Source organism: Chitinophaga sp. CC14, assembly GCF_048957795.1.
GTDB lineage: Bacteria > Bacteroidota > Bacteroidia > Chitinophagales > Chitinophagaceae > Chitinophaga > Chitinophaga ginsengisegetis.
Window position 1 is genome coordinate 115343 of sequence record NZ_JARBFY010000002.1, and the last position, 48590, is coordinate 163932.

Consider the following 48590-nt stretch of genomic DNA (forward strand, 5'->3'; position numbering starts at 1 on the left):
CAGCAGGGATTTGTGGCAACGGTGCATGCGGATCAGTTCAGCGCTGGTGGCGCTGAAGTAGCGGTGAATGCGCAGGCGTTATCTGCCGACCACCTGGAGGCCAGCACGGAAAAAGAAATTGCTTTACTCGCTAATTCTGACACGGTTGCAGTAGTTTTGCCGGGTGCTTCACTGGGATTGGGGATGTTATATGCACCGGCGCGCAGGTTGCTGAATGCAGGCGCCTGTGTGGCTATTGCGAGCGACTGGAACCCGGGATCGGCCCCTATGGGCGATTTGCTGGTACAGGCTGCCGTAATGAGCGCCGCGGAAAAGTTATCCACCGCAGAAGTGCTGGCCGCGCTGACCGTAAGAGCAGCGCCCGCATTGCAACTGAAAGATGCAGGCCAGCTGCTGGCAGGTTACACCGCTGATATGCAGGCCTATCCCACCGCTGATTACCGTGATATACTTTATTACCAGGGCAAGATGAAGCCTGCACTGGTATGGAAGAAAGGAGTTTTAGTATGATAACAAAAGAAAGCTATCAGCCCACTGTAGCGGGTTCATGGACCGGTCGTATTGATGGTACCGACCCCGACCTGCTGCGCTGGCACCAGGTGATCACTGTAACGGACCTGTTACAGTCGCCCTTGCCTGCATTGCAGCCAGGCCAGAAAGGTATTGCCTTGCTGGGCTTCGCCTGCGATGAAGGGGTGCGCCGTAATAAAGGCCGGGCAGGTGCTGCAAAAGGACCAGCGGCCATACGGAAGGTGATTGCCAACTTCCCGGTTCACTTTTCCACACAAACGATTTTACTGGATGCAGGGGATATCCTTTGCCCCAATGGCGAGCTGGAAAATGCACAGCTGGTACTCAGCGAAGCCGTGAACGCAATCCTTACTGCGGGTTACCTGCCGCTGTTACTGGGTGGTGGTCATGAAATTACGTATGGGCATGCCAGTGGTATCCGCCGGTTTGCCGGAAAGCAATCCGTAGGCTATATCAACTTTGATGCGCACTTTGATATCCGTGTTCCCGGTGCAGAAGGCGCCAGCTCAGGTACCGGCTTCTGGCAACTGGCGCAGGACGCCAAACAATCCGGTACGCCTTTTCATTACCTGGCCCTGGGCATCCAGAAGAATGGTAATACCCGCCAGCTTTTTAATATTGCGGGAGAAGAAGAAGCTACTTATGTAAGCGCAGATGCTTTTCATTTACAGGATAAAGACACGCTGTTTGCCGCCATCCAGCATTTTCTCAGCCAGGTAGATAAAGTATACCTGACCACCTGCCTCGATGTATTTGCAGCGCCATTTGCACCGGGAGTAAGCGCTACCGCCTATAACGGTATTATGCCGGGAGGTTTGTTCCTGCAGTGTTTCCGCAAAATACTGGAAAGCGGGAAAGTGGCAGGCGCCGATATTGCAGAATTGAATCCTTCACTGGATACAGATAACCGTACTGCGAAACTGGCCGCAGCCCTGGTTTTTGAGATTGTAATGGCATATAGCGGGGAAGAGGCGTTTTAGCGTGTAGCCGTTACCTTTAACGGGTATACGCTAAAAGCCGGCTACGGCTTTTAGTTCCTTTACCTGCCAGGCGCATTGCGCCAGTTGTTCTTTCATATCCATTTGCAACAGCTGTATGAGCTGTTGCGCATTCACGGGCACCGTTACTTTTTCTTTCTTCAGCTGCGCTACCGTTGCCTTTACAAACAATAATAATACGCTGGTATCATGCCATTGCCCGAGCAGCTCACCCGCTTTACGGGTAGGCGTGGCAAGGTTTTCTGTGAAAACAGCGGGGAGTATCTGTTCCAGTATATTAAGCTGATAGTATAATGCTTTTACCTCTTTCCTGACCTCATGCCACACGGTATGATGCGCCCTGCTGGCGGGCACCGTAATTTTTTTATGTTGCGCTTCCAGGTAGCTGATCAATGCAGCCGTAGCGGTTTTGGGGTCGGTATCTGCAATCGCTTCTTTGAATTGTTCCGGTAGTGAGTCCAGTTTTTTCAGGGAGCAGTACTTCAGAGTAGCCGCCAGCATTTCACTGGCGGTAGCGGCTTTGTTTTGCAGTAGCAGGTGCGCAACTGAAAAGCGCCAGGACACCTTTTTTTCATAGCGGCGCAGGTTTTTTTCCTGCAGGTGCGCATCCCGTGAAGCGCCGCCTATCGACTGTATAAGCCTGGCGGTGCGCAGATGTTTACCTGATCCGAATGAATAGTCCGGTAGTTGTTTTACCAGTGAAAAAAATGCTTTCAGCTTTTTTACGCCTACCCGCATGGCATGTATGGCATCGGCATCGCCGGGAGCCTCCTGCAGCGTGGCATATGCGGCGGTTACCGTATCGCATTCCTTACGGAGATAATGATATAGCGCTGTTTGTAGCATGCTTCTTAAAGTTAACGAAATACGCTGAAACCATCAGAACACAATGGTTTTGTTGCCGTGCAGGATCACGCGGTTGTCGATATGCGCTTTCACCGCACGGGTGAGCACTTGCCGTTCAATGTCGCGTCCCAGCATCACCAGGTCTTCCACGGTATGTTTATGGCTTACCCTGGCCACATCCTGCTCAATAATCGGGCCTTCATCCAGTTCGTTGGTAACGTAGTGGGCGGTGGCGCCGATCAGTTTTACGCCTCTCGTATAGGCGTTGAGGTAGGGCCGTGCACCGGCGAAGGCGGGCAGGAAAGAGTGATGGATATTGATAATGCGCTGCGGATAATGGCTTACAAACTGTGGCGACAGGATTTGCATGTACCTGGCCAGCACCGTGAAATCTACCCCATGTTCTTCCAGCAGCCGGATAGCGGCGCGCTCCTGCAGTTCTTTGGTGGCGCTGCTTACCGGGAGGTAATGAAAAGGGATGCCTAATGCGGTGCATTCTTTTTCCAGGGAAGCGTGATTCGAGATCACGAGCGGGATATCTACCGCCAGCTCACCGCTTTTCCATCTCCATAATAATTCCAGCAAACAATGATCATACGCCGATACCATGATAGCCATACGTTTGCGGCGATCGCTGTAATCTATTTTCCATTCCATTTGCAGCGGGGTAGCTACCTGTTGCTGGAAAGCCGCTTCCAGGGAGGCTTTATCGAGACGCTCCAGCTGGAATTCCATGCGCATAAAAAATAATCCTTCCCGGGGGTCGGTACTGTGTTGACTTGCATCCAGTATATTTGCACCCAACAGGTACAGGAACTGTGATACACCGGCTACTATGCCTGGCCGGTCCGGACAGCAAATAAGCAGACAGGCGGTGATATGAGGGACTTCTTGTTTTAACATATGACTACCAAAATATAAAATATTAATACAATTCTCCGTTGAAAAAGATAGGACTAATGTCGGATACCCACAGCTATTTGCATCCACAGGTATTCAAATATTTTGAAGAAGTAGATGAAATCTGGCATGCCGGCGACATCGGTAATGTGGATCTGGCCGATAAACTGGAAAAATTCAAGCCTTTCAGGGCTGTTTTTGGGAATATCGACGGGGCAGATATCCGTATCCGTTATCCCGAAACCCTCCGTTTCAACCTGGAAGGAGTAGAGGTGATGATGACACATATTGGCGGATATCCGGGGAAATATGCCCCCGGCGTGAAGGAACAGCTGAAACAGCATCCGGCCAAACTGTTTATCTGCGGGCATTCGCACATCCTGAAAGTAATGCCGGATGCGGCACTTCATTTGTTGCATATGAACCCGGGAGCATGCGGACAACAAGGATGGCATAAGGTAAAAACACTGCTGCGTTTTCAGCTGGAGGCTGGCAATATTCAACAACTGGAGGTGATAGAGCTTCCCTGATCAATCAACATTGCTTACAACCTACAACACTTATGAACCTACGAATTTTAGCATGGCTGGTAATATTGGGACTGGGAACTGCACAGGCAAGGGCGCAGGGAAAATTCCTGAAATGGCTGAAAACAGAAAATGATACAGCGTATATCGAAGATCATACGGAAGATATCACTTTCCGGCTGTATGGCTCCCGTAAGTACACCAAGTACGATATCATGGACCGGAAAACAAAAACCGATATCCTCTACAGACCCAATACCCCTTTCAACGTAGGATTTGGCGCCAACTACCGGTTCATAGGACTTAACATCGGGTTTAACCTGCCGTTTATTAACAGTACGGAGCGGTATGGTAAAACAAAATACCTCGATCTGCAATCGCATGTGTACCTCCGCAAAATTGTGGTAGACATCTACGCCCAATACTATAAAGGCTACTATGTAGCCAACCCGGAGAAAGTATACGGCAAAGCCTATACCGCGCTGAATCCTTATCCGCAGCGGCCTGATATCAGGAATACCGACTTTGGCCTGAATGTGGGCTACATCTTCAACGACAAACGTTTTTCTTACCGCGCTCCCAACCTGCAGAATGAATATCAGAAGAAAAGCGCCGGTTCATTGATTGTGGGTGGGGAAGTGTTCCTGGCCCGTATCAAAGGCGATTCTTCCCTCATTCCTACCAACATGGCAGATACCGCATTTCTGCGGGATGAGCACTATTATAAAACCGGTATTAATTCATTGGCTGCTAATGTAGGATACGCCTATACTTTTGTGCTGAAAGAGCATTTCTTTTTATCCTTGTCGCTCACAGGTGGGCTGGGAGGAAATATCACCACCCTGTTCCTGGAAAACGGGGATGTGAGCCGTAAAGCGGGACTGCAATTCAGCAATACTGTGCGGGCTTCGCTGGGGTATAATTCCAGCCGTTATTTTGCAGGGATACATTACGTAGGCATGAACACCCGCAGCGGAATGTCCATACCGCATACCTATCAAACTTTTGGTACAGGCAATTTCAGGGTGAGCCTGGTGCGCCGTTTCACCCTGGAAAAGCCGCTCTGGCGGTCAAAGACGATCTAGCTTTGCGCCGGTGAAATCCATTTGGACCTGGCCGGTGGCTGGTATCTTTCCATTTGTAATAACAGGTCGCTGATATCATTGCTGCATAACAGCATATCGCGGTTCTCTGCCGTGAGGAAACCCTTTTCAGACATAGTTTTCGACAGGGCTATGAGGGCATCGTAGAAACCATTTACATTGAGCAGGCCGACCGGTTTTTTATGCAGGCCCAGTTGTCCCCAGGTGAGCATTTCAAATAATTCTTCCATAGTGCCGAAGCCTCCGGGCAGTGCAATTACGCCATCGCACAATTCATTCATCTTTGTTTTACGTTCGTGCATGGTATCTACCAGGATCAGTTCTGTGAGGCCGGTATGCGCCAGTTCTTTCTGTTGCAGGAAGTGCGGCAGTACACCAATGGCTTTGCCACCGGCATTTAAGGCGCCATCAGCCACAGCGCCCATCAGTCCTACTTTAGCGCCACCATACACCAGTGTAAGGTTGCGTTGGGCCAGTGCGGCGCCCAGGCGGGTGGCCTGTTCCATATAAACGGGATCATGTCCGGCACTGGAGCCACAATAAACAACAATTCGATTCATATCCTTGGATTATAAAGTGTTCAATTCGGCCTGGATGTTTGTCCGGGCGGCGGTTTCATATAACTCACGGAACGCCGGTGTTACGTAAATAGCGGGCATTTCCAGGAAATGCTGCAATACTTTTCTGCGTCCGGGGATATACACATCGTCCGGGTAAACCTGGTATTCCTGGCGGATCTGCTGCGCGTAGGCCCGGTATGTTTCCGGGGAGGCGCCGAGGATCTGCAGGTCGAAGTCGAGGAAGTAATCCAGGTCCGGATCGTGATGAGTATTGATATGTGTTTTGGTAGCGATAATGAAATCGCTGACTTTGGTGTTTTTTTCCACCGGGTAATTAATTTTATGAAGATGGGTTACCGCGGCAGCAGCACTGCGTTCTTCATTATCGGGTTGCAGCGGGTTATAAATGATATCATGAAAGAAGATGGCAAAAAGTACGGCTTCCGGATCTGTGAGCTGATGCACATATGCCTGTTGCAGGCTTACCAGCTGCTGTATATGCGACCAGTTGTGATAGTACCTTCCGTGGGACTGATACGCATCCACCAGGGCCGTGTAGGAGCTGTTAACCAGCGTGGCGTCTGTGTTGGGATGAAGGGAAGACCAGATGACATTTAATGCAGACATATGGGTTCTTTTTCGGGTCGTCATTTAAAAAGAAAACGGGCAGAAACTCTTTCTGCCCGTTCCTTGTATGTTAAAGCTTTGGATTAAGCTTTTTTCGCAGCTTCTGCACGGATTACGTTCAGTGCGCCACCTGCTTTAAACCACTCGATCTGTTGTTCGTTGTACGTGTGGTTTACAGGGAACTCACTGGTGCTGCCATCTTTATGATGAAGCACAACGGTGAGTTGTTTACCGGGAGCGAAGGTAGTAAGACCGAGGATGTCGATGGTATCATCTTCCTGGATCAGGTCATAATCTTCTTTGTTGGCGAAGGTCAGACCCAGCATACCTTGTTTTTTCAGGTTGGTTTCGTGGATACGGGCGAAAGATTTCACCAGGATAGCACGAACGCCGAGGTGACGCGGTTCCATTGCAGCGTGTTCGCGGCTGGAGCCTTCACCGTAGTTTTCATCCCCTACTACTACTGCACCGAAGCCGTGTGCTTTGTAGTCGCGCATGGTAGCAGGTACTGCACCATATTCGCCGGTGATGGAGTTTTTAACGGTATCGCTTTTATCGTTGAATGCGTTGATCGCACCAATGAGCATGTTGTTGGAGATGTTATCCAGGTGACCGCGGTATTTCAGCCATGGACCAGCCATAGAGATGTGATCCGTAGTACATTTACCTTTTGCTTTGATGAGCAGTTTCAATCCTTTCAGATCGGTGCCTTCCCATGCAGCAAATGGCGCGAGGAGTTGTAAACGGTCGGAGGTAGGGGATACTTTCACCTGAACGCCGCTACCATCGGCAGCAGGGGCCTGGTAACCGGCATCTTCTACAGCAAAGCCTTTTGGAGGCAGTTCAAAACCTACCGGTTCGTCCAGCATTACTTCTTCACCGTTTTTGTTTTTCAGTTTGTCGGTCAGCGGGTTGAAGGTAAGATCACCTGCGATGGCCAGTGCTGTTACAATTTCCGGAGAAGCTACAAATGCGTGGGTAGAAGCGTTACCATCATTTCTCTTCGCAAAGTTACGGTTGAAGGAAGTGATGATAGAGTTTTTGCGGGTAGGGTCGTCGATATGACGGGCCCACTGACCGATACACGGACCGCAGGCATTTGCCAGTACCACACCGCCTACCTGGTCGAAGGTATTCAGTAAACCGTCTCTTTCAATGGTAAAACGTACCAGTTCAGAGCCGGGAGTGATGGTGTATTCAGATTTCATTTCCAGTTGCTTGTCGATGGCCTGTTGTGCCAGGGAAGCAGAGCGGGAAATATCTTCGTAGGAAGAGTTGGTGCAGGAACCGATGAGGGCTACTTCCAGTTTTTCAGGCCAGTTGTTTTCTTTTACTGCCTGTGCAAATTTGGAGATAGGCCATGCCAGATCCGGTGTGAACGGACCGTTTACATATGGTTCCAGTTCGTCCAGGTTGATTTCAATTACCTGGTCGTAGTATTTGGAAGGATCTGCGTATACATCTGCATCCGGACGGAGATGATCTCTTACTTCATCAGCCAGGGCAGCTACTTCTGCGCGACCGGTGATTTTCAGGTAGTCGGCCATTTTGCTGTCGTATGCAAACAGGGAACAGGTAGCGCCGATTTCAGCACCCATGTTACAGATAGTAGCCTTACCGGTAGCGCTGAAGCTATCCGCACCTTCGCCGAAGTATTCCACGATAGCGCCGGTACCACCTTTTACGGTGAGGATACCTGCTACTTTCAGGATAATATCTTTGGCAGAAGTCCAGCCGCTCATTTTACCTGTCAGTTTCACACCGATCAGTTTCGGCATTTTCAGCTCCCAGGGTAAACCAGCCATTACGTCAACAGCGTCGGCACCACCAACACCAATTGCCACCATGCCTAAACCGCCGGCATTAGGGGTGTGGGAGTCAGTACCGATCATCATACCACCCGGAAACGCGTAGTTTTCCAGCACTACCTGGTGAATGATACCAGCGCCTGGTTTCCAGAAACCAATGCCGTACTTATCAGAAATTGAGGAAAGGAAATCGTAAACTTCTTTATTGGTGTCAATAGCAGTTGCCAGATCTTCTGTAGCGCCTACTTTTGCCTGAATGAGGTGATCACAATGAACAGTGGAGGGAACCGCAACTTTATCACGACCGCAGGTCATAAACTGGAGCAATGCCATCTGGGCGGTTGCATCCTGCATAGCTACGCGATCCGGCGCAAATTCAACATAGGATTTGCCTCTTTCGTAGGGCGTGGTAGTAGGTGCATACAAGTGTGCGTACAAAATCTTCTCAGCCAGTGTCAGCGGGCGACCCAGCATTTTACGGGTAGCTTCCACCTTACCCGGGAGTGCCGCATACACTTTTTTAATCATGTCAATATCAAACACCATGGGAAAAAAATTATTTAAGAGCGGTTAAAAATTGCTCGCAAAATTAACTAAAATCGGCAAGTTTTTAAATTAAATACTTAACATCCGGCCAACTGTGTGTAAACTTTTGGTACTTTAACGGTTCCCGTGATATTCAGCCCGTTATGGCGGAATAGCCTTACCAGCCGTTTTTTCCTTGTTTTTCCAGCCGGAATTTGATAAATTTGATTTATGAACCGGATAAAAGACTTTGTGGAATGGAAGGCGTTCGGTGTATGTGCCGCTATAGGAGATAAACTTGGGGTAGCCACATCCCGTATACGCATCTTTTTCATTTATGCCACTTTCCTTACAATGGGGTCCCCGCTCATTGTATACATGATTCTTGCCTTCTGGGTAAATATGAAGAATTATATTCTGAATGCCCGGAGAAATCCACTGCGTTACTTATAAGTTATTGATATAAAGAAAAAGAGGTGGTTCGCGTTATCCGTGAACCACCTCTTTTATTTCCTGGGTATATTTTTCTTTGTTTATTCCAGATGAAACAGCGTCATGCCGTGATAATGGTTTTGCAACTCATTTAACGTGATCGGCTCTACGAGATTCCTGGTTTCGTCCCGGTAGTGCAGCTGCAAAAGCGGGTTATGGCCTTCCTCAAACCAGCGGATGGAGAACGGGCCTCTCACATACAATGTTCCTCCTGCCTTCGACGATGCCGCTTCATCTTTATGAAACTGCAGTTTCAGCAGGGTGGCCTCGGTCAGAAGAACAGGTTCCAGGTTATCAAGATCGTACCAGAACTCATTTTCATCTGTAGCCACCAACACTTTCTTGTCCTCATGATCTACCTGCAAAATCTTCCCTTCCTTTTCTGTCCCGCCATAATTTGTGATAATGGTATCACCTGATTTTAATTCGTGGATATTAATCATAGTGAACTGTGTTTTATGTGTTTCATGAATTTACTGAAAAAAGTGCAAAGCTTCGTGTAAAGAAAAAAGCGATTATCACCTTCCAGTGGTAATCGCTTTTTTCTTTATGTGGTGCGGATTAAAACTTTCTCACTACCTGGCGGAGTTCCACCAGTTGTTCCAGCAATGGTTCCAGTAAATCCAGGCGGAGCATATTGGCGCCGTCAGATTTTGCACAGGAAGGATCGGGGTGTGTTTCAATGAACAGGCCATCGGCGCCGGTAGCAATAGCTGCTTTGGCAATGGTGCTGATCATTTGCGGGTTACCACCGGTTACGCCGCTGGTTTGATTGGGCTGTTGTAAGGAGTGGGTACAATCCATTACCACAGGCTCACCCAGGTGTTTCATAATGGGAATGTTGCGGTAATCCACAACCAGGTCCTGGTAGCCAAAGGTGGTACCGCGTTCGGTAAGGATGATATGATCATTACCGGCTCCCTTGATCTTTTCCACAGCAAATTTCATGGATTCGCCGCTGAGGAACTGTCCTTTCTTTACATTTACTACTTTACCTGTTTCTGCAGCGGCCAGCAGGATATCTGTTTGACGGCAGAGGAAAGCGGGAATCTGTAACACATCCACGTAAGCGGCTGCCATAGCAGCTTCTGCAGCGGAGTGAATATCTGAAGTAACGGGAACATTAAAAGTTTTACCTATCTTCTGCAGCAGTTCCAGCCCTTCCACATCTCCGATTCCGGTAAAGGAATGCACACTGGTACGGTTAGCTTTACGGTAGGAAGCTTTGAAAATATAAGGGATCGCTAATCTTTTACAGATGGTGGTCACTTTTTCAGCCACTTCCATCAGTATGGATTCTTCTTCAATCACACACGGACCAGCAATCAGGAAGAAATTTTCGGGGTTGTATTGCTCTTTGAATAAAGATTTTAAATGCTTCATATCTTGAAAAAATTGTGTCATTTAATTGAAGGTGCAAAGATAGGCATTCTCAGGCAAAGGGAGGCTATGAAGCCGCTTCATTTGGGCTAATTGTCATAACATTGTAATCTGAAAACCATGTGCATAACCCGGCGTTCATTTTATTGTTATAGCATTGTCATGCGCTGGGAAGGGGTGAGTGGAAATAGCGGCGAAGCTGTTAATATTACGGTCCGATTTAAAATAGCTTACAATTATATTTTTGTATGAAGAAAGATAAGATACTGGTTATAGGCGCCTGCGGACAAATTGGCGTGGAGCTGACCCTGGCTTTAAGAAAGATGTATGGAGATGCGAATGTGCTGGCTTCCGATTTGCGGGAAGAGCATGATTTGCTGAAGGGAACCGGTCCGTATGTGTCGCTGGATGTAATGAACAAGGAGATGCTGCATGTGCTGGTGATCCGTCATAATATCACCCAGATCTATCTGCTGGCGGCGATCCTGTCGGCCACCGGTGAAAAAAATCCATTGCTGGCATGGCATATCAATATGCAGAGCCTGTTGAATGTACTGGATATTGCGAAAGAAGAAAATCTTGATAAAATATACTGGCCAAGTTCCATTGCGGTATTTGGTCCTAACTCACCGGCGCAGGAAACGCCCCAGCACACCATTATTGAGCCTACCACCATTTATGGGATCAGCAAATTTGCGGGTGAGCGCTGGTGCGAATACTACAACCACCGCTTTGGTGTGGATGTAAGAAGTTTGCGCTACCCCGGCCTGATCAGCTACAAATCAGCGCCCGGCGGCGGTACTACGGATTATGCCATTGAAATTTTCCATGAGGCCAAAGAGCACCAGAAATACACGAGCTTCCTGTCTGAAAATACTTATCTCCCGATGATGTACATGCCGGATGCTATCCGCGCTACCATTGAACTGATGGAAGCCGACGCGTCTAAAATAGCAGTACGTTCTGCCTATAACCTGGGTGCGATGAGTTTTTCCCCGAAAGAAATAGGTGCGGAAATACAGAAACATATTCCTGCTTTCACGATGGCTTATGAGCCGGATTACCGTCAGCAGATTGCAGACGGCTGGCCAAACAGTATCGACGACAGCCAGGCGCGTGCAGATTGGGGCTGGAAGCCTGAATTTGACCTGGCCGCAATGACAAAAGATATGCTTCAACATATTTAATTTAACCATTCCATGAAAACAAAAAAAGCAGCGGATCTCCGCTGCTTTCTTGTTTTTATAAAGAGGTACTGCTATTCAATGAAACCCACAGCCACGGTGGTGTTATTAAACTCATCGATGAGAATAAAGGCGCCGTTGGCAGGATTGCTCTGATAAGGATCTGCAAATATCGGTGCTGCTGTTTTCAGCGTAATTCTGCCGATATCATTCAGCGTCATGGATGCTTTATCTGTTACCTGCACATGATTGGTTACATCTGTAATGTAATTGATCTGCTGCACCTTTGCTTTCACGCGGTTAACGCCATGCTGTAACAGGTAGGTTTTACCCGGAGTAAGCGGCAGCTGGTCCATCCAGCAGATGTTGGCGCTTATTTCCTTCAGTTGCGGCGGCACTTCGTTTGTTTTCACGAGCATGTTGCCGCGACTGCTGTCTATTTCGCCTTCCAGGGTAATCACCACACTTTCGCGTGCATGCGCCACCGGTAGTTGCTTTTCAAATTGCTCAATGGTTTTGATGCGGCTCTTTTGCCCGGAGGGCAGGGAGATTACTTCATCGCCTACAGAGAAATGACCGCTGGCCACTTTGCCCGCAAAGCCGCGGAAATCGTGGTATTCGGTGGTTCTCGGACGGATCACGCTTTGAATGGGGAAACGGGCAGGGTGGTTACGGTCTTCATGATCGAACGACACCTGTTCCAGGTATTCCAGCAGGGTGCTGCCATTGTACCAGTTGATAGAGCCTGTGCGGCTGGCAACGTTTTCGCCATACAGGGAGGAGATGGGAATGAACTTTACTTCCTGTCCTTTAAACCCGGCGTTATCGAGCATTTGCTGGAAATCTTCCACTATCTGGTTAAAACGGGCTTCGCTGTAATCTACCAGGTCCATTTTATTTACGCAAACCACCAGGTACGGAATACGCAGGAGGTTGGCGATAAAGAAGTGGCGGTGTGTTTGTTCCACGATGCCTCTGCGTGCGTCGATGAGGATCAGCGACACCTGTGCATTGGAGGCGCCGGTTACCATGTTGCGGGTATATTCAATATGCCCGGGGGTATCGGCAATGATGTATTTGCGGGTAGGGGTGGAGAAGTAGATGTGTGCCACATCTATCGTAATTCCCTGCTCACGTTCTGCTACCAGTCCGTCGGTCAGCAACGACAGGTCCGTAAAATCCAGTCCTTTGCGTTTGCTGGCAGCGTGGAGCGCTTCCATTTTATCTTGCGGAATAGAATTGGTATCGTATAATAAACGGCCTATTAAGGTACTTTTACCATCGTCTACACTACCGGAAGTGGCTATACGTAAAACCTCCATTATTTTTATTTTTTTGCTTTTAGCGACTGGCGTTAAAAGATGTGTTCAATTAAGTTAAAGCGTGTGTTACAGGAAGTGTTGTTAAAAGTATCCTGCCTGTTTTCTCTTTTCCATAGCGGCTTCAGAGCGTTTATCGTCTATACGTGCGCCACGTTCGGAGATCTTTGCTTCCATAATTTCGGCAATGATATCTTCCAGTTTATCGGCTTCCGATAATACGGCGGCGGTACAGGTCATATCGCCTACGGTACGGAAGCGTACTTTCTGGCGGAACGGTACTTCGTCGGCGGTGGTGTTGAGGAAAGAGGAGTAAGGCCAGTAAAGACCATCGCGTTCTATGATTTCTCTTTCATGGGAGAAGTAGATAGAAGGTATTTCCAGTTTTTCACGAACGATATAATTCCACACGTCCAGTTCGGTCCAGTTGGAGATGGGGAATACGCGTACGTTTTCACCGATATTGATTTTACCGTTGAGGATATCGAACAGTTCGGGGCGTTGCATTTTGGCGTTCCACTGACCGAATTCGTCTCTTACGGAGAAGATTCTTTCTTTGGCGCGGGCTTTTTCTTCATCCCTGCGGGCGCCGCCGATGCAGGCGTCAAACTTTCCTTCTTCGATGGCATCGAGGAGGGTAACGGTTTGGAGGGCGTTTCTGCTGGCGTATTTGCCGGTTTCTTCCTGGGCTTTACCCTGGTCGATGCTGTCCTGTACATTTCTTACGATGATGTCCAGTCCGAGTGTATTCACGAGCCAGTCGCGGAATTCGATGGTTTCCGGGAAGTTGTGGCCGGTATCCACATGCAGCAGGGAGAAAGGTATTTTGCCGGGGTAAAATGCTTTCTGTGCCAGTCGTACGAGTGTAATTGAATCCTTGCCGCCGGAGAACAGCAGCACTGGTTTTTCGAACTGTGCTACTGTTTCACGAAGTATATAGATGGCTTCATCTTCCAGTGCCTGAGGAAATTCCCAATTTATTTGATTAGTCATGGACTATAATAATTTATTCTAAAAGCTAATATTTGTTATCCGTGCAAACCGCATTCTTTCTGCGACTGTTCCCACCACCACCGGCCGGCGCGGGGATTTTCCCCCGGCTCAATGGCGCGTGTACAGGGTGCGCAGCCAATGCTGATGAAGCCTTTATCGTGCAGTTTGTTGTAGGGCACGTTATGTTGTTCCAGGTAGGCCAGTACTTCGTCGTAGCCCCAGTGGATCAGCGGATTAAATTTATAGAGGTGGCGATGTTCGTCCCATTCGAGGATTTCCATGCCCTGCCGGTTTTCGGACTGTTCAGCCCGGAGGCCGGTGATCCATACTTTTACGCCTTCCAGCGCCCTGTTGAGGGGTACAATTTTGCGGATGCCGCAACATTCCTTGCGGTTTTCCACTGATTCGTAAAAGCTGTTGGGTCCTTTGGTGGAAACCAGTTTTTCTACTGCGGTGGTGTCCGGGTAATAAACTTCTACAGGTTGTTTATAACGGGCCATAGTGAGGTCCATTACATCGTATGTTTCCTGAAAGAGGCGGCCCGTGTCCAGGGTAAAAACTCTAACCGGCAATTGGTTACGCCAGATAATATCTGATATTACCTGGTCTTCCTGGCCAAAAGAGGTAGAGAATGCTACAGCACCGGGGTATTGTTCCAACAGGTACTGTATGGCCTCCTCCACTGATTTGTTGACCAGCGCGGTGGTAATGTCTGTCATGTAGATCTTCCTTATTGAATTGATATGTCTAGTGCCAGCGGAGCGATTACGGTCACTCCTCTTACAAAAATACATAAAACCTATAAAAAAGATAGACTAATAGGGTAAAAAATTATTTCTTTCCTGTAAAGGGGCTGTGGTGGCGGGGAGAAAATGGGTGGAGTTGGGGGAACCTGCTAAGATGGGGCATAGAAAGCAGCGTGGGAGTGGACGAACCGGGGGAATGGGCAAAAGGTGGTATACCTGCTGTGAACATAGGGAGGATTCGCTGTGGAGTGGGATAGGAGTTACTTAGCACTTGGAGTATACGTGCTGTTAACCCGGAGGTGACGTGGAGGGGACGTGGACTTGATCCTGAAACCCTTTACTGTAGCGGAAAAGCCGGCACGTGGCCGGCTCGGATATTTTACACCCTGATTAGCTGTTTCGGGTCAGGATATCTTTCAAGGTTTTGTTCTCGAGGATTTTCAGGGCGGAATCCCTCACTTTGCCCATTACTTCATTGAGGCCACAAACGGCTTCATCGCGGCAGTTTTCGCAGCGTTCGTAGTAATTGAGGCTTACGCAGGGAAGCAGCGCAATAGGTCCGTCGAGCAGGCGGATGATTTTCGCCAGAGCGATCTCTTTGGGAGGTCGCATGAGGTAATAACCGCCCCCTTTTCCTTTTTTACTGCCGAGGATGCCGGCATTCTTCAACTCCAGCAAAATATTTTCCAGGAATTTGATAGAGATATTTTTTTCCTGTGCAATTTCGGATATCAGGATGGGTCCTTTATCTACATTCTCTGCCAGGTGTACTAATGCGTGAAATGCGTATTGCGTTTTTTTCGATAACATACTGACTTTTTTGCATCCCTCCACGGATGAACTAATAGTGCGGTGCACACTTTATATTCCTGCAAAGATAAGCAGTTTTTAGCTGCCAGCAGTGAGTGGCTGCCTTTTAGCCACCGGAGCGGGGTCCGGCGGCTAACGCGTTTAGCTGCTGCTATCCTAAATTCAATACATCCCGCATGGTGAACACGCCGGTTTTGCCTTTCAGCCATTCTGCCGCCACTACGGCGCCGGCTGCAAAGCCTTCCCGGGAGTGGGCAGTGTGTGTGATGGAAATATCGTCGATGGCGGAAGTATATGTTACGGTGTGTGTGCCCGGCGCCGGATCAATCCTTTTAGAGATGATGGGGAGTGCTTCCGGTTGATTGCTTTCTTCGTTTACCCAGCCGGTTTTGCGAGGCACTGCGGCCAGTACCTGTTCTGCCAGTGTGATGGCGGTACCGCTTGGTGCGTCTTTTTTATGGGTATGATGGATCTCTTCCATCTTTATGTTGTATTGTGGCTGGCCGGCCATGAGGGTTGCCAGTTTCTTATTCAGTTCAAAGAAGATATTTACGCCGATGCTGAAATTGGTGGCGTGGATGAAAGCCTGTTTTTTTTCCAGGCAAAGCGCTTTTACTTCCGGCAGTTTATCCAGCCAGCCGGTGGTACCGGATACCACGGGAACATTTGCATCGAAGCATTTTAAGATGTTGTGGTAGGCTGTTTCAGGTGTGGTAAACTCGATGGCTACATCTGCCTGGCCTAGGTGTTCTTTTTCCAGCAGGTGTTTGCTGCCAACGTCTACCCGGAGTATTATTTCGTGTCCTTTGGCAGTGGCAATTGCATCTATTGCCTGTCCCATTTTACCATATCCGATGAGCGCTATTTTCATGACCCTTGCAAGTTGTATTTAAAGTTGATGTATTAATGATGATCAGCGGCCGGCGAAGTACCGGCTTTTGCCTTTTTTGCCGCCAAAAGAAATATTTACGCCGATGCCCAGTGTACGGTTGTTGATGATGGTGGGGGACACGCGCATGCTCAGGTCGTCCGACATATCGAAATTGCGGAGATGTGCAAATACGGTAGCGTCTATAATGTTTACGCCATAGGCCAGGATGAAGAACAGCACGGAGTAATCCACATATTGCCGGAACTGGTCGCGGCCCACCTTCAGTGATTCGGTATCGTAAGGTTTGGTATCCGGGCTGGTGTCGTTGGTATCCGGGTTGCCATCCACCCGGAGGCGGTAGGCATCGCGGTACAGCTTGTAGGTCTTCATGTTATCCACAAAGAAATAAACGCAGGTACCAATGGCGGCATATGCAATTGGAATTTTCCAGTATTCTTTATTGTATGCCTGTCCGAGCCCCGGCACCACGGCGGAGTAAAGGGCTGCTTTACGCGGGCTGTGGGGGAGTTTGGAATCAGGAATATAAGCGCTGTCTGTGAAGATGGCTTTGTTTGCTTTTACGGTATCCGTACCTGGTGCAGGTATAGGCCGGATGATGGTATCCATTGTTTTAGCAATGGGGCGCAGGGTATCCTGCTGTGCGTGCACTGGCATAACCACTACAACCGCGATTAAAAACAACAAAAAGTATCGTAGTGAATGAAATATGTATTGAGCCTTATTAGCCACCGTATATATCTATTTTTTCCAGGATACTATCCAGCTCTTCATCCGAATAGAATTCAATTAAAATGCTGCCTTTACCGCTTTTTCCTCTATCCAGTTTTACTTTGGTAGAGAAGTGAGTGGCGAGTTTGTCCTGTATTTTCTGAAAAGCAGGAGGTAGTTTTGCTTTGGCAGCCTTTTGCTGATGATTTTTATCGGCCTGATTGATGTTGCGGGCCAGTTCTTCTGTTTGGCGTACAGACAATCCGTTTTTCAGGATTTCATTATACAGGAAGAGTTGGTTTTCCACATTTTCCACGCCGGTGAGTACGCGGGCGTGGCCCATGCTGAGCTGGCCGTTGCGTACGGCCACCTGGATATCCGGGGGGAGTTTCAGCAGGCGTATATAGTTGGTAACGGTACTTCTTTCTTTGCCCATGCGGTCGGCCACCTGTTCCTGGGTGAGACTGCATTCGTCCATGAGTCTTTTGTAGCTGAGGCCCACTTCAATGGCGTTCAGGTTTTCCCTTTGCAGGTTTTCCAGCAGGGCGAGTTCCAGGAGTTCCTGGTCGTTTACCTGGCGGATATATGCGGGAATGTCTTTGAGTCCGGCGAGTTTGCTGGCTCTCAGGCGTCTTTCACCGGCGATCAGCTGGAATTTTTTGGCGCTGATCCTGGATACGGTGATTGGCTGGATAACATCGTGCAGTTTGATCGACTGGCTTAACTCCTGTAAAGAAACCTCATCAAAGTCACGACGCGGCTGTTTCGGATTGGTAGCAATCAGATCCAGTGATATGCGTTCTATACCGGTAGCAGCAGCTACTACCTTATCACCCAGGGCGCCGGCAGTTTGCTTCAGATCTGTATCGATGTTTTGAAGCAGTGAGCGGATGCCTTTACCCAACGCCTCTTTCTTACTTGGATTGGTCATCGTTAATAGCTAGGATTTTGTCTTTGGATTTAATTTTGGTGAAATTATGTTTCTGCAGGATTTCCTTTGCCAGGTTGAGGTAGTTGATAGCACCTGTGCTGGCTGCATCATACATAATAACGGATTTACCGAAGCTGGGAGCTTCTCCCAGTTTGGTATTGCGGTGGATGATGGTATTGAACACACTTTCTTCAAAATGTTGTTTTACTTCATCCACTACCTGGTTGCTCAGGCGCAGGCGACCATCGTACATGGTCATCAGAATGCCTTCAATTTCCAGTTCTATATTCAGGCGGCTTTGTACAATTTTGATGGTATTGAGCAGTTTGCCGAGGCCTTCCAGTGCAAAAAACTCGCATTGAACGGGTATGATCACGGAGTTGGAGGCTACGAGGGCATTTACGGTGATAAGACCGAGGGAAGGGGAGCAGTCTACAATTACAAAGTCGTAGTCCGCTTCCACGGTATCGATCACCTGTTTCATCACTCTTTCCCGGGTGGGATGATTGATGAGTTCCAGTTCAGCGCCTACCAGGTCTATATGAGAAGGCAAAACCTTCAGGTTGGGAGTATCTGATTCCAGGATAACGTCTTTGGCCAGCACGTCGTTCACCATACAATCGTACAAGCTCTGCTGCACATTGCGCAGGTCGAAACCCAGCCCTGTGGTGCTGTTTGCCTGCGGGTCGGCGTCAACCAGCAGTGTCTTAAATTCCAGCACAGCCAGGCTGCTTGCCAGGTTTATTGCACTTGTAGTTTTTCCTACGCCACCTTTCTGGTTAGCGATTGCGATTATTCTAGCCATTGTGTAATTTAAAAATTCAAAGGTTATTTATAGGATAAAGGATAAATCAGCAATGATCACTTCTTCCTCAAACCTCTATGGTACTACCTATTTCGGGTAGTAACAGTTCAAGCCCGGCATCAATAAACTGCATCTTTGCTTCGTCTGTATCAATCTTAACGTAGCCGAAAGTGTTGTAGTGTACCCCGATTATCTTCTCACATTCTATCATTTCAGCGGCTGCAATGGCATCTTCGATGCCCATTGTGAAATTATCGCCAATTGGCAGTACTGCAAAATCCAGGGAGGTAACAGCTGGTATCAGCTCCATATCCACAGTGAGCGCAGTATCGCCGGCATAGTAAAAGTTCCCTTCTTCCGTCATAAATATAAAACCCATCGGATTACCGCCGTAGGTTCCATCGGGTAAACTGCTGGAGTGCTGTGCCACCACACATTTTACCGTACCAAATTCAAATTTCCATTTACCGCCGGTATTCATGGGATGGAGCTTTTCGATCCCCTGTTTACCAGCCCAGGTCACAATCTCAAAATTGGATACTACTGTTGCATTTGTCCGTTTTGCCAGGTCTAACAGGTCGGCCGTATGATCTTCATGTCCGTGGGAAACAAAAATATAGTCCGCCGTTATGGCATGGGTGTCTACCTTAGACGCCAGTTCATTATGGGTGATGAAAGGATCAAACAGGATCTTTTTCCCCATAATTTCCACCGCAAAACAGGAATGTCCATAGCAAGTATACTTCATAATCAATCCATTTGAATCCATCACGACAACTTCCGGGGAAATTTACTCTCCGTAATCCGTGATTAATCTACACCTTATATTTAAAAGTAACTCTATTAAAAGTAGCGTAATCGGACAAAAATACAACGATTACGTAAAATTCGGGTGCTGCAGTATATTTATTTATACACAAACTGTTCGCAGAACAAGCCCCGTAACCTGTTAACGGGTTAATTTTTAGCCAGTTTCAGCAGGCGTAAGATTAATATATTAATAAAATATTAAAATTATTTATTGTGTACCGGTCAGCCGGACAAATGTACTGTTTCTCCATTCTTAATAAAAAAAATAAAAACATACAATTCTTCGCGTTGTTATTCGTCTTGTAGGTACAACCACCGGTTTTAACTTTTCAGACCCGGTTAGTTATGTTAAATTGCTTCATTATTATATATCTATATTAAATTTCTATAATGCGACCCGGACTTAATTCCGTTATACTCATCGTTTTCCTTTTGTTACTGGACCTTTATGTTTTCCAGGCCATCAGGGCTATGGTGTATATGTCTACTCCCAAAGTAAGGAACATCACCTATTCCGTATACTGGCTTATATCCATTTCTGTTGTGATGATGATAGCCTTATTGCCCTATATCAACTGGCATAACTGGCCGCCTACGCTGAAATCCTACCTGATGGCTGTTTTCATGGGCCTGGTACTGGCGAAGCTGCTGGTAACGGTATTCCTGCTGATAGACGATGTGAGAAGGGGGGTACTGTGGCTGATCCGTAAATTCAGCAGTGCGCCGGCGGTGGCTGCAACTCCGGCCACAGGCGGATTATCAAGGTCGCAGTTTATTAACCGGCTGGGACTCATCACCGGCGGCGCTTTCTTTGGAACGCTGCTATACGGATTTTCCAATAAGTACAACTACCGGGTACATAAAATAAAAATGGCTTTCAAGCATCTGCCGGCCTCCTTTAAGGGGTTGCGGATTGTACAGATCTCTGATATCCATTCCGGCAGCTTTGCTAACCGGGACGCGGTAATGAAAGGCATTAAGATGATCAATGACCAGAAGGCCGACCTGGTGCTGTTTACCGGCGACCTGGTAAACGACCGGGCGGTGGAAATGGCCGAATGGCTGGATGTATTCCGCGAGGTGAAAGCCCCGATGGGCGTGTATTCTACCCTGGGTAACCACGACTATGGCGATTATTACCCCTGGCCGGATAAAAATGCCAACGGCTACAGCGCATTGCAGCACCAGAACCTGGAGGATTTAAAAGCGGTGCATGGAAAGCTGGGCTGGAAACTCATGATGAATGAGAACGTGGTGCTGGACCGCAACGGAGAACAGATTGCGCTGATTGGTATTGAAAACTGGAGCGCTATTAAACGTTTCCCCCGTTATGGCGACCTGAAAAGGGCGTACGAGGGAGCAGAACATATACCGTTTAAAATTTTGCTGTCGCACGATCCCACCCACTGGGATGCCCAGGTGCGCACAGAATATCCCGATATTGCCCTGATGCTGGCAGGCCATACCCACGGTATGCAGTTTGGCGTGGAAATACCCGGTTTGAAATGGAGTCCTGCCCAATATTTTTATAAAGAATGGGCGGGGTTATATAAGAAAGGGGAACAGTTCCTGTATGTGAACAGGGGCTTCGGATTTCTCGGCTATCCCGGAAGAGTAGGTATCCTGCCGGAAATTACGGTGATAGACCTGGTATAAAAAGGCATCGCATGCATTGACCGATAGAAAAGCTTTGTTTAACCACATATTCGTCCTGTTCGCGGATATAGGGTTAAACGATACTGATTTACGCTTATCTTGCAAGCGACGTACTTTTTAAAACATGCGCCTATACTTCTTTACCTTCCTGTTGTTATGTAGCCGTGTAGCATCGGGACAAAGCCTGGCAGAGCTGGAGCGACAGCTGGATTCGTTGTTACAGAAACAGCAGAAAAGCGAAGTGGTGGCCGGTATCGGGTATGGGAACAATCCTGCCTATGGCAGTAAAGTGGCCAATTTTGAATATCCTCTTGTATTAAAAACATTTGTAGCGCCTTCTTTAAGTTATTATCATAAAAGTGGCCTGTATGCAGGTGTTAGCGCTTATTATCTTTTTAATTCCGTGAATAAGCCCTGGTTTGAATGGGACTTTACCGCCGGTTACGACTATACGAAAAACAGGAATTTTCTTAGTGGCATCTCCTATACGAAATATATTTTTGCCGATTCTTCAGACGTTCCTTCCACTCCAATCAAGAATGAAATTTTTGCCTACTTCTATTACCGGAAATGGTGGGTACAACCCGGTTTGAGCCTCGACTACGGCTGGGGGAAGCATGTGTCAGAAGGTTTATATACCAAAGAAACGTTGCATGGTAATGATTTTAATATTATCGCATCTGTAAGGCATCCTTTTATTTTTTCCGGCGTTATAGGACGGTTTGATGTATTGATGGTGACGCCTTCTGTGAACATGACGCTGGGAACGGCCAACTACTACAGTAATCTCAAAGCAGCTCAGTATATCACGCGGTCGCCCCATATGGTGAAACTCAGAAATCCCCCGGGACCTGAACTTAATTTTGAAGACCATACCGAATTTGAACCCCGCGCGATAGATGTTACTATGAATATATCCTATTTTATTGGCCGGGTAAACCTGGCGCCATCCTACACGGTTTTTAAGCCCTTAACCGGTACAGATCAGGGTATTATGAGTTATTTCACGGCCCGTATTTTATACAGTTTCTGATTTCATTAACAAATAGCACGGAATTTGTAATTACTGGAAATGTAATTACAACATAGGGGTATTTTTTACTCCGGGCGTCTATATTTTAACCATTACTAACAATACATAGATTTATGAAAAAACTGTTTTTCGCCGTAGCAGTGCTGATGATAGCTGCTGTTTCAACCGTGTCAACTGTTAATGCACAATCAAAATTCCTTCGCTTTGGTGTGAAAGGTGGTGCTAATCTTGGAAAGCTTGATGGTACCGGTTTTCAGGATGGATTTAAGTTAGGTTATCACATCGGTGGGTTTGCCCAGGTGAATCTTGTGAAAGGATTCGGGGTTCAGGGTGAGTTGATCTTCTCTTCTACCAAAACAAAAACTACAGACGATTTCAGTGAAATTTATAATACTGGAAACCTGGAAGATAATGGTAAGAAGATCACCATGAGCTACCTGAGTATTCCGTTGCTGGCTAACATTGACCTGGGAACACCACGTCTGAAACTCCAGGTAGGACCTCAGTTCAGCGCATTGGTAAGCGACAAAAAAGTATTGGGTGCTGCCAAGGAAGCTTTCAAAGGCGGCGACATTTCCGGTGTAGCCGGTTTGTGGCTGCAACTGCCGATTGTTAATGTGAGTGCCCGTTATGTTATTGGCTTTAATGATGTAAACAATTACAAAGACGTAGCTAACACCAGCAACTGGAAAAACCAGAGCATCCAGCTGGGTGTAGGTGTAACTTTCTAGTATTTCGCGTTTAGCGTTAACTTTTGATGAAGCAGCAAAGATTAAAGTGTATACTTTATCTTTGCTGCTTTTTTTGTGAGAAAAGGAAGCTGCTACGCATTCTTCCGTTCCTGCCAGAGCGTCACTTGGCATCAAACTTGACTATATAGGGATACATAAAAAAAAGAGGACTTTTGCCGGGTTGTATGACAGAATGTCCTCATGAGGCTTTAAATATCTCAGATGAACAGATTTTATTTAGGAAATTCGGAAGATGAAATGGAGTTCATGCCTATTATCCCTTTGAACGAAGACGGGGAAGGACAGGAGGATGAAAAGATTCCCGATGAACTGGCATTATTACCATTACGAAATACAGTATTGTTTCCGGGTGTTGTGCTGCCGATTACGGTGGGCCGGGATAAATCTATAAAAGCGGTGAATGACGCCTACAAAACCGACAAATCGATCGGGGTGGTAGCGCAGAAAGACAGTACGATAGAAGATCCGGCTGTAGCGGATCTGAGTGAAGTGGGTACAGTGGCGCGTATTGTAAAGCTCATCAAAATGCCTGATGGTGGCACCACCATTATTATACAGGGCCGCAAGCGCTTTAAGATAGATGAAATAGTGACGGAAGATCCCTATTTCAAAGCAAAAATCAGCGTGCTGCACGATGAAGCGGCGGAAGATGATTCAGAATTTGAAGCGTATATCTCTTCCATCAAAGACCTGGCAGCGCAAATCATCCAGCTTTCTCCCAACCTGCCTTCAGAAGCGAGCATCATCCTGAAGAACATAGAGAATCCTTCTTTCCTGGTGCATTTTGTTTCTTCCAACCTGAACTCCGACCTGAAAGAAAAGCAGCAGTTGCTGGAGATCAATAACCTGCGTACCCGTGCGGAACTGCTGATGAAGCTGTTGCAAACGGAATTACAGCTGGCAGAACTCAAGAACAAGATCACCAACAAAACGAAGGCCGACCTGGACAAGCAGCAGCGGGATTATTTCCTGCAGCAGCAGATGAAGTCGATCAAGGAGGAGCTTGGAGGAGACGCCAACGACCGGGAGCTGAAGGAAATGAAGCGGAAGGCAGAAGAAAAGAAATGGCCAGCTGCCGCTGCGGAAGCTTTTTCAAAAGGGATCGAGAAACTGGAGCGTATGCATCCGAGCACACCGGATTACAGCGTGGTGTACAATCACCTGGATCTGTTGCTGGACCTGCCCTGGGGCGAGTATACCACCGATAGCTATGACCTGAAAAAGGCAAAGAAGATATTAGACCATGACCACTACGGCATGGAAAAAATAAAGGAACGTATCCTGGAATACCTGGCCGTGCTGAAACTGAAAGGGGATATGAAGTCGCCCATTCTGTGTTTCGTAGGCCCTCCGGGTATTGGTAAAACCTCCCTGGGACGATCTATAGCCAACGCTGTTGGCCGTAAGTATGTTCGCCTGAGTTTGGGTGGTTTGCATGATGAAAGTGAGATCCGCGGGCACCGTAAAACCTATATCGGCGCCATGCCGGGCAGGGTGGTACAGTCGATCCGTAAAATCAAATCATCGAACCCGGTGATGATCCTTGATGAAATTGATAAGATCGGTAACGACATGCGCGGCGATCCGAGTTCTGCATTGCTGGAGGTACTGGACCCTGAACAGAACAGCACCTTCTACGATAATTACCTGGAGCTGGAATATGACCTGAGCAAGGTATTATTTATTGCTACCGCCAACAATATCAACTCTATTCACCCGGCGCTGCGCGACAGGCTGGAGATCATTGATCTGAGCGGGTATTCCATCGAAGAAAAAGTAGAGATCGCCAAAAGGCACCTGTTGCCCAAGCAAAAGGATGCGCATGGTTTGAAGGATACAAAAGTAAAGATCAGCAATACGGTGATTGAGCAGTTGATTGCCGATTACACCCGTGAGAGCGGTGTACGTGAGCTGGACAGGCAGTTTGCCGCTATTATGCGTAACCTGGCCAAACAGGTAGCGATGGATGAGAAGTTACCGGATGCATTAACCGAAGAAGGGCTTCAGAAAATACTGGGTAAACCCCGTTATTCCAATGAAATCTATAAGGTTGGTAATCCGCCGGGGGTAGCCGTGGGGCTTGCCTGGACTTATGTAGGCGGCGATATCCTGTTCATAGAAAGCAGTTTGAGCGAAGGTAAGGGTGATCTGAAGCTGACGGGTAACCTCGGTAATGTGATGAAGGAATCTGCTGTTACGGCGCTGACCTATCTGCAATCCCATGCGGAGGAATCGGGTATTGATCCGAAGAAGTTTACGCAGAAGAGTGTGCATGTGCATGTGCCGGAGGGAGCTGTTCCAAAGGATGGTCCGAGTGCGGGTATTACCATGCTAACCGCATTGGCCTCTGTATTTACAGGCCGGAGGGTAAAATCCTACCTGGCAATGACGGGTGAGATCACGCTTCGCGGGCAGGTATTACCGGTAGGTGGTATTAAGGAAAAAATACTGGCCGCCAAAAGGGCAGGTATCCGTGAGATTATTCTTTGCTGGCAAAATGAAAAAGATATTAAAGATATCAATCCGTCTTATATTAAGGGGATGAAGTTTCATTATGTGAAGCAAATGAACCAAGTACTGGAAATAGCGTTATTAAAGAAGTAAACACGCGTAACATTGCTGTCAGTCATGACGGCAAACTATATACTGTTCATACCGGTTTAGTTGTGACTCCGCTATGAACTTCATGTTGATTGTTTTAAGGGTTGATAAAGCCATTCCATTAATCCGGAATGGCTTTATTGTTTTGTGTAAGTTAGTCGGCCAGTTGTCTTTTATACATCTGGATAGTATTTTCCAGTCCGAAGTAGAGTGCATCGGCTACGAGTGCGTGACCGATGGATACTTCTTTCAGCTGTGGTATATGCAGTTTAAAGAAGCGGAGGTTATCGAGGTTGAGATCGTGGCCGGCGTTGAGGTCCAGGCCAATAGCGGTGGCTTCTCTGGCGGTATTTTTATAGTCGTTGAACAGCTGCAGGTTTTGCGGCTGAGTGCGTGCGTTCGTATATTCTTCTGCGTAAGGGCCGGTATAGAGTTCTATACGATCGGCGCCGGCGGTTTTAGCGCCTTCTACTTTTGTAACGTCTGCATTGAGGAAGATGGAAACCCTTATCCCTGCTTTTTTGAGGGTAGAGATCACGTCTTTCAGTTGCGACTGGCAGGCGATGGTATCCCATCCGGTATTGGAAGTGATGGCATCCGGCGGATCGGGAACCAGTGTGCATTGATGAGGTTTAACGGCCAGCACGAGGTCCATAAAGTCCTGGGAAGGATATCCTTCAATATTGAACTCTGTAGTGACCAGTGGTTTCAGGTCTCTTACGTCCTGGTAACGGATATGGCGTTCATCGGGGCGGGGGTGAACGGTGATTCCATCGGCGCCGAAGCGTTCACAATCCTGGGCCACTTTTAATATATCCGGTAGATTGCCTCCACGTGCGTTGCGCAGGGTAGCAAACTTATTGATGTTTACACTCAGCTTTGTCATGCGGCAAAATTACGGCTTTTAGCTTTTACAAAAAATGCAGCGGAGAAAAAGTAGTGACTTCTTCTCCGCTGCATTTGTATTTGTTAGTCGTAAAAAACTAGTATCTGTAGTAGTCTGGTTTGAATGGACCTTCTGCAGGAATACCGAGGTATTCAGATTGTGCGGTGGTCAGTACATCCAGTTCCACGCCTACTTTTTTCAGGTGGAGACGGGCAACTTTTTCATCCAGGTGTTTAGGCAGTACGTATACTTTGTTTTCGTAGTTTTCTGAGTGCAGCCACAGTTCCAGCTGAGCCAGTACCTGGTTGGTGAAGGAGTTACTCATTACGAAAGAAGGGTGGCCGGTAGCGCAACCGAGGTTTACCAGGCGGCCTTCAGCCAGCAGGATGATATCTTTACCATCGATGGTATATTTATCTACCTGTGGTTTGATTTCAACTTTAGTATTGCCGTAGTTTTTGTTTAACCAGGCTACATCGATTTCGATATCGAAGTGACCGATATTGGAAACGATGCATTTATCTTTCATCAGTTTGAAGTGTTCGCCGGTGATGATATCGCGGCAACCGGTAGTGGTTACGATGATATCGGCTTCTTTAACGGCATCGTTCATTTTCTTTACTTCATAACCTTCCATTGCAGCCTGTAAAGCGCAGATAGGGTCAATTTCAGTAACGATAACGCGGGCGCCTGCACCTCTCAGTGATTCAGCGGAACCTTTACCTACGTCGCCAAAACCGGCAACAACGGCTACTTTACCGGCAATCATTACGTCAGTAGCGCGACGGATCGCATCTACGCAGGATTCGCGGCAACCGTATTTGTTATCGAATTTGGATTTGGTAACGGAGTCGTTGATATTGATAGCGGGCATTGGTAAAGTACCAGCTTTCATGCGATCGTATAAACGATGAACGCCGGTAGTGGTTTCTTCACTTAAACCTTTGATGTGCTGGATCAGCTCAGGGTATTTATCAAACACCATGTTGGTGAGGTCACCACCATCGTCCAGGATCATATTCAGCGGACGGTCGGGGCTGCCAAAGAACAGGGTTTGTTCAATACACCAGTCGAAGTCTGCTTCATTCAGACCTTTCCAGGCAAATACAGGTACTCCTGCAGCGGCGATAGCGGCGGCGGCATGGTCCTGCGTAGAGAATATATTGCAGGAGCTCCAGCGCACCTCGGCTCCGAGGGCTACCAGGGTTTCTATTAATACGGCAGTTTGGATAGTCATATGCAAACAACCAGCAACACGTGCACCTTGCAATGGTTTGCTGTTACCATATTCTTCTCTCAGTGACATCAGTCCGGGCATTTCGGCTTCTGCCAGTTCTATCTCTTTACGACCCCAGGCCGCGAGAGACATGTCTTTTACCTTGTATCCGAGGCTAAAGTCAATGTTTGATTTTGCAATTGTTGACATTCTGAATTGTTTTTTGCAAATCTAGGGTTATTTTAACTTTTAACATAACCCCCTGCATATATAAGGCGTTATAAAGCCCTAAAAATTTGTTAATCGCCGTTTCCTGCTACCCCGACTTATGGTTAGATAAATTAATTTGATTTAATATAAATATTATTATAGATTTGCTAATTAAAATATATGATTTTATATTTAATTGTTTGAAGATGGGTGACAAGTGGAAGGGTATAGCATAATTGTAGAAATCATAAAAAACGCCCATGAGCGCGTCTCAGGCACCCACCAACACACGATTAAGAGATATATAATTGCCGGCGGGGCTGGTTTTTCAGTTTCATCAGAAAAAAAGAAGGAACAATATAGAAGCCTGCCGGGAGAGCCAATTACAGAGATTCGCATATAGGGTTTTACAAAGGACTGTTTTATCATTTTTGACTTAAAATCTATATGTATAAATAGAAATTTACACGCTTATATGTTACTCCTTTCCTATCCTACGAAATTAATTAAGCAAGGTATGCCCCATCGTATCCACGTGTTCCTGTGCCAGGCGTTACTCCTGACAGCCGCTTTTTTCCTGGTCAGCACAGGTGTACAGGCACAGGTAACCATCAACCCGCTTGGAGGTAATACGCTTACCGATGGATTAAGGATAAAGATCAATACGGATGGTACCTATGAGGTAACAAGGAACGGGAGATCAGAATCCAGGAAGGAGAATTCAGGCTCGGTGATGGGGATCCGGTCGAATTTCAAAATGCAGAATACCAGCGGTTTTCTTACCCCCACCCCGATCGACATTAACTTTGAGAAAATATCCGAGGTAATGGGTTCCGGTACAGTTGCGGACCCTTATAAGGTTTGTTTGGTTGATTCCCTCTCATATTATGAAAATGCAGGAAGGGGGCCGTTTGTGGCTACTGTGCTGATGACTATTACCTACGTTGTACCCAATAATTACTTTGTACTGGATTATACGTTTTATAACGACCGGCCCTCCACCACGTTTTGCCTGTACCTGAGTGAATTTCCCACCATGCAGGATGATCCGCTGGGTCCCATACTGGACAATAACAGGAGTGCCACCGGGTACATGAATCCTCCGGGCGGTGGTCCGAATCCCGATATGGTAGGGTTTATAAGGCCGCCGGGGTTTAATGCTGATTATCCCAATGCTACGGTAGGAGAATTTTCACATACCTATCACGCCTATACGACATTTTCTTCCTATGTGGCCAAGTCGGCAGGAGACAGGCAGATCTTTAACAATCTCTTACTGGTAAACGCAATTGATGAAGGAGGCGTAAATACGGCTCCTAAAGGATTGGCGGCAGGTATAAACCTCGGCGTGAAACCAACTACCAAAGCTATTGGTACCCGCGTGGCAGTAGACTATGGATATAACAATACACCGGTTCATATTAATCTCCAGGGATCGCCCCTCAGTACGGGCACTGATCCTATTTCCGTGTCGTTTGAGAAAGATTCCGCCACCGGCGCTGAAGGAAACAACGGGGATCTCAACTTACCTAATTTATACCTGGTAGTGAACAACAACGCTACCATTACTTCGGAGATGTATGTGAAAGTGGCGCTGGTACCGCCTTCCGGAGGATCGCATAACGCGGTGCAGGGTACTGACTTTACTTTTTACGGCGGGTTTATGATTCCTGCAAAGGCTTATGTTGCGGGTGATAAAATACAGTTAAGTAACATAAAGATCATCGGGAACAACGCCCTGGAATACAGCCGGCACATGACCTTTCAGCTGGTACCTGTTACCGAAAATAAACTGGTAAACATTACCGGGCAAACCACCTGCGTATACACCATCCAGGATGATGAACCGAAACACATTACCTTGTCGGCCCCGGCAAAGATCCGCGAAGGTGTTATTGATTCCGTGCGTGTAACACTTCCTCCCGGGGTGCTGGCATCCGAAAGAACCCAGGTGGATTTATCGGTAGTAGCGGCAGGTACCGAGGCTATTGCATCAGATTTTACCTATGATAATGTTGCTTATATAGAGATAGGTTCCAACGGGGTTAGTATCCCGGTAAGACCTGTAAAAGACAGTATCCTGGAGAAAGATGAACTGGTGAATTTCAAAGCGGATGCGGTGGTGATGGGACAGCCCCAAAGCGCTTCCAAATCCCTGCATATTGAAGATGCCACCCGTCTTGATCCTACATTAACGGTGCTTTCTTTTGTAACAGATGATCCGGCGTTGCTGAAAGAACCTTACGACGGACTGGTAACCATTTCTTTACCGGACGGTGTTACTACGGATCTGCCTATTGATGTGATCATCAATAAAAAAAGTACCTCTACTGCCACAGATGTTACGGACTATGAACTCGCCGGTCCTGTTACCATTCCACAGGGCGCCGGCCGCATCACCCTTCCTTTCAAAATTAAAAGTGATAATGCGATAGAGGGCACAGAGAAAATAGAGATTGAACTTGCTGCGTCAGATCCTATCCCTTCCACTACTTATACCACAACTGTTACTCCTTTTGTAGTGAATATTACAGATGCGCAGCTGCCTATGACAGCTCCCATCATCTTACATATTTCTGCCAGCAGCATTAATGAAGGCACTTCCCCGGGAGTATGGGCAGAACTGCCTGCAGGGCTTACCACCGAAATTCCTATCCAGGTTAACTTTACACCCGGCGGCTCCTCCACGGCAGCAGCGGGTACCTATACTTTCCCTTCCGGCACAGTAACGATACCTGCTGCCAGAACCCTTTCTGATACGGTAATAGTTGGCACCGCTGCCAACCAGGTGTTTGATGACACCCGCAAACTGGTATTAGTGGGAAGCACCGCGGATGCGGGTATCCTCGTAAAGGATAGTTTAACACTTACTATCAATGACGCTACCTCTCCGGCCCAGAAGAAATTAACCATTGCCCCGCTAACGTATCACCTGCCTGAAGGCGATAGTACCCGTTTCACTATTGCGCTGCCTGCCGGGTATACTTCTGCAAAAGATATTGTCATTGCGCTGACAAGAAATGCTGCCGGCTCTGATGCCGGTGTTACAGACTTTGGCTGGATGACAGAAGATACCATCCGGTTACCGGCTAACACGCCTTCTCCTTATACCACCACCTATACCATTATAAAAGCAGTAGGTGATGATCATATTATTGAGAAAGATGAACGACTGGGGCTGACCGGCAGTGTATTTGGTTTAACCGGATACACCGTGTCGGATACGGCGATCATCATTGATGATGCCACGCGGAGGGATGCCAACGCCACGAAGATTACCTTCACACTGCCATCTGGAGCAGTGAATGAAAACAGCACTAACAATATTGGCTTCAGTTTACCTGCCGGTGTAACCACCGAGATACCAATTAAGATTACACTGGGTGGCGCTACCGGTACGGCTATACGTAATACAGATTATTACCTGCCCGCGGATACCACCTTTACCGGTGCATCCGGCGTGGCGCTATTAAAAGTAGCTTCGGATATTTTAGTAGAAGATGCAGAAGATATACATGTTACACCAGTAGTGAGTGATGCACTCAGCACGGTGTACACCTTCCTGCCAGCTACAATGGATCTGAGCATTAAGGATGCGCAGTATCCTTTCCCTGCGGGCGACTCCGTGTTGCTGACCAGCACACCTAACCCGGTAACGGAAGGTGGTTCCGCTATTATTACCGCCACTTTCCCGCATGGCTGGAAGGCCGGTAAAGCCTGGACCATCAACCTGGCGAAAGATGTAGTGCGGTCAACAACGGCTGATACCAGTCATGGTTCCATCCCGGCTTCCGTAACGATTGCAGCCAACGCATCGTCCGGCACCACTGCGGCCATCACCACTAAAACCAACAATGTATTCGACGACGGCGGATTTATAAAAGTAGATGGCAACGCAGGCAATACCAACATGCCGGCTACCAGCGCTATCATTAACATCACGGATGGTACTGATCCTGCGCAGAAGAAGCTGACGTTAACCGCAGTAACTTCTCCGCTTGCAGAAGGCAGCAGCACTGCTTTCACGGTATCGTTACCTGCTGGTTATGCTGCCGCCAAAGATGTGACGATTGCACTGAGTACCAATCCAACCGGCACCGATGCGGCCGCCGGCGATTACGTAACATTGCAGCCCGGCATCGTATTCCCGAAAAACAGCAACACCTTTACCACCACTGCACCGGTTATCAAAGCAGCTGCGGATGAAGTGATAGAAAACGACAAACAACTGAAGATACGCGGTACCGCTACCGGCTATACGATTACCGATGCAAGTATCCAGCTCAACGACGCCACCCGCAGGGATGCCAATAAAACAAAGATCACATTCACATTGCCATCTGCGGCGGTGAATGAGAACAGCACTAACAGTATCGGCTTCAGTTTACCTGCCGGTGTAACCACCGAGATACCCATTAAGATTACACTGGGTGGCGCCACTGGTACGGCTACACGTAATACCGATTACTACCTGCCTGCAGATACCTCCTTTACCGGTGCTTCCGGCGTGGCGCTATTAAAAGTAGCATCGGATATTTTAGTAGAAGATGCAGAAGATATACATGTTACCCCTGTAGTGAGTGATGCACTCAGTACAGTGTACACCTTCCTGCCAGCTACAATGGATCTGAGCATTAAAGATGCGCAGTATCCTTTTCCTGCGGGCGACTCCGTGTTGCTGGCCAGCACACCTAACCCGGTAACGGAAGGTGGTTCCACTATTATTACCGCCACTTTCCCGCATGGCTGGAAGGCCGGCAAAGCCTGGACCATCAACCTGGCAAAAGATGCGGTGCGGTCAACAACGGCAGATACCAGTCATGGTTCCATCCCGGGTTCCGTGACCATTGCGGCCAACGCATCGTCCGGCACCACTGCGGCCATCACCACTAAAACCAACAATGTATTCGACGACGGCGGATTTATAAAAGTAGATGGTAACGCAGGCAACACCAACATGCCGGCTACCAGCGCGATCATCAATATCACGGATGGCACTGATCCTGCACAGAAGAAGCTGATCTTAACCGCAGTAACTTCTCCGCTTGCAGAAGGCAGCAGCACTGCTTTCACGGTATCGTTACCAGCTGGTTATGCTGCCGCCAAAGATGTGACGATTGCACTGAGTACCAATCCAACCGGCACCGATGCGGCCGCCGGCGATTACGTAACATTGCAACCCGGCATTGTATTCCCGAAAAACAACAACACCTTCACCACCACTGCACCGGTTATCAAAGCTGCTGCGGATGAAGTGATAGAAAACGACAAACAACTGAAGATACGTGGTACCGCTACCGGCTATACGATTACCGATGCAAGTATCCAGCTCAATGACGCCACCCGCAGGGATGCCAATAAAACAAAGATCACGTTCACACTGCCATCTGCGGCGGTGAATGAGAACAGCACCAACAATATAGGCTTCAGTTTACCTGCCGGTGTAACCACGGAGATACCAATTAAGATTACACTGGGTGGCGCTACTGGTACGGCTACACGTAATACGGATTATTACCTGCCTGCGGATACTACCTTTACCGGTGCATCCGGCGTGGCGCTATTAAAAGTAGCATCGGATATTTTAGTAGAAGATGCAGAAGATCTACATGTTACACCAGTAGTGAGTGATGCACTCAGCACGGTGTACACCTTCCTGCCGGCTACAATGGATCTGAGCATCAAAGATGCGCAGTATCCTTTCCCTGCGGGCGACTCCGTGTTGCTGACCAGCACACCTAACCCGGTAACGGAAGGCGGCTCCGCTATTATTACCGCCACTTTCCCGCATGGCTGGAAGGCCGGTAAAGCCTGGACCATCAACCTGGCGAAAGATGCGGTGCGGTCAACAACGTCAGATACCAGTCATGGTACCATCCCAGGTTCCGTGACCATTGCAGCTAACGCATCGTCCGGCACCACTGCGGCCATCACCACTAAAACCAATAATGTATTCGACGACGGCGGATTTATAAAAGTAGATGGCAATGCAGGCAACACCAACATGCCGGCTACCAGCGCTATCATTAACATCGCGGATGGTACTGATCCTGCACAGAAGAAGCTGACCTTAACCGCAGTAACCTCTCCGCTTGCAGAAGGCAGCAGCACTGCTTTCGCGGTATCGTTACCTGCTGGTTATGCTGCTGCTAAAGATGTGACGATTGCACTGAGTACCAATCCAACCGGCACTGATGCAGCCGCCGGCGATTACGTAACATTGCAGCCCGGCATCGTATTCCCGAAAAACAGCAACACCTTCACCACCACTGCGCCTGTTATTAAAGCTGCTGTGGATGAAGTGATAGAAAACGATAAACAACTGAAGATACGTGGTACCGCTACCGGCTATACGATTACCGATGCAAGTATCCAGCTCAACGACGCCACCCGCAGGGATGCCAATAAAACAAAGATCACTTTCACGCTGCCATCTGCGGCGGTGAATGAGAACAGCACCAACAATATAGGCTTCAGTTTACCTGCCGGTGTAACCACGGAGATACCCATTAAGATTACACTGGGTGGCGCTACCGGTACGGCTACACGTAATACTGATTACTACCTGCCTGCTGATACCTCCTTTACCGGTGCATCCGGCGTGGCGCTATTAAAAGTAGCATCGGATATTTTAGTAGAAGATGCAGAAGATATACATGTTACACCTGTAGTGAGTGATGCGCTTAGTACAGTATACACCTTCCTGCCGGCTACAATGGATCTGAGCATTAAGGATGCGCAGTATCCTTTCCCTGCGGGCGACTCCGTGATCCTGAGCAGCACGCCCGATAGTATTTACGAAGGAAGCAGCGCTGTTATTACCGCTACCTTCCCGCATGGCTGGAAAGCCGGTAAAGACTGGGTAATTAACCTGGCGAAAGATGCTGTGTCTTCTACGGTGGCAGATGCCCGCCACACGGCAGTACCAGCCAGCGTTACCATCCTCAAAACTACATCAGCTGCGGCTACTTCAGCCATCACCGCAGGTACCAATGCGATACTGGACGATGAAGGTATACTGATCATTGATGGCAACAAGGGTAATGTTAACATGCCGGCCACCAGTGCAGACGTGTACATAAAGGATTACACTGAAAAACAACCCAATGCAAGAAAGATGACGCTTACCCCGGATGCCACACTGGTTCCGGAAGGCAATAAAGTGATGGTGACCGCAACGGTGCCTTATGCATCTACAAAAGATGTAAGCATCCAACTGGCGGTAGACAATGCGCTTACTACGGCTAAAATCGTTGACGACTATACGCTGTCGGCTATTTCTTATGTATTACCGCACGGCCAAACCACCGCTACCTTTGAACTACTGAAAACAGTGGCTGATAAGGTGCTGGAAAAGAATGAAGCCCTGGTGGTGAATGCTACCGTTAACGGATATACGGTGAATAACCTCCCGCTGGCGATACAGGATCTTACCCGCAACGATGCCGCTAACCTGGCATTAAACATTACGGCCTGGAAAACACCACTGACAGAAGGGGATAGCGGCGCTGTAACGATTAGTTTGCCTGCCGGCGTTACCACTGATGTACCTGTTCATATACTACTGCCACAATCGGCAGGCAGCGCAGAAGCCGGACTGGATTATGCACTGGCGCCTGATGTGTATCTGAACACGGGCAACAGTATCGCCACCGGTTTGAAGATTAAGAAAGATAACTTCACAGAAGGTCCGGAAAACTTTACCATTAACGCCAGCGCTACCGATGGCATCAGTACGTATACCATTAATAAACCGGTGTTTACTATCGATGATGATCCAACACAGTATCCGTTGCCGGCGCCTGTTGTGCTCAAGAGTACACTGGCTGCTATTGATGAAAACGGTTCCGGTGCAGTGCTGAGTGCGCAGCTGCCAAACAACCTGCAGGCTGGTAAAGACATCACCATACATGTAACAAAAGACAACACACTGAGTACTGCGGTAAATGCAGATCATAATGCTTTACCATCTCCTTATGATATTATTATTAAAAAAGGACAAAACACAGGTACCCACACATTTACACTGAAAGCGTTGAAAGACCTGGTGCTGGAAGATGATGAAACCGTGGTGTTTAAAGGCAATATTACAGACGCCACTTTTAACACCGCCGTTGTAAAAGATACCACCATTACGATTAAAGACAGAACACACGATGATCCGGTTACCGGCTTCATACATCTTACTGCCGTAACTGCGGGTACTAAAGTACTGGAAGGAAATGCCTACCAGGTGAAAGTAAGCCTGGCGCCGGGTGTTACTGCCAGCAAGGATATCATTGTTACCTTAAACAGGGATGCAGCATCAGTGGCAACGGCAGGAGACATTGATAATTTGCCGGCTAGCGTAACCATTCCTGCAGGCATGCCCGATGTTACTTTCTCCTTTACTGCTAAAACAGACTTTATACTGGAGAAACCGGAACTGTTGTGGATAACCGCAACGCCACAGGGTTTTGCAGGTATGAAAGGTGATAAATTGTCGGTAACAATTGATGATGCTACACGCTTGAATCCTGATAACCTGAAAGTGGAAATGCGTATAGACTCCTCCGTTATACATGAAGGCAGCAGCAGTGATGTAACCATCGGGTTTGTGAACAGCCAGATCACTTCTTCTGAAGATGTGGTGATCAATATCGGCAGAAACGCCGTGTCTACCGCAGATGATGCGGACTATACCGGTGTTCCTGCGCAGGTAACGCTGGTAGCCGGAGTACATAATAAAGTATACCAGCTGAAATTAACAGGAGATAATATACTGGAAGGAGATGAGCAGCTGCAGTTTACTGCGCAGCTGGTAACAACAGGTTATACACTTTCCCAGCCAGGTATGGTGCTGATTCCTGAAACCGGCGACATGCGCGTGGTATTACAAAAGAATAAAGACGCCGCTGAACCGGCTACACACGGTGCTTACACGGTGAAACTGCCAGGTAGCAGCACCGCAGCCGCCGATGTGAAAGTAGTGTTCTATGTAAGCAGCATTGCAGGCACTACCAATATTGCGCCGGTGCAAACATCCGCAGTAATCCCGGCCGGACAAAACAGTATATCCGTTCCCGTGAATGTGATTGATAATAAAGTGATAGAGGGAGATGAGCAGGTGAAATTGTCGCTGATGCTGGCACAGATGAAACGGTTTAACAAGAACATCGCACTGGATGTAGATGATAAAGACACCGTTACACTGATCGTGCATGATGATGAAAGTACCGCCCCTGGCCGTGAAATGATGATCGCAAAAACAGCAGATGCCACCGAACCGGATGTCCCCGGATCTTTCCGCGTGCGGTTCTCGGATACACAGTTATCTGCTGTGAAAGATGTGAGTGTAGCCTATACCGTTAGTGGTACTGCCGTAGCAGACACACGGTATCGCAAACTAAGCGGCACGGTGCTGATCCCTGCAGGCCAGAATGGTGCAGACATTAAAGTAATACCCATCGATAATAACATAGTAGAGGGAGATGAAGATGTGAAAGTACAGCTGGGAGCGGTGAGCAGTAGCATGGCAGGTATTACCTGGCCGTTATCTGCCAGTGCAGCGGCTGATGTAATCATTCATGACAACGATACGCTGGTGGTGGAAATATCAGCGGAAGCAGCTACTGCTGCAGAAGGGAGTGGGGTGAAGTTTACCTTGAAATCGCCTGCGTCAGCAGCCTACGATGTGCCGGTACGCCTCCGCATTACACAGGATGCCGCCCGCACGTTTACTGCTGCGGAAGGTACGGTGAGTGGTAACATCTTAACGATTAATATGCCGGCGCTCACGAAACAACATTCGTTTATTATCACCACCGGCGACAACGACATCAATGATGATGACGGGTTCCTGAAAGCAGCCATACTGCCATACATTGGCGGTAGCAGCACCCTGGTATACAAAGCCGGCGCCACTGATACCGCGAGGGTAGCCATCACGGATAACGATCCGCTCACGCTCTCCTTTGCCGCCGATAAGTTCAGCGTGAAAGAAGGCAATACCGGCGAGAACACACCGCTGCGCTTTAATGTACAACTGAGCAGGCAAAGTTCCCGCCCGATTACGATTAATTATGATTTTGAAGCGTCCGTAGATGGAGTGTCTTATCCTTATATGGATTTCAAAGCCACGCCGGGTGTTGATTTCGACAACACTGTTACACAAACGGTAATCCCCCCGCTGCAGACTATCGGACAGGTAACGGTGAATATTAAAGGTGATACTACGTTTGAACAGAATGAAACCTTTATCCTGAAGATGACCACGGTATCGGTGCCTTCTGGTCAGCATACGCCAACTTTAGGCGAGCCATCCAAGGCTACCGGTGTGATCCTGAACGATGATCCGATGTGCGGCAGTTGTGATACCGATGGTGATGGCTTAACAGACAAGCAGGAAGATATCAATGGCAATGGTGATCCGTTTGATGATGATACAGATGGAGATGGCATTCCTAATTTCCTTGACCTGGATTCTGATGGAGACGGTGTGGCGGATTCTGTAGAGAAGTATAGTACAGACGGGCGTCAGATCAATAACAACAGCGGTAAGATCCGGGTGCACCCGGCCCTTTCCCCTAACAACGATGGTATGGGAAATGACGTGATGTACATTGAGAATATCGACAAGTATCCGAATAATGAGGTGGTGATCTTTAATCGTTGGGGCGGCACCGTATTTAAGTTGCAACACTACGATAACAAGTCGAAGAACTTCCGTGGTAAAGCGAATGCGGGTGGTAGTTCAGGAAACGATGTGCCGGACGGCTCTTACTTCTACAATATTGAAGTAGAGATAGATGGTAAGAAAGAGCGCTATACCGGGTTTATTGTGATAAAACGTTAACGGGCATACGAATTTAAAGCAGGATGCATCTGACAAAAAAATATTTAAGCTGATACCTATGAAAAAGCATCTTATGAAAGCTTTAGGGGTTACTATCTTATGCTGGTGTTGTTGTTTACAGGTTGCTGCGCAGCAGGAACCCTTGTATTCGCAGTATATGTTCAACGGCATGATCATCAATCCGGCTTATCCTTCTATGGATGAATCTTCCAGTCTTACGGCAGTGGGCCGTAACCAGTGGGTGGGTGTGGAAGGGGCTCCTAAAACGGCCACGGCTTCATTTTATACTCCTATAAAGGCCACCAATACAAGTTTTGGCGTATCGCTGATGAATGAAAAGATCACCGTGAATTCGCAAACAGCGGTGAACCTGAATGTTTCCCAACGGGTAAAGCTCAATGAGAAGATTTACCTGGCGCTGGGATTGAAGGGCGGCATGTCGCATTTCAGAGAAGATAATAGTTCCCTGACTACCACCGACCCGGTGTTTGCGCAAAATCAGAGTTACTGGAAAACGGATGTGGGCTTTGGTTTCATGTTGTTTACCGACCGGTTCTTTATCGGGTTGTCGTCGCCTACTTTCAAGAGTTTCGACCTCGGCAACAGTGTGAATAAAGTAGTGGTGGAATCGCATTATTACCTGCAAACGGGTTACCTGATCAATATTAATGATGATGTAAAGCTGAAGCCGAATGTGTTGTTGCGGCAGGTGAAGGGCGCGGGTTTTCAGTATGATCTGAATGCGAATATTCTCCTGAAGAACCTGATATGGCTGGGTGCATCGTGGCGTTCTGAAAAAACGATGACAGGATTGGTGCAGGTGCAGGCAACGAAGAACCTGCAGATCGGTTATTCTTATGATACGCCTATGCAGTCGAATCTGAAAGGCGCGCAAACGGTGTCGCATGAAGTGATGATTAATTATCGCTTCTCCTGGTCGAAGTGGAAAGTGGTGGCGCCGCGTTATTTCTAATTTTAAAATCAAGAATGGTATGCGAAAATACAATTTCTCTTCCCTCATACTTTTTCTGAGCATTGTTTCCCTGTTTGTTTCCTGCAGTTTTGTAAAAGACCGAGTGCAAATAGGCGGCTTGGGAAGTATGGCTAAGGTAAAGCGTGCGGAACGGCTTTACAAAAGACAAGAATACGAAAGGGCAATCTCGTTGTGTAATGAAGTAATTAATAATGGCAGCAGCGAAGAAGTTTTGCGCCGGGCCAAGTTACAGTTGGCGCGGGTGTACTTTGAAACAAGGCAGTTTGAGAAAACGATCAGTTTGTACGATGAGTTGTTGTACAAGCCAGAGAAAAACGTGCTGGTAACAGATGTAACCAACTACATTGATCTGCTGAAGCGCACCGGAAGGGTGGTGAAAGCCCAGGAGATCAGCGCGGTGTATGCCAGTAACTATAAGAATAATGCGCGCTTTACCAACCTGAAAGAGTCGCTGGTGAATTACTATGGTTTCTTTAACCGTGATTCTATGGAGAATATACGGGTGGACAGTCTTCGCCTGAACCTGCCCGGGTATCAGTATGGACTGGCGCTCTACCGTAATAACATTGTGTTTCTTTCCAATGATATCCGGAAAAACGAGCAGCAATCTTTCTATACGAATTCCAAACTATACCAGGTTTCAGAAGATGGTGTAGAGCCTTTTAATAATAGCTTACGGGGTGTATTACAGGTAGGACCTGCTTCTTTCTTTGATAACGGGCAAAAGGTGATCTATACTTCCAACCGGTTTACCGATGTGAAGAACGACAAGAATTCTTATATTAATTATAACAATGGTACGCAGCTGTTATCTGCTGTTTATCAACCGGATCATGATGTATGGAGTAAACCACTGCCGGTGAAGCTGGGGAAAAACCTGGAAACTTATTCTTTCCTGCACCCATCAGTTGCACCTAATGGTAAACGTTTGTACTTTGCGTCCGATATGCCTGGTGGTCAGGGTGGTACAGATATTTACTACACCGACTGGGACAAGGAAGCCAAACGGTGGAAAGCGCCGGTGAACCTGGGTCCGCAGGTAAATACCAATGGAAATGAACTGTATCCTTTTGTGGTGGGTGATAAGTTGTTCTTTTCGTCGAATGGCCTCCGGGGATTTGGTGGACTGGACATCTTTGTAATAAATATAAAAAAACCGGAAGAAGGAACTGTACATTTGCCGTATCCTGTGAATACGCAGTTTGATGATCTGAATCCTGTACTGGATGAAGGCAAGCTGTTATTATATTTTACATCAGACCGTTCAGGCGCGCATGATAACGATCATATCTATGTGTTAAACCTGAAGAAAAATCCTTTGAAACAACTGGACCTGCCTTATCCCGGCAAGCCGGTAAAAGAAGATGACCGAGTGCCTTATACCATGAATCAGACGGATACCCGTCAACAGCTGACTTTAGTAGGAACCAAACAATACGATAACCTCCCCGTGCAACCGCCGGTGGTGGATAAAGTGGTATTGAAACCCGTTCCCGCAGTAGCCGTTGCCGTTAGTCCCGGGCGCAAAATGGTGGATTACGCCAATGATGTAACAGACAGTTCTCCCGAAATTATTCCCTGGCAAAACGATCACCCCGGCAACAGCAATACCCAACCGGTAGTTGCTGCTACTGCTACTACGCAACCGGCATATACCGGTCAGGCTGCCTACAGCAGCCCGGAAATGGTATCCTGGCAACAGCAAGCCAGTGGCCCTAACGTCGCTAATAACGGTGTCGGTTACACGCTGGTAAGAGACAGTGCGGTGAAAGCGCTGGAAGCGTTGTGGAAAGTTCCTGGTGTGATTTACTACGATCTGAATTCTTTTGTTCCGCAGGACCAGGAATGGCGTAAGCTGGATTCTATTTTCCGGATATGGAAGTCGAACCCGCACCGGATCATACTGGTGAACGGGCATACCGACATTATTGGTACCGAGCGGTATAACTTGTCGCTGTCGAAGAACCGTGCTGTATACATCCAGGAGTGCCTGCTGAGCAGGGGTGTTACTCCTGATAAAATAAGGATCAATTATTTCGGGTCTACCCGCCCGGTATGGATTGCGGGGAGCCAGCGACCGGAGGCCGACAGGGAGTATTTTATACAACTGCAGGGCGTAAACAGAAGGTGCGAGATTAAGATTCAATAAACTATTTATCGGTTATTTTTTAGCGTATATCAAACTAATACAAATGAACAAATTTTCCTCACTAATGCTATTACTGGCGGTAGGCACACAGGCCTTCGCACAGGAGATGCCTGTTGTGTTTAACAAGAGCTTCAGTGCTCCCAAAAACCAGTATAAGAAACTGGCTATTGCGGAGAACAATGCTATTGTTGCCATCGGAGGCGGAACAGATAATGGTTGCATTACCAAATTATCTGCAACGGGTACTCTTATTTACAATGCCAAACTGAATAAAGGCGGACTGGTAGCATACCAGGACCTGATTTTACTGCCGAAGAATGAACTGGTGGCTGTAGGTGGCGGTACCATTGCTTATGGCAATGCCCGTATTACCAAATTATCTGCTACCGGCGAAGTAGTGTTTGACAAGAGCATCGGCAACGGTCAGGGTGGTTATTTTACCCGGATCATTACAGACCGTCATGGCAATTACATTACCGTTGGAGTGGATGGCAGCAAGCCTGCGCAGGCCCGCATCACCAAGATGACGCCCGATGGTAAAGTAGAATTCGACAAGGGTTTTGGCGCACACAATGTTTTTACCAATGTGCTGATAGATGAAGATGAAAACATTGTTGCTGTAGGTGGCGACGTGGGTGATGGACAGGGAAAGGCTTACATGGTGAAAGTAGATGGAAAGGGAGAAAAACAATTTGAGCTTTCTTTTGGTAAACCCGGCGCTACATTTGAAAAGATGTTGTTGCTGGAAGACGGCGCAGTACTGGCTATGGGCGGTGGCGCTTATGGTACCGGCAATGCCAGCCGCATTGCGAAAGTAAATGCCGAAGGCCAGGTAGTATTTGATAAAGAATACAGCACCGCAGATGGTAAGTTCAATGCCATCAAAGTAAACGACCTGGGGCAGATCTTCGCCTGCGCAGAGGAAAAAGACCGTGGCCGTATTGTTAAGCTGCGTCCTGATGGCACTGAGTTATTCAATAAAGAAACGGATGCCGCTTTATACGCACTGGAAGTAGGCAAGAACGGAAAAGTAGTAGCGGCAGGGGGTAACGTGAGCAACAACACCGGTAAGATCGTTAAACTGCTTCCCGATGGCACTGTTTCCATTGATAAAAACCTGGGTTCTGTATTCCAGCACCTGTTACTCACCGAAGACGATGAGATCTGCGTAGTGGCAAAAGAAGGCTACCGCATGATTAAGCTGAGTCCTGATGGTGAAATGATGTTCGACAAGCAGCTGGGCAAGTATGATGCAAAAACCACGCTGGCTTCTTTGCTGATAAGCCCTTCCGGCGAAATCCTGGCAGCAGGCGGCGGCGATGAAGATGGTAACCGTATTATTAAGATCAGTCATGGCGTATCTATCAATGACATCGCTGTTTCCGAGCCATTGAACGGTTTATCCAACGCAACGCTCACCATTACCTTATCCGGGTTTTTAAGAAGCAATGGTGTTCGTACACCCGTTAACGTTCATTACAAAACTATTCCGCATAAAGGTGGCGCTGGTTCAACCGACTTTGATGTTACCGAAGGAACAATTTCCTTTGTGCCTTCTGAGTTTGCAGCAGGCGCTATCATCTCCAAGTCTATCCAGATCCCTGTAAAGAGTGATAACCTGCTGGAAGGTAAAGAAGCTTTCCATGTGGAAGTACTGGATGCGTCGGAGCTGTATCTTACCAAGTCGAAAGGAGAGGTAACCATCCTGGATCAGCCGGCTATGGTGAAGTTCATTGGCGGTAACAATGGTGCCGAGCCAGCCACTGATGTAGTGTTTTCTGCCGGTTTGTTTAAACGGGATAATACCCCGCTGATCAATGCCACATCCAAACCGGTTAGGTTAACTTACAAATTTGGGAATGGTACCGCGCTGCCGGGAGCCGACTTTGTGAGCAGCATCAAGGCGCCTTTTGTGATAGACAGCGGCGCTACCACTGCCAGTTTGAATGTAAAGATCAAAGACGATAACCGCTTCGAACTGGCCGAAACCGTTGTGCTGGTGTTAAGTGAAATTAAAGCGGAGAATGAAGCGGTAGTGGGTTATAACGGCGATGTAACTTCCATTTCTGCTTCCCAATACATACAGGATCAGCCGGCTTACATCACCCTGGTAAAACTGACAGATGCCAATGAATCTGCCACTGCACCTGTGAGTATGTTTAAATGTATCCTGGTAAAGGCTTCAGACCAGAGCGTACAAACCAATTGCACCGGTAGTGATATCAACATCTTCTTTGGTGTGGATTCTTCCAGTACGGCCGCTTACGGTAAGGACTATGTGATCATGAACGGCGACATGGTAAAGATTACCGGCGATTGCGCTTTCAGCGAAACCGATATACAGGTGGCGCTGGTAAACGACCGTGTAAAAGAGATAGATGCCCTGGTATCCGTGAAATTGCGTGATGCCACTGCTGCAGCAAATGCAGGGGTATTGAAAATTTCTCCTGAGCTGAAACTGAATAAGGCGGTAGCTGTTATCCATGACGATGATAACGACGAAGGCACCGTGCTTACAGCCAAATAATAACGGCTTGGATCAATAACCGATATACGCGCTTCAGGCACACCTGCATTCCCGCATAGTTAGCTATGCGGGAATTTTTTTTAGAGAGATATTAAACTTAAAAGCAGCATCTTTTATATTAAAATATAAAAGATGCTGCTTTTTTATGTGTGGATAAATCCGCTTATCAGCCGTTCTCGTACATAACGTTAGATTAACATTATTTTTTAAAAAAGAGTTGTGTCTTTTAATGGTTAACTTGGGAATAGCCTGGTATCTCCTTACCGGGCTTTTTTTATAGCGGTTTACGCATCACATAGTCGTCCATGATATAGCCGCTGCCGATGTCGGTTTTCTTTTCCTTATAAACGCTGAATCCCTGTTTTTCATAGAACTGCTTTGCTTTGTTGAAGCGGTTTACGTCGAGTTCGAGGATGTTTGCGCCGCGTTCTTTTACCTGTTGGGCCACCTGTTCCAATAGGAATTTACCGACTCCTTTTCCCTGGTAATTTCCATCGAGATAGATCTTTTGCAATTTGAAGATGCCGGGTGTACCGGTGGTGCTGTAGGAGGCAAACCCGATGGGGGCGCTATCGTCCTGCAGGATGAGAAACTGATGTTGCAGCTCCGTGATCTGTTTGTTCAGGGAGGCGGTGCTGTACATCATGTCTATCATATATTCTATTTGTTCCGGTGTCAGAATAGACTGATAGGTAGGTTTCCAAATCTTTTCTGTGAGGTCCTGTATAACAGGAATATCGTTTACGGTAGCTGTTTTGACGTGGTACATAAAGTTATAAGCTGTTATTTTCTCTCAGTATATTTTCTATGGTTTCCTCCAGTTTATCCAGGGGCGTGTATCCCCGTGCGCAGAGGTAAAGTTGTTTACCGGTATCGAGGATGGCCGCGGGGAATCCGGTGATGCCCCAGTTCTGGATCAGCTGGAATTCCTGTTGGGTTTCGTAGCGGTAATTTTCATCGTGCAGGCGGCTGATGAATTCATCTTCCGGCAGGCTGAATTTTTTGATCAGCGAGCGGTAGGTGCTGTCGTTGTTCAGGCTCTGGCCATTATAGTTGAGCGCTACCTGCATATCGTGCGCAAAGGTGATGGCATTTTCCGGCTGGTATTGTTTAAATACCGTGAGGGCGATGCTGGGCTTTTCTGAATCCATAATTTCTTCCGAGGGGAGTAGTTTCTCCAGGAAGGCGGCGCCAAATTTCACACCTGTTGCGTTTTCCACATTGGTATGTTCGCGCTGGATGTATGCCTTCATGGAAGAAAAAGGATGGCGGTTATCGCCGGTGATCATTCCGCCGGAGAGGATATCGAATTCCATGTTCCCATTGCTGCGTTCCTGCAGTTGCTGTACTACGGGGGTGAAGCCATAGCACCAGCCGCACAGCGGATCGTATATATAAATGAATCTCATAGCAGTCGGCTTTTAGCGCCTTACAAAGGTAACTAAAAGCTGACTGCAAAACAGGTGACCTCAGGTGTTCTCTTCTTCAAAAAAGTGTTCCTCGTGCAGTTTTTTGGAGAGGGCGCTATCCTTTCGTATAGCCTTGATGGATAGGCGTACTGCAAAGATGAGGGTGATCACCGAAGCTCCCATGAGGAAGATATTATTACCGAGAAAAAGGAAAAAATCGAATGTTCCGTGAAAGAAAACGGCGATCATGAGTGCTTTGAACAGGAGTGAACTGCTTTTATGCGGCACAAATTTAGCCAGGCCGGCATAATACCCCATGAGTACTGCAAAGGCGCCGTGGGCGGGCACGGAGAGGAACATGCGGGCTATCCCGGTGCCTACGCCGAACCTGCTTACATACGCAATATTTTCAAGCGTGGCGAAGCCCATCCCTATCATTACCGCGTATACGATGCCATCCAGTGGTTCGTTGAATGCTTTTTTGGGATAGGCGAACAGCAGCAGTACCAGGAATTTGGCCAGTTCTTCCGAGATGCCGACTACGCCATAGGCGAATGCCGCGGTTCCGAGGAGCGTGCCGTTATTTTCGCGGAGGCCCAGCTCTACTGCGAGGCCCTGTACTGCCAGTGGCAGGGCTACGCAGAGCATGCCCAGCAGGAAACTTTTTACCAGGAGGCTGGTGGGTTCCCGGTCGTATTTGTCTATCAGGTAAATAAAAAGACAGATGGCAAAACCCGGCGCCACAGCCAATGCCAATAGCATCATGGAAGGATATTTTTTTGTTGCTTACGTTGAAGCAGGTAATTATTCAGCATGTCAACAGTGTAACTGCTAAGATTGTTTGTTTTTGTGATGCCTCCTTTTTGAGCGGCGAGGGTACCGTACCTGATATCCTGGAATCCGTTGATGCTGTGGGCATCGGGATCTATGGAGATGAGCACCTTTTTTTCCAACGCATAATGCAGCCAGGTCCAGTCGATATCCAGGCGCCGCGGATGTGCGTTGAGTTCTATTACCACGTTATGGGCGGCACAGGCGTCGATGATGGCTTTATGATCTACGGGATAACCGTTGCGGCTCAGGAGCAGGCGGCCGGTCATATGTCCGAGGATGGTAGTGTATGGATTTTCGATGGCTTTCAGTAGCCGGGCCATTGCTTTTTCTTCTGTCATTTTGAGATTGGAATGCACAGATGCAATTACGAGGTCAAATTTTGCCAGGATTTCATCCGGGTAATCCAGTGATCCATCGTTGAGGATATCGGACTCTATGCTTTTAAAAATGCGGAAAGGCGCCAGTTTTTTATTCAGCTCATCAATCTCCGCGTGTTGTGCCAGGATCCTTTCTATATGGAGGCCGTTGGCATAAAAAGCGGAGCGGGAGTGATCGCTGATCACGAGGTATTCGAAGCCCTGTGCTTTGGCGGCGGTGGCCATTTCTTCCAGGGAAGATTCGCCGTCGCTCCAGTTGCTGTGGGAGTGGATGATGCCTTTGATATCGGAGGCAACGATGGTTTCCGGCAGTTGGTGGTTGCGGGCCAGCGTTAATTCGTTGATGCCTTCCCGTAGGAACGGCGGTATATAGTCCATTCCTGCCGCGCTGAAGATAGCTTCTTCGGAAGTGGCGTTGTGAAGGAAGGCGGCGCCGCCTGCGGCGTTGAATTTATCGATAAAGGCAGGGGAGCCGGTAGTGGTAAATAAAGTAGCGGCGAAGCTGTCGGCAGTGCAGCTATGCGTGATTACTTTGAGTTTTTCGTTCAGCTGCCATACCAGGTTATCTGCGTTGGCGGTGGTGAGTGAAAAACCGGGGAGCGCGGCGAGTTGTTGTTGCACTACATCTACCGGTGCGGCGATGAGCAGTTCTATTTCATCGATGATGATGCTGTGGCGGCGGAAGGCGCCGGTGAGTGAAACGGCTGCGGGAGCCAGGAGCAGCTGTAGTTGTTTTTCCAGTTCCTGCCCGGTGGCGGCTACTTCTGCGAAGAGGAAGCGGTGGCGGTTGGAAAGATAGAATTCGATGTTCTGGCGAACGCTTTCCTGTGTTTTGGCGCCAAAGCCTTTGAGGAGCATCAGGCGGTTTTCGTTACAGGCGTAGAGGAGTTCGCCCATGGATTCTATTTCCAGTTCTTTCCAGATGGTGGCTATTTTTTTGGGTCCCAGTCCTTTGATCTTCATGATTTCGAGGATCCCGGCGGGGGTAATTTCTATATAATGATTGAGCAGGGAGCATTGTTGGGTATCCAGCATTTCGAGGATATTTTTCCCGGTAGATTCCCCGATGCCTTTGATCCGGAATATTTCATCGCGGGGGGTATCTTTCAGGGGGGTAGGCAGCTTTTCTATGGTGAATGCTGCGCTGGCGAAGGATTTGGCTTTGAAGCTGTTTTCTCCGTGGATGTCCATCAGTTTGGACAGGAGGGAGAAGTTATCTGAGATTGAATAATTATCCATGCCGTAAAAATACGGAGTTACGTGGAAATTGCGGAGGGGGATTGTGTTGGGGGATGGGTATAAAAAAAGATCCCGGCATAGATGCCAGGATCCTTATAACTACATTTTGTAATTCCGATCTTAGTTAGCCGGAGCTGGAGGAACTGTTGGTGCAGCAGCAGGTGCTTTTTTAGGAGCAGCTTTCTTCTTTGCAACAGCTTTCTTAGCAGGAGCGGCTTTCTTAGCAGCAGCTTTCTTCTTAGGAGCAGCTTTCTTAGCAGCAGCTTTTTTAGGAGCGGCTTTCTTAGCAGCAGCTTTCTTTTTAGGAGCAGCTTTCTTAGCAGCAGCTTTTTTAGGAGCGGCTTTCTTAGCAGCAGCTTTCTTTTTAGGAGCAGCTTT

General features: G+C 47.8%; 37 protein-coding genes (1 of these 37 cut by a window edge). 14 read left to right on the top strand and 23 right to left on the bottom strand.

What is annotated here, in order from left to right:
- A protein-coding gene (hutI, locus tag PV783_RS09785) for an imidazolonepropionase (RefSeq protein ID WP_420987857.1) crosses the window boundary here: on the top strand, positions 1–510 show its end. 717 nt of this gene lie to the left of the window's left edge; 510 of the gene's 1227 nt are visible here — the last part of the coding sequence; its start codon lies off the left edge, out of view; it ends in the stop codon at positions 508–510.
- Positions 507–1511: a formimidoylglutamase gene (gene hutG / locus PV783_RS09790; protein ID WP_079468930.1), complete on the top strand. Its 1005-nt coding sequence runs from the start codon at positions 507–509 to the stop codon at positions 1509–1511. Before hutI ends, hutG begins: the two co-directional genes overlap by 4 nt.
- Positions 1512–1541: 30 nt before the next feature.
- On the opposite strand, the gene PV783_RS09795 is transcribed toward hutG, so the two are convergent.
- Together PV783_RS09795 and purU are read right to left on the bottom strand one after the other, a co-directional pair.
- On the bottom strand, positions 1542–2375 hold the full coding sequence (locus PV783_RS09795) for a CHAD domain-containing protein (RefSeq protein WP_420987858.1): 834 nt from the start codon (positions 2373–2375) through the stop codon (positions 1542–1544).
- Between the two features lie 33 nt (positions 2376–2408).
- Positions 2409–3278 (bottom strand): formyltetrahydrofolate deformylase, encoded by an 870-nt coding sequence (gene purU, locus PV783_RS09800; protein ID WP_079468928.1) that lies wholly within the window; start codon positions 3276–3278, stop codon positions 2409–2411.
- A gap of 56 nt (positions 3279–3334) precedes the next feature.
- Between purU and PV783_RS09805 the strand changes: the two genes are divergently transcribed.
- Positions 3335–3805 carry a metallophosphoesterase family protein gene (locus tag PV783_RS09805; protein ID WP_262488100.1) on the top strand — a complete coding sequence of 157 codons (471 nt, stop codon included), beginning with the start codon at positions 3335–3337 and terminating at the stop codon, positions 3803–3805.
- A 32-nt stretch (positions 3806–3837) separates the two neighbouring features.
- Complete coding sequence (locus PV783_RS09810) at positions 3838–4887, top strand: DUF4421 domain-containing protein (protein WP_079468926.1); 1050 nt, start codon at positions 3838–3840, stop codon at positions 4885–4887.
- Here PV783_RS09810 and PV783_RS09815 read toward each other — a convergent pair.
- The 3 genes from PV783_RS09815 to PV783_RS09825 form a co-directional block, all read right to left on the bottom strand.
- The gene (locus PV783_RS09815; protein WP_420987859.1) at positions 4884–5465 is read right to left on the bottom strand and encodes a TIGR00730 family Rossman fold protein; all 582 of its coding nucleotides are present in this window, start codon (positions 5463–5465) and stop codon (positions 4884–4886) included. The genes PV783_RS09810 and PV783_RS09815 overlap by 4 nt on opposite strands.
- 9 nt (positions 5466–5474) lie before the next feature.
- A complete protein-coding gene (locus tag PV783_RS09820; RefSeq protein WP_420987860.1) occupies positions 5475–6092 on the bottom strand; it encodes a hypothetical protein in 618 nt (205 codons plus the stop codon).
- 83 nt (positions 6093–6175) lie between these two features.
- A complete protein-coding gene (locus PV783_RS09825) occupies positions 6176–8446 on the bottom strand; it encodes an aconitate hydratase (protein ID WP_079468923.1) in 2271 nt (756 codons plus the stop codon).
- Between the two features lie 210 nt (positions 8447–8656).
- Here PV783_RS09825 and PV783_RS09830 point away from each other — a divergent pair, with 210 nt between their 5' ends.
- On the top strand, positions 8657–8878 hold the full coding sequence (locus PV783_RS09830; protein ID WP_079468922.1) for a PspC domain-containing protein: 222 nt from the start codon (positions 8657–8659) through the stop codon (positions 8876–8878).
- Between the two features lie 80 nt (positions 8879–8958).
- Here PV783_RS09830 and PV783_RS09835 read toward each other — a convergent pair whose 3' ends face one another.
- Positions 8959–9360: a hypothetical protein gene (locus PV783_RS09835; protein ID WP_111579493.1), complete on the bottom strand. Its 402-nt coding sequence runs from the start codon at positions 9358–9360 to the stop codon at positions 8959–8961.
- A gap of 118 nt (positions 9361–9478) precedes the next feature.
- The gene (kdsA, locus tag PV783_RS09840; protein WP_181785016.1) at positions 9479–10300 is read right to left on the bottom strand and encodes a 3-deoxy-8-phosphooctulonate synthase; all 822 of its coding nucleotides are present in this window, start codon (positions 10298–10300) and stop codon (positions 9479–9481) included.
- A 245-nt stretch (positions 10301–10545) separates the two neighbouring features.
- Here kdsA and PV783_RS09845 point away from each other — a divergent pair, with 245 nt between their 5' ends.
- A complete protein-coding gene (locus tag PV783_RS09845; RefSeq protein WP_079468920.1) occupies positions 10546–11484 on the top strand; it encodes an NAD-dependent epimerase/dehydratase family protein in 939 nt (312 codons plus the stop codon).
- Positions 11485–11555: 71 nt separating this feature from the next.
- Here the strand turns inward: PV783_RS09845 and PV783_RS09850 are convergent, their stop codons facing one another.
- The 9 genes from PV783_RS09850 to PV783_RS09890 form a co-directional block, all read right to left on the bottom strand.
- Positions 11556–12803 (bottom strand): sulfate adenylyltransferase subunit 1, encoded by a 1248-nt coding sequence (locus PV783_RS09850; protein ID WP_079468919.1) that lies wholly within the window; start codon positions 12801–12803, stop codon positions 11556–11558.
- Positions 12804–12884: 81 nt separating this feature from the next.
- Positions 12885–13793: a sulfate adenylyltransferase subunit CysD gene (gene cysD, locus PV783_RS09855; protein WP_079468918.1), complete on the bottom strand. Its 909-nt coding sequence runs from the start codon at positions 13791–13793 to the stop codon at positions 12885–12887.
- A gap of 35 nt (positions 13794–13828) precedes the next feature.
- Positions 13829–14512, bottom strand: a complete 684-nt coding sequence (locus PV783_RS09860) for a phosphoadenylyl-sulfate reductase (RefSeq protein ID WP_079468917.1) — start codon at positions 14510–14512, stop codon at positions 13829–13831.
- Positions 14513–14929: 417 nt separating this feature from the next.
- Positions 14930–15349 (bottom strand): RrF2 family transcriptional regulator, encoded by a 420-nt coding sequence (locus PV783_RS09865; protein WP_079468916.1) that lies wholly within the window; start codon positions 15347–15349, stop codon positions 14930–14932.
- Between the two features lie 151 nt (positions 15350–15500).
- Positions 15501–16220, bottom strand: a complete 720-nt coding sequence (dapB, locus tag PV783_RS09870; protein ID WP_420987861.1) for a 4-hydroxy-tetrahydrodipicolinate reductase — start codon at positions 16218–16220, stop codon at positions 15501–15503.
- A gap of 42 nt (positions 16221–16262) precedes the next feature.
- Positions 16263–16895 (bottom strand): DUF5683 domain-containing protein, encoded by a 633-nt coding sequence (locus PV783_RS09875; RefSeq protein WP_079468914.1) that lies wholly within the window; start codon positions 16893–16895, stop codon positions 16263–16265.
- Between the two features lie 67 nt (positions 16896–16962).
- Complete coding sequence (locus PV783_RS09880; RefSeq protein WP_079468913.1) at positions 16963–17880, bottom strand: ParB/RepB/Spo0J family partition protein; 918 nt, start codon at positions 17878–17880, stop codon at positions 16963–16965.
- Positions 17864–18685: a ParA family protein gene (locus PV783_RS09885; RefSeq protein ID WP_079468912.1), complete on the bottom strand. Its 822-nt coding sequence runs from the start codon at positions 18683–18685 to the stop codon at positions 17864–17866. Before PV783_RS09885 ends, PV783_RS09880 begins: the two co-directional genes overlap by 17 nt.
- A 67-nt stretch (positions 18686–18752) precedes the next feature.
- The gene (locus tag PV783_RS09890) at positions 18753–19433 is read right to left on the bottom strand and encodes a metal-dependent hydrolase (RefSeq protein WP_420987862.1); all 681 of its coding nucleotides are present in this window, start codon (positions 19431–19433) and stop codon (positions 18753–18755) included.
- 452 nt (positions 19434–19885) lie between these two features.
- Between PV783_RS09890 and PV783_RS09895 the strand changes: the two genes are divergently transcribed.
- The 4 genes from PV783_RS09895 to lon all read left to right on the top strand — a co-directional run bounded on the left by PV783_RS09895 (position 19886) and on the right by lon (position 25540).
- Positions 19886–21151 carry a metallophosphoesterase gene (locus PV783_RS09895; RefSeq protein ID WP_420987863.1) on the top strand — a complete coding sequence of 422 codons (1266 nt, stop codon included), beginning with the start codon at positions 19886–19888 and terminating at the stop codon, positions 21149–21151.
- A gap of 124 nt (positions 21152–21275) precedes the next feature.
- The gene (locus tag PV783_RS09900) at positions 21276–22184 is read left to right on the top strand and encodes a hypothetical protein (RefSeq protein WP_420987864.1); all 909 of its coding nucleotides are present in this window, start codon (positions 21276–21278) and stop codon (positions 22182–22184) included.
- Positions 22185–22297: 113 nt separating this feature from the next.
- Entirely contained in the window at positions 22298–22915 is a 618-nt protein-coding gene (locus PV783_RS09905; RefSeq protein WP_079468908.1) for a porin family protein, read from the top strand.
- 222 nt (positions 22916–23137) lie between these two features.
- Positions 23138–25540: an endopeptidase La gene (gene lon / locus PV783_RS09910; RefSeq protein WP_079468907.1), complete on the top strand. Its 2403-nt coding sequence runs from the start codon at positions 23138–23140 to the stop codon at positions 25538–25540.
- Between the two features lie 151 nt (positions 25541–25691).
- Here the strand turns inward: lon and PV783_RS09915 are convergent, their stop codons facing one another.
- Positions 25692–26423 (bottom strand): pyridoxine 5'-phosphate synthase, encoded by a 732-nt coding sequence (locus PV783_RS09915; RefSeq protein ID WP_079468906.1) that lies wholly within the window; start codon positions 26421–26423, stop codon positions 25692–25694.
- A gap of 97 nt (positions 26424–26520) precedes the next feature.
- Positions 26521–27849, bottom strand: a complete 1329-nt coding sequence (gene ahcY / locus PV783_RS09920) for an adenosylhomocysteinase (RefSeq protein ID WP_079468905.1) — start codon at positions 27847–27849, stop codon at positions 26521–26523.
- Between the two features lie 517 nt (positions 27850–28366).
- Between ahcY and PV783_RS09925 the strand changes: the two genes are divergently transcribed.
- The 4 genes from PV783_RS09925 to PV783_RS09940 are packed head-to-tail and all read left to right on the top strand — an operon-like array spanning position 28367 to position 44353.
- Positions 28367–38683: a Calx-beta domain-containing protein gene (locus PV783_RS09925; RefSeq protein ID WP_420987865.1), complete on the top strand. Its 10317-nt coding sequence runs from the start codon at positions 28367–28369 to the stop codon at positions 38681–38683.
- Positions 38684–38741: 58 nt separating this feature from the next.
- Positions 38742–39656, top strand: a complete 915-nt coding sequence (locus PV783_RS09930) for a PorP/SprF family type IX secretion system membrane protein (protein WP_079468904.1) — start codon at positions 38742–38744, stop codon at positions 39654–39656.
- A 19-nt stretch (positions 39657–39675) separates the two neighbouring features.
- A complete protein-coding gene (locus tag PV783_RS09935) occupies positions 39676–41826 on the top strand; it encodes an OmpA family protein (protein ID WP_420987866.1) in 2151 nt (716 codons plus the stop codon).
- Positions 41827–41869: 43 nt separating this feature from the next.
- Positions 41870–44353, top strand: a complete 2484-nt coding sequence (locus PV783_RS09940; RefSeq protein WP_420987867.1) for a Calx-beta domain-containing protein — start codon at positions 41870–41872, stop codon at positions 44351–44353.
- 274 nt (positions 44354–44627) lie between these two features.
- On the opposite strand, the gene PV783_RS09945 is transcribed toward PV783_RS09940, so the two are convergent.
- From PV783_RS09945 to PV783_RS09965, 5 genes are all read right to left on the bottom strand, one after another.
- Positions 44628–45122, bottom strand: a complete 495-nt coding sequence (locus PV783_RS09945) for a GNAT family N-acetyltransferase (protein WP_420987868.1) — start codon at positions 45120–45122, stop codon at positions 44628–44630.
- Between the two features lie 4 nt (positions 45123–45126).
- Entirely contained in the window at positions 45127–45762 is a 636-nt protein-coding gene (locus PV783_RS09950) for a DsbA family protein (RefSeq protein ID WP_079468900.1), read from the bottom strand.
- A 60-nt stretch (positions 45763–45822) separates the two neighbouring features.
- A complete protein-coding gene (locus PV783_RS09955; RefSeq protein ID WP_111579503.1) occupies positions 45823–46527 on the bottom strand; it encodes a PrsW family intramembrane metalloprotease in 705 nt (234 codons plus the stop codon).
- Positions 46524–48212 (bottom strand): helix-hairpin-helix domain-containing protein, encoded by a 1689-nt coding sequence (locus tag PV783_RS09960; RefSeq protein ID WP_420987869.1) that lies wholly within the window; start codon positions 48210–48212, stop codon positions 46524–46526. Before PV783_RS09960 ends, PV783_RS09955 begins: the two co-directional genes overlap by 4 nt.
- Before the next feature lie 120 nt (positions 48213–48332).
- Positions 48333–48590, bottom strand: a 258-nt coding sequence (locus PV783_RS09965) for a hypothetical protein (protein WP_420987870.1), incomplete at its 5' end; no start/stop codon positions are given.

What these genes read in the sequence shown, in the direction of transcription:
- hutG (WP_079468930.1), top strand. Translation starts at nt 507, where the DNA reads ATGATAACAAAAGAAAGCTATCAGCCCACTGTAGCGGGTTCATGGACC.
- PV783_RS09795 (WP_420987858.1), bottom strand. Translation starts at nt 2,375, where the DNA reads ATGCTACAAACAGCGCTATATCATTATCTCCGTAAGGAATGCGATACG.
- purU (WP_079468928.1), bottom strand. Translation starts at nt 3,278, where the DNA reads ATGTTAAAACAAGAAGTCCCTCATATCACCGCCTGTCTGCTTATTTGC.
- PV783_RS09805 (WP_262488100.1), top strand. Translation starts at nt 3,335, where the DNA reads ATGTCGGATACCCACAGCTATTTGCATCCACAGGTATTCAAATATTTT.
- PV783_RS09810 (WP_079468926.1), top strand. Translation starts at nt 3,838, where the DNA reads ATGAACCTACGAATTTTAGCATGGCTGGTAATATTGGGACTGGGAACT.
- PV783_RS09815 (WP_420987859.1), bottom strand. Translation starts at nt 5,465, where the DNA reads ATGAATCGAATTGTTGTTTATTGTGGCTCCAGTGCCGGACATGATCCC.
- PV783_RS09820 (WP_420987860.1), bottom strand. Translation starts at nt 6,092, where the DNA reads ATGTCTGCATTAAATGTCATCTGGTCTTCCCTTCATCCCAACACAGAC.
- PV783_RS09825 (WP_079468923.1), bottom strand. Translation starts at nt 8,446, where the DNA reads ATGGTGTTTGATATTGACATGATTAAAAAAGTGTATGCGGCACTCCCG.
- PV783_RS09830 (WP_079468922.1), top strand. Translation starts at nt 8,657, where the DNA reads ATGAACCGGATAAAAGACTTTGTGGAATGGAAGGCGTTCGGTGTATGT.
- PV783_RS09835 (WP_111579493.1), bottom strand. Translation starts at nt 9,360, where the DNA reads ATGATTAATATCCACGAATTAAAATCAGGTGATACCATTATCACAAAT.
- kdsA (WP_181785016.1), bottom strand. Translation starts at nt 10,300, where the DNA reads ATGAAGCATTTAAAATCTTTATTCAAAGAGCAATACAACCCCGAAAAT.
- PV783_RS09845 (WP_079468920.1), top strand. Translation starts at nt 10,546, where the DNA reads ATGAAGAAAGATAAGATACTGGTTATAGGCGCCTGCGGACAAATTGGC.
- PV783_RS09850 (WP_079468919.1), bottom strand. Translation starts at nt 12,803, where the DNA reads ATGGAGGTTTTACGTATAGCCACTTCCGGTAGTGTAGACGATGGTAAA.
- cysD (WP_079468918.1), bottom strand. Translation starts at nt 13,793, where the DNA reads ATGACTAATCAAATAAATTGGGAATTTCCTCAGGCACTGGAAGATGAA.
- PV783_RS09860 (WP_079468917.1), bottom strand. Translation starts at nt 14,512, where the DNA reads ATGACAGACATTACCACCGCGCTGGTCAACAAATCAGTGGAGGAGGCC.
- PV783_RS09865 (WP_079468916.1), bottom strand. Translation starts at nt 15,349, where the DNA reads ATGTTATCGAAAAAAACGCAATACGCATTTCACGCATTAGTACACCTG.
- dapB (WP_420987861.1), bottom strand. Translation starts at nt 16,220, where the DNA reads ATGAAAATAGCGCTCATCGGATATGGTAAAATGGGACAGGCAATAGAT.
- PV783_RS09875 (WP_079468914.1), bottom strand. Translation starts at nt 16,895, where the DNA reads ATGCCAGTGCACGCACAGCAGGATACCCTGCGCCCCATTGCTAAAACA.
- PV783_RS09880 (WP_079468913.1), bottom strand. Translation starts at nt 17,880, where the DNA reads ATGACCAATCCAAGTAAGAAAGAGGCGTTGGGTAAAGGCATCCGCTCA.
- PV783_RS09885 (WP_079468912.1), bottom strand. Translation starts at nt 18,685, where the DNA reads ATGGCTAGAATAATCGCAATCGCTAACCAGAAAGGTGGCGTAGGAAAA.
- PV783_RS09890 (WP_420987862.1), bottom strand. Translation starts at nt 19,433, where the DNA reads ATGAAGTATACTTGCTATGGACATTCCTGTTTTGCGGTGGAAATTATG.
- PV783_RS09895 (WP_420987863.1), top strand. Translation starts at nt 19,886, where the DNA reads ATGCGACCCGGACTTAATTCCGTTATACTCATCGTTTTCCTTTTGTTA.
- PV783_RS09900 (WP_420987864.1), top strand. Translation starts at nt 21,276, where the DNA reads ATGCGCCTATACTTCTTTACCTTCCTGTTGTTATGTAGCCGTGTAGCA.
- PV783_RS09905 (WP_079468908.1), top strand. Translation starts at nt 22,298, where the DNA reads ATGAAAAAACTGTTTTTCGCCGTAGCAGTGCTGATGATAGCTGCTGTT.
- lon (WP_079468907.1), top strand. Translation starts at nt 23,138, where the DNA reads ATGAACAGATTTTATTTAGGAAATTCGGAAGATGAAATGGAGTTCATG.
- PV783_RS09915 (WP_079468906.1), bottom strand. Translation starts at nt 26,423, where the DNA reads ATGACAAAGCTGAGTGTAAACATCAATAAGTTTGCTACCCTGCGCAAC.
- ahcY (WP_079468905.1), bottom strand. Translation starts at nt 27,849, where the DNA reads ATGTCAACAATTGCAAAATCAAACATTGACTTTAGCCTCGGATACAAG.
- PV783_RS09925 (WP_420987865.1), top strand. Translation starts at nt 28,367, where the DNA reads ATGCCCCATCGTATCCACGTGTTCCTGTGCCAGGCGTTACTCCTGACA.
- PV783_RS09930 (WP_079468904.1), top strand. Translation starts at nt 38,742, where the DNA reads ATGAAAAAGCATCTTATGAAAGCTTTAGGGGTTACTATCTTATGCTGG.
- PV783_RS09935 (WP_420987866.1), top strand. Translation starts at nt 39,676, where the DNA reads ATGCGAAAATACAATTTCTCTTCCCTCATACTTTTTCTGAGCATTGTT.
- PV783_RS09940 (WP_420987867.1), top strand. Translation starts at nt 41,870, where the DNA reads ATGAACAAATTTTCCTCACTAATGCTATTACTGGCGGTAGGCACACAG.
- PV783_RS09945 (WP_420987868.1), bottom strand. Translation starts at nt 45,122, where the DNA reads ATGTACCACGTCAAAACAGCTACCGTAAACGATATTCCTGTTATACAG.
- PV783_RS09950 (WP_079468900.1), bottom strand. Translation starts at nt 45,762, where the DNA reads ATGAGATTCATTTATATATACGATCCGCTGTGCGGCTGGTGCTATGGC.
- PV783_RS09955 (WP_111579503.1), bottom strand. Translation starts at nt 46,527, where the DNA reads ATGATGCTATTGGCATTGGCTGTGGCGCCGGGTTTTGCCATCTGTCTT.
- PV783_RS09960 (WP_420987869.1), bottom strand. Translation starts at nt 48,212, where the DNA reads ATGGATAATTATTCAATCTCAGATAACTTCTCCCTCCTGTCCAAACTG.